Raw genomic sequence first — 57278 nt, forward strand, 5'->3', positions numbered from 1 at the left:
TGCCATTCGGGCTAGGGGGGATTGCTCGCCACACCTCGATCCGGTCGTATCGAAGCCGGTCGCCGAGAGTGATGTGGCTGAGAGTTTGGCGTAGCGCAGGCGCACTTACACCCCCAGGCAGCTCGGGCTCAGGCGACTAACTGCCCTTCCCCTCCGGCAACTCCGACTCTACTGCGAAGCGTGACGACAGGGCTGAGTCGACCGTGCGATGACAGGGATGTCATCGACGAGCTTACAGGGGCGTACTTGCAGCNGCACGCGATAGCTGACACGGAATTCTCCACCACTGGGGCAGCTGTGCACCCTGCGTTACTCCACACTAGTTTGACCAAGCGGCAACAACCCCAGCCATTGAGTGATAACCCGCTATCACATAACATAGGCGCCTTCGCAGTTTTCAACTTTCCCGCTTGACTGCAGCTACAAAAATTACAACGCACATTAGCGAGCATTTAATGCAAGACCTAGACATGGATCCAACCCCCCGGGGCGAGCTGGCGCTCAAGATCACCACCCTGCCGCGAGACTGCAACAGCTTCGGAGATATTTTCGGCGGTTGGCTTGTAGCGCAAATGGACGTGGCCGGCACCAGCACCGCGGCGCGTATCGCCCGCGGCCGAGTCGCCACCGTCGCGATTGATCGCATGGGTTTCATGGTGCCGGTGCCGGTCGGTGCCCAGCTGGCCTTTCACTGTCACGTTCTGGATGTCGGCCGCAGTTCGGCCAAGATATGCGTCGAGGTGTGGAGTGAGGATCTGGCACACGATGGCAGCCGCAAGGTGACCGAAGCGATATTCGTGTTCGTCGCCATCGATGACCGCGGCCGCACGCGCGTTATTCCTTCCTGATCCAGACACGCCGGGACGGCGCTGGAATCCCATCCGGCGCCGGCGCCTCGGCGTAGTTTTTGACCTCTGGCTACATCGCCTCAAGCTTGGCGTAGGACACCATCAGCCATTTACTGCCTTCGTCATCGAAGTTCACCTGAATCCGCGCCTGCGCTCCATGCCCTTCATAGTTAAGCACCACGCCCTCACCAAAGAGTGAGTGCATGACACGTTGGCCCAATGCGAAACCGGTGCTCTCGGAGGCTTCCTGAGCAAACATGGTGCCTTTGCCCTTGCCGGGCCCGAAGGGACGACTGACCTGACTGCCCAGCCGCACCTCGCGGATCAGGTCAGCGGGAATCTCGCGAACGAAGCGCGATACCTTGTTGAAGGTCTCGCTGCCATATAGCCGGCGCGTTTCCGCCCAGGTGATAACCAATTGCTGCATGGCCCGGGTGATGCCGACATAGGCGAGACGGCGCTCTTCCTCCAGCCGCCCCGGTTCCTCCAGGCTCATCTTATGCGGGAAAAGCCCCTCCTCCACGCCAGCCAGGAACACCAGCGGGAATTCGAGCCCTTTTGCACTGTGCAGCGTCATCAGCTGGACGCTGTCCTCGAAGCGATCGGCCTGCGTTTCACCGGCCTCCAGCGAGGCATGCGCAAGGAAGGCCGGCAAGGTGTCGCCTTCCTCTTCCTCACTGGCCATTTCGTTTTCAAACGCCCGTGCAGCAGACACCAGCTCCTCAAGGTTTTCCACCCGTGCCTGGGCCTTCTCGCCCTTTTCCTGCTCATGAAAGCGCAACAGCCCACTGTGCTCAATCACCTGCTGGGCCATGCTGTATAACGGCATGCCTTCGACCCGCTCGGTGATATTTTCGATCATCTGCATGAACGCCTGCACGGCGTTGGCAGCGCGACCGGGTAATCCCTTGTTATCGAGCAGATCGCAACCGGCCTGCCACAGCGAAACATCCTGCTCGCGGGCGTGCTGGCGCAGACATTCCACTGTCTTGTCGCCGATGCCGCGGGCGGGAACGTTGATAATCCGCTCCAGCGCACCATCATCGCCACGGTTAGCGATCAGCCGCATATAGGCCATGGCGTTCTTGATCTCGGCGCGTTCGAAGAAGCGCTGTCCACCGTAGATCCGATAGGGAATCGCCGCGCGCAGCAGGGCTTCTTCGAGTACCCGTGACTGCGCGTTGGAGCGGTACAGAATGGCTATCTCGCTGCGCGCCATGCCCTCACGCACCGCCTGCTCGATACGCTCGACGATAAACCGCGCCTCATCCTGCTCATTGAAGCCGGCATACAGGGCAATCGGCTCGCCTTCGTTATCCTCGGTCCAGAGTTCCTTACCCAGCCGGCCGGCATTGTTGCCGATCAGCGCGTTTGCCGCCCGGAGGATGTTTGCCGTAGAGCGGTAGTTCTGCTCCAGTCGAATCAGCTCGGCTGCCGGGTAATCGGTCTGGAACTGCTGAATATTTTCGATGCGTGCGCCGCGCCAGCCGTAGATCGACTGGTCGTCATCGCCGACCACCATCAGGCTGGGGCTCTGGCCGGCAATCAGCCTGAGCCAGGCGTATTGCACGGCGTTGGTGTCCTGGAACTCATCTACCAGCAGATGGCGAAAACGCGCCTGATACTGCTCACGCAGCGCATTGTTGTCGCGCCACAATTCTAGCGAGCGCAGCAGCAGTTCGGCGAAGTCGACTACCCCGGCCCGGGCGCAGGCCTGTTCGTAGGCCTGATAGATCCGCAGCATGGTGGTCAGATAGAGGTCGCCGGCCGGCTGAATGTGCTGCGGACGCAGACCTTCATCCTTTTGTCCGTTGATCCACCAGAGGGCCTGGCGCGGTGCCCACTGGTTTTCATCCAGACCCAGCTCGCGAATGACCCGTTTGACCAGCCGCAGCTGATCATCCCCGTCGAGAATCTGGAACTGTTGGGCCAGACCGGCTTCGCGCCAGTGTGCACGCAACAGGCGGTGCGCAAGCCCGTGGAAGGTGCCGACCCACATACCCTGGGGCGAAATACCCAGCAATTGTTCGATGCGTGCGCGCATCTCGTAGGCGGCCTTATTGGTGAAGGTCACCGAGAGAATGCTCCAGGGCGAAGCGTTCTCCACCTGGCACAACCAGGCGATACGGTGCACCAGCACGCGGGTTTTTCCAGAGCCGGCGCCAGCCAGCACCAGTTGCTGACCGGGAGCCGCTGTTACGGCCTGGCGCTGGGCGTCATTAAGCGAATTAAGCAGGTGAGAGATATCCATGCGCGCATTCTACCAGCCGCTGCGCGCCGGCCGGAAGGAAACCGACCACAGCCTCAACATCAGCTGCCAGATGGCGCCTTTTAATACTATCGTGGGGGCTGTGCCAAACTCGGGCGCTAATGTATGGTGCGTGTTCAGGGAGAAGTTGCCATCATAGTGGCATTCTCGGAGCGAAGCGCTGAGCATTTGAGGGATCAATCATCATGGCGTTTCAGGATAGTTACGCACCCCGCACCCAAATCGACCTGCGCCTACGCCAGCTCGATCTGCTGTACGAATACTCTCGACTACCGCAATGGCTGATACTGCTCGCAGCAGTTCTGATCAGCTTTCTGGTCTGGGATCATGTCGACCATACCCTTCTGCTTGGCTGGCTGGCATTCATCCTGTCACTGACCCTGCTGCGCAATCTACTGACCAGCCGCTACCGCCAGAGCTCGCCCGATGTGCGCTTGAAGCCGCGCTGGCGCGTGTTGTTCTACCTCGGCAACACGCTGACCGGCCTGGCGGCGGCCTATATCCAGATTGGCCTGGTCCCACTGGAGACCTTCAGTTCGCAAGCTGCGGCCTATAGCTTGTTCACCGGGATAAGTCTGTGCGTGAGCATTATCTACGCCAGCCGGTTCCTTGCCTTTGCCAGCTTTCTGCTGCCCGCCTGGCTGCCGAGCATTATTTTCCTGCTGACCCGTGAAGACAACACCAGCGCGGACTGGGGCGTCATGGGAATAACGATATTCTCCTGCATGCTGCTGGCCGGGGCCTTCATCAACCGCTCTGTCGCCCGCGCCATGCAGGCAGACGATGATAATCTCGCGTTAGTCGCACGGCTGGAGCAGACGCATCAACAGACCGAAGCGCTCAACCAGCAGCTCACCGATGAAATCGAACACCGACGTCGCGCTGAGCAGGCGCTGTTGGAAAGCTACGGTGCATTGGAACAACGTGTTCAACAGCGTACGGCTGAACTGGAGGATTCCAGCCGAGCGCTACGCTCCAGCGAGGACCGTCTGAATCTGGCACTGGAAGTAACCGGCCTGGCACTCTGGGACTGGGACCTGGAAACGGACCGCGTCGAGCATTCCCGGCTGGATATCATCTTCGGTCTTCGGCCCGACATGCGACCGACGATGCTCGGTGATCTGCGGCCGCAATTGCATTTCGACGACGTTAAAACCGTACGCACCGCGCTGATCAGACACATGAAGGACCAGCAGCAGCCCTACAGGCTCGAATACCGGGTCAAGCATGCCGACGGTCACTGGTTATGGGTCGAAGACAACGGCCGGGCCGTTGAACGGGATGCCGCCGGCCGCGTGTTGCGCATGATTGGCACCCGCCGCGATATCTCGGCGCGCAAGCACCATGAAGAAGAATCCCTGCTGGCAGCCACCGTGTTCGAGGCAACATCCGAAGGCATCATCATTCTCGACCGGCAGCTGCATGTGCTGGCCGTGAATCAGGCGTTCAGCACAATCACCGGTTTCGCCGCGGGAGAAGTCATCGGCATGTTGCTGAACAACCTCGTGCGATCCATGGAGAGCGAGGATTACCAGAAGCTGGTCAGCACCTTGCTTGCCCAGGGCCGCTGGCAGGGCGAGCGGATGGCGACCCGTCGCAACGGCGAACGCTACCCGCAGTGGCTGCAGCTCGCAGTGGTACGCGATGAGCGGGGCAAAATCATCCATTATGTGGCGTTCTTTGCCGATCTGACGGTCCACCGCCAGAACGAGGAACAGGTCAGATACCTGACCAACTATGACCCCCTGACGCAGTTGGCCAATCGCAATCTGTTCACCCAACAGCTGAACGAGGCCACTGGCCGCGCCCGCACGGAGAATCGGCAGTTGGCGCTGCTGCACCTGAACCTCGACCGTTTCAAGCATATCAACGACACCCTGGGCCACGCGGTGGCAGATCTACTGCTCCAGCAGATCGCCCTGCGTCTGGGGGAGATGGAGCAACCCGATTTGCTCGCGCGTCTCTCGGCCGACGAGTTCGTCATTCTGATGGAATGTCCGCAGAGCCGGCAGGAACTGGAGCAACTGGCCGGCAGCCTGCTGGAGGAAGTGCGCAGGCCGATCCTGATTGGCGCGCACGAGCTGGTGGTGACTGCCTCCATTGGGATCAGCCAGTTCCCCGAAGCGCGCAACAGCCTGCACCTGACGACTCAGGCCAACCAGGCGATGCATCATGCCAAGCACCTGGGCGGTGACAATTTCCAGTTTTACACGCACCTGCTGCAGTCCTACAGCCTCGATCGCCTGCAGCTGGAAAACCAGCTACGCAAGGCGCTGATTGATTCGCAGCTGGTGGTGTATTACCAACCCAAGCTTGACCTGGCGACTGACCATATCACCGCGGCCGAGGCACTGGTGCGCTGGCAACATCCGCAGCGTGGATTGCTGCTACCCGGACAATTCATCGAGATGGCCGAAGAGACCGGCATGATTGTGCCGCTGGGGGAGATAGTACTGCGTCGGGCCTGTGCGCAGGCGAGTGTCTGGTATCACCAGGGCCCGGCACCGGTACGCATCGCCGTCAACCTGTCGGTGCAGCAGCTACGCCAGGAGAATTTCTCGCAGGTGGTCCTCGATATTCTTGCTGAATCCCGATTGCCGGCGCAGTTCCTGGAACTGGAGCTGACCGAAAGTATGCTGCTCGAGCATCTGGAAGTGGTGACGCGCAATATCGCCGAACTACAGGACATGGGCATCAGGCTGGCGGTGGATGATTTTGGCACCGGTTATTCATCCCTTGCCTATCTCAAGCGTTTCCCCCTGCATACCCTGAAGATCGATCGAGCCTTCGTTGCGGAGCTGGAAGAGGGTGCACAGGATGCAGCGATCGTGCGCGCCATTATCGCCATGGCGCACAGCCTCGGTCTCAATGTAGTGGCCGAAGGCGTCGAGCACGAGACTCAGCTCGAGATCCTGCGTGACTACGGTTGTGATGAGGTGCAGGGCTACCTGATCAGCCGCCCATTGCCAGCTCAGGCCTTCGCCAGATTGCTCACCGACGCCCAGCAGAGCTTGCCGATCTAAGTTTCTGCTCGGGCGCTAGCGCTCATCAAGCCAGGCGTGTCCCTGGCGCTCGAGTAGACTGTCCGCCGCTTCAGGGCCCCAGCTACCGGCCGCGTAGCGCTTGGGCGAGCGGTAGCTGTTCTGCCAGCCTTCGATGATCGGGTCCACCCAGCGCCAGGCGGCCTCGATCTCATCACGGCGCATGAACAGCGTGGCATCACCGTCAATGACGTCGAGTAACAATCGCTCATAGGCGTCCCAGCGGCGGCGCTTGAACGCGTCGGCAAAATTCAGATCCAGCTCCACTTCCTGCAATGTCATGCCCCGTCCGGGGGATTTGGCCATCAATGACAGGCTGATACTTTCGTCCGGTTGCAGGCGGATGACCAGACGGTTGCCCGGCGCACTATCGCCGAGCTGGGGAAACAACCGGTGCGGCACAGCCTTGAACTGCACCACGATCTCGGATTTGCGCTGCGCCAGCGCTTTACCTGTGCGCAGGTAGAATGGCACGCCCGCCCAGCGCCAGCTGTCGATCTCGGCCTTGAGCGCGACAAAGGTCTCGGTATTGCTGTCGTGATCGACGCTCTTCTCGAAATAATACGCCGGCAGCTTTTCCCCCGCCCGCATCCCTTCCGAATACTGGCCGCGCACCGTGTGGTCCTGCACGTCCATGCCGCCTATAGGGCGCAACGCCTCGAGAATCTTGAGCTTTTCATTACGGACCGATTCCGGCTCGAAGTGCACCGGTGCCTCCATCGCCACCAGACATAACAGCTGCAAGAGGTGGTTCTGCACCATGTCGCGAATCGCGCCGGCACTGTCGTAGTAGTCGCCGCGATTCTCGACACCCACCGTCTCCAGCACGCTGATCTGCACATGGTCAATCTGGGCATTACCCCAGAGTGGCTCGAACAGCGCGTTCCCGAAGCGCAGGGCGAGCAGGTTCTGCACCGCCTCCTTGCCCAGATAGTGATCGATACGGAATACCCGCGATTCATCGAATACCGACCCGATCTGGTCATTGATCTGGTTAGCGGTCTCCAGACTCTGGCCCAGGGGTTTTTCCAGCACGATGCGCGCTTCAGCGGTGACCAGTCCGGTCGAGCCGAGATGCTTGGTAGTGGACGCGAACAGGTTTGGCATGGTCGCCAGATAAAATACGCGCACGCGTTCCGGATGCTCGCCAAGCCTTTCGCCCAGGCGGGTATAGGATGTTCGTTGGCTGACGTCCAGGGTCATGAATTCGAGCCGCTTGGCAAACGCGTCCCACACCGACCGATCGAAATCCCCCTGGGCCACGTGCTGGCTGACATGCCGTTGCACCAGCTTGCGATAACTGTCGGCGTCATGCTTGCCACGCGCGGTGGCGATGATGCGGGTTTCGGCATGCAGATGTCGGTCACGATGCAGGTAATACAGCGAGGGCAGCAACTTGCGCATCGCCAGATCCCCAGTGCCGCCAAATACTACAATGTCGCAGGCGAGGCCGCGTTTTGCTGACACAGTAATTCTCCTGTTACGCCGATGAATACCGGTTGGATCGCTAGGGTATCGCCCATTGAACACAGGCCGCGGGGTGCGTTCCGGATGGCGAATCCACAGCTATTCACGGTCGCTCGGTACTTTATGTAGTATAACTACAAGAAATCTCACCCCAACGGCATTCAGACTAGCATGAAGTACACGTGAATTTGCTCCAGCACATCGCCGCCAGCCGCCAGTTACTCCGCAAGTCGGAACTCAAGGTAGCCGACCACGTTCTCGCGCATGCGGCGCAAGTCATGCACTCCTCCATGGCTGATCTGGCCAGGGAAGTCGGCGTCAGCGAGCCAACGATCGTGCGCTTCTGCCGTGCCATTGGCTGTACCGGGTTCCAGGACCTCAAACTGAGACTAGCGCAGAGCCTCGCGGCGGGAGCCAGTTTTGGCCAGTTTTCGATAAACGAAGATGACAGCGTTGAGCAGCTGTCGCACAAGATATTTGACACCACCCTGGCGACCTTGATGGACGTTCGCGAGCGGCTCGATACTGCCGCCACCGAACGGGCGATCGAAGCGATGGCCCATGCCCGGCGCGTTGAGTTTTACGGATTCGGTGCCTCAGGCGCGGTAGCCAGCGACGCCCAGCACAAGTTTTTCCGCCTGCAGGTGTCCACGGCCGCCTATTCCGACCCGCACATGCAGGCGATGTCAGCCGTGACCCTCGGCCCCGAGGACGTCGCGGTGGCGATTTCCCAGACCGGACGCACCAAGGACCTGCTGCATTCAGCCGCGCTGGTGACCGAAAGCGGGGCAACGCTGATCAGTCTCTGCCCGAGCAACACGCCGCTGGCCGAACTTGGCCGGATTCACATCCCCATCGATGTGACGGAAGATACTGAAATCTATACGCCGTTATCCTCACGGATCGCTCATCTGGTGGTCATCGATGTGCTGGCGATGGGCATGGCCATGCGCCGTGGTCCGGAGCTGGTCAACCACCTTAAAAGCGTCAAGCGGAGCCTGCGCGGTCTGCGGCTATCCCACAAGACCGGCCAACGCAGCGCAGACAATCACGACTGAACACATTCATCTGCACGAGATCACTACACGATGCCTACTGCCATGGCGCGCCACATCCTGGTCAAGACCGAAGAACAGGCCGCGGAACTGAAGAAGCGTCTTGCCGCGGGTGAAGCCTTTGACGTGCTGGCCAAGAAATATTCCACCTGCCCGTCGCGTAAACGCGGCGGCGATCTCGGTGAAGTGCGACCCGGCCAGATGGTTCGGGCGATTGATCAGATCATTTTCAAGAAACCGCTCAAACAGATCCACGGCCCAGTGAAAACCCAGTTTGGCTATCATCTGGTACAGGTTTTCTACCGCGACTGACGACCGTCGCTGCACCCACCGGGCTGCTAGCGACTCACACCCAGTCGCTCGTGCCATTCAGCGATCGACTCCTCCGGGTACTCCCGATATTCCCTGTCTCCCGGCCTGGTTTCCGCTTCCACCCAGGCCGCGCGTGACTCCAGCATCATATGCGTGCGTTCCGGCGGAACCGGCAACGGCGTATCGATTGCCGAAGCAAAGGGGTGGATCAGATCGGGCCATTCTGGACTGAATAACCATAGGGCCGAGCCGCATTCGCGACAGAAGTGTCGCTCGGCGCTGCTGGCTCTGAGGCTGCCATCCTCACCAGGCATCAGCGCGTGATAGACGCTGATGTGGTCACGGCCAGTAACGTCCAGACTCTTTGCATCGCCACTGAGGTTGATCGCATAACCGCCCCCGCCCTGCGTCTTGCGGCAGATCGAACAGTAACAGCGCTGATAGGGGTAGGGATGAGCGCTTTGCAAAGTGAATTGCACCGCAGTGCAATGACAGGAACCCTTGAGTTGCATCAATGCCTCCCAGCGACGTGCGCCGCCTGAATTGTCTGAATAACACGGCTGCCCAGTCCACTAACGGAGCTGGCGCCCGCTTTTATGAGCATAGTCTGCTGCTTCAACCACGGCGCAAAGAGTCACCCACCAGCCCGCTCGCCCTTGTCAGCGGGCTGACTGCTACAATGCCCACTATTCAATTTCGGAATTCGCATCATGGCTGCAATCGGGCGCTTCAACACACTGCAAATTGTCAAACACACCGGATTCGGTCTCTATCTGGATGGCGGACCGGATGGCGAAATATTGCTGCCGAACCGCTACATCCCCAAGGATCAGCCGACCGAAGTCGATGACTGGCTAAATGTGTTCATCTATCTGGACAGCGAAGACAAGCTAATCGCCACCACCGAAACGCCCAAGGCGCAGGTGGGCGAATTCGCCAGTTTGAAAGTCGCGGAGATCAACCAGGTCGGTCTGTTTCTGGATTGGGGTCTGCCCAAGGACGTCCTGCTACCCCATTCCGAGGAAAAGCGCCCCCTCAAAGAGGGCGATTACTGTGTGGTGTATCTGTATCTGGACCGGCATACGCGCCGTATCACCGCTACGGCATACCTGGACAGGCATCTCGACAAACTCCCGGTGCGCTACAACCCGGGTGATGCGGTTGAGCTGCTGGTGGTGTCACCCACTGATCTCGGTTACAAAGCCATTATCAATGACTCGCATTGGGGGCTGATTCACAAGAATGAGGTGTTCAAGTTCCTGCGCAGCGGCATGCGCGAAAAAGGCTATATCAAGGAGATTCGTGCCGACGGCAAGATCAGCCTGAGCCTGCAGCCGGTTGGCAGCGACGCAGGAGATCAGCTGCAGCAGCAGATTCTGGCCCAGCTCGATGCGCAGCAAGGCGTGCTGGCACTGAGCGACAAGAGCCCGCCGGAAGCCATTAGCAAAGCCTTTGGGGTGAGCAAGGGCAGCTTCAAGAAAGCCATTGGTGGTCTGATGAAACAGGGCCTGATCGTGATCCACCCGGACCGTATCGAGCGCTGCTAGGCGCTAGCGGTTTGCAGCGACAGCCCGGCGCCGAACCGGGCCGTCAACCCGGCAAGTCAAACCACAGCCAGGCCCCGGCCAGCACCAATAACAGTGCGCCCAGCGGTTTGGAATATTGATCCCAAAAGCGCGTCGCCGCCTCGCCGGCAATCGCCACCAACAACGCCAGACCGAAATAGCGCACGCCGCGGCCAATCATCGCGGCGAGCAGAAACAGAGCTATCGGATACCCATTGGCTCCGGCGGCCAGCATGGCGATCTGAAAGGGCACCGGGATGATGCCAATGGAGAGAATGGCGACAAAGCCATCCTCGCTGAAGCGTTGCTGGAATTGCTCGTAGGACTCCTGACTACCAAAGAAACTGATCAGCGTGTCGCCCCACTGATCCATGGCGAACACACCAAAGTAATAGCCCAGCGTGGCAGCCGTCAGGTTGCCCGCCAGCGCTACCCCGGCAACGGTCCATTTGCGCTCGGGATGACAAAGCATCCACGGAATCAGAATGACTTCAATAGGAATCGGCACCAACAGCGTCTCGGCCATTGATGCCGCAAATAACAGCCAGAGTGCATGGCGCGAACGATCAAGCCGGTCAAGCCAGGCCGTGGGGGAAGTAACTTTCGGCAAATCCAGTACCCTCAAAACCTACCAATCCCGATAAGACCATCGCATTGAGGTACTGGTTCGCTCTAACCAACCTGTTCAGAGACTGCCGGTGAGAACCCCGACGCGGCAACGACGCCGCGCCGGAGCTGGCGTCAGGGCCGGTTAGGCGCTTCCCGGTTAGCCGCGTCCATACCGCTGACCTGCGGCGCGTCCTGGCTACTGCCCTGCCCCGTGGCAGCCCGCCCGCGCATTTTTTCAGCCCCCTGGGGGAAGCCGCTACGGTCGCCGTAATCAAACACCGTGACCGGGTGTTTTTCCTGCCTCAAACCTCGCGCACAGGCAAAGTCCGCCGCAGTCACTGCTGCTACCGCGCCCAGCGCCATGGAGGTATTCACTGGCTCGTAACCTCGCTGGGCGGCCACGCCCAGGGTGGCCAGGTCCAGCGCATCGCCACCCAGGCGCGCATAGATCCACGGCGCGGGCTTGTCGGTCATCAACAGCCCCACCCCGGTTGCGATTTCGCGCAGACCATAGAGTCGCAGCAAGCCGACGCTGCCCGGCAAGCCAAGGGTACTGGCCAGCGCCCGGGGCATCAGCAACTCGGCAACCCCCATGCCGATGCTCAGCCAGCCCAGACTCCGCGCCGCCTTGCGCGCTGCATGGTTATTGCGGTACTCCTGATTTGATTTGCGTTGCATGGTCATAGTCTCCTCAGGGCTTCAGCACGACTTTGACACAGCCGTCATGCTTGTCGCGGAAGGTCTTGTACAGCTCCGGGCCGTCTTCAAGGCTGGCCGTGTGCGTGATGACGAAGGATGGATCGATCTGTCCATCCTGTATTCGCTTGAGCAGATCATCAGCCCAGCGCTGCACGTGGGTCTGCCCCATGCGGAAGGTAAGTGATTTGTTCATGGCGGCGCCGAAGGGCAACTTATCCAGCAGACCGCCGTACACGCCGGGAATCGACAGAGTGCCGCCCGGCCTGCAGACATACATCATTTCGCGCAACACGTGCGGCCGGCCCGTTTCCATCATGGCCGCCTGCTTGACCCGGTCATACATGGCGTCGATCGATCGCGCCGCGTGGGACTCCATGCCAACCGCATCGATACATTTTTCGGGGCCCTTGCCCTTGGTCAATTCGTTCAGGCGTTCGATCACGCTCTCTTCATCAAAATTGATGGTGATCGCGCCCCCGGCACGGGCCATGGACAACCGCTCCGGGACATTGTCGATGCACACAACCTGTTCGGCGCCAAGCAGAATGGCGCTGCGAATGGTGAATTGTCCGACCGGGCCGGCGCCCCAGATAACGACGGTGTCGGTACGCTGAATGTCGCACTGCACTGCAGCTTGCCAGCCGGTGGGGAAAATATCCCCGAGGAACAGGGCCTGCTCATCAGTCATGCCGTCGGGCACGACCACCGGCCCAACGTCAGCGAAAGGCACCCTGACGAATTCAGCCTGGCCACCGTCATAGCCCCCGGTAAGCTGTGTATATCCGAACAAGCCTGCGGTGGTATGACCAAACATTTTATCGGCCAGCTTGGCGTTGCGATTGCTCCGTTCGCATACCGAGAAATTCCCGCGCTGGCACTGGTCGCACTCGCCGCAGCTGATAGTGAAGGGCACAACTACCCGGTCGCCAACCTTGAGTTTCTTGTTGGCAGACCCGACCTCCATCACCTCCCCCATAAACTCGTGACCCATTATGTCGCCGTGGGTCATGCCCGGCATGAAGCCGTCATATAGATGCAGGTCGGAACCGCAGATGGCGCAGGACGAGACTTTTACAATGGCGTCGCGCGGATCTTCTATGGAGGGGTCAGGTACGTGATTATCACAACGAATGTCTTTCTTGCCATGCCAGCGGAGTGCTCTCATGGAAATCTCCTGTTCGGGTGAACGAATGCCGCGTGGTGATTCCTTCGAGTACTACTGCGCACGCTGCGCAGCAGGCGCTTTCCACTGCTGATTACCGGAGGCAGACACCGGCGTGTCACGGCGATTGCATACAGAAAATTAGTACCTGGCATGCAGACAAAAGTTGCCAATCCGTGCAAGATTGCTGCAGATTACCGACGAGCTGTTGCGCTTTCGGGTTTTTCGCCGCAATTCGAGGGCTAATCGACAAACTCAGGGAACTTGCAAGGATCGCTGGGATCTTGTATAGCGGATCCCTTCATCGCCCCGCCTCGCTTGCTGACCTCAATGAATGTGCCGAGGAAACGCAAAAACGGGCGAGACAAACAGTCGCTTCAGGGCGGCGATAGATTGCAAAAAATTAATGGTTGCATCATGAACGTACTGATTGTGGAAGACGAAGCACTGATAGCAATGCTTCTCGAAGAAATGCTCGACACCCGCGGCTATAGCGTCGCAGCCCATGCGTCGACACTCGCTGAAGGCGAGACGATGGCGTCATCGCTGGACTTCGATGTGGCTATTCTGGATGTGAGCCTGGCAGGCGAGGCGGTGTTCCCGGTGGCCGAACTGTTATCGGACCGCGGCATCCCTTTTGTCTTCACAACCGGGTATGGCGCGGCAGGCATGCCTGAAGCCTGGGCCGATCGTCCAGTCTTCGGAAAGCCCTACGACATCGAGCCTCTGATCGAAACCATTCAGCAGCTGGTGCCAAACACAACGGTGGCAGCAGGCGCGGTATGAGCCAGGCTCATACTGCCATCCGCGCCTGAATCTCCCCCGCCCCACCTATGTAACGCCTCACGCCCGGCTCGGCTGAGAGTCCATGGTCTACACGGCACCAAGGAACTTCATTACTGTTCCACACTTCTATATCTGAACATTCCTGATGTCAGAGGTAGAACATGAATAAGACCCTCTTAGCCTGTGGATTCATTGCCTGCTTCCCCCTTATCGCTGCGGCGGATAACGTGGAACTGGACAAGGAATTGAACGGATTGGATATCGAAACTGAAGTAGTGGGTGACACCACCACCGAAGCCGGGCCAGCACCAGGCGGTGCCGGCGGGATACAAGCACTGAAAGTGACTAACAACGGCGATGTCCGTGCTAGCTGCCGGCTTGAACCCCATCCGTCAGAAACAGCGATGACCGGCTCACCCGCGACTGCAATAGAAGCGGGGGAGTCCGCCACATTGCGCCTGGAAGGCAGCTATTCGAGTGCGACCATCCGCGCCAAACTGATTTGCGAAGACGATAGTTGAGCGATTGTCGGATCCGGAAGCATTACGCAGGCTCAGGGTTCGCCTCCTGAGTCTGCCAGGCACCACGATTCATCCGTCAGGCGATTCATAAGGAATAACATTGAAACCGGGTATTCTGGTGATCGACATCGGCGGAAACGGCATCAAGGCCGCTGTCGTCGACGAGCAAGGCAATTTGTTAAGTGAACGCCGGCGCGTGCTCACTCCTCACCCCTGTTTGCCGTCCGTGCTGATCGATACCGTTGTCGAATTGGTAGCGCCCTGCCCGGCCTATAACCGAATCTCCATCGGCTTCCCCGGCGCCATCCGCAACGGCCTTATTCTTACCGCAGCGAATCTTGATAGTCGTGAATGGATCGGCTTCGACCTGCCTGAAGCGCTGTCCCGGCGCCTGGGCAACCATCCCGCGCGCATCATCAATGATGCGGACCTGCAAGGCTTTGCCTTGATTCAGGGTAAGGGACTGGAGCTGGTACTCACGTTGGGAACAGGCTTTGGCTCGGCGCTGTTTCGCAACGGCCAATTGATGCCGCACCTGGAACTCGCGCATCATCCGCTCGCTGACAACCTCACCTATGATCAGTACTTGGGCAATGCCGTGCTTCAACAGATCAGTGCAGACGTATGGTGCGACCGATTATTGCGGGCGCTGGATATCCTGGAAATTCTGCTGCGCCCCGATCGGATTATTCTGACCGGGGGCAACGTGCGGCTCGTGAATGTGGAACTGCCACCCACGGTGAGCATTGCGCCCAGCGATACCGGCCTCGGCGGTGGCGCCGCGCTGTGGAGGCATTCGAGCTAACGCTGCATAGGGTGCAGCGGCGGGCGAGTAGCACCCGCCAGATCAAGCCCCTGGGTGCTCAGTTCGCTACCGGCCAGTAGCGTCCAACCAAGCGCTTAACCTTGCCTGCCGCCTTGTCACGGAAGGTTAACCCCTTACGCAACGCCTGCGCTTTCACCCCTGCCAGACTGGCGCCTGGCGTGTACATCTCGTTTGTTTCAAGACAGAACACCGGCTTGCTGGCCAAGCGCACAATCTCCCGCGCGTGGATTTCCCTGTTCTCGATAAACAACACCGCATGCGGATCGCTGCGATACACATTGGCTTTGAACTGCTGTTGAGTTTTCAGTCGACAGTGTTCAGCAGCCTCGGGCAAATCAAGCATGTGCAGGTGCTGGTAGCGCACGCCATGACGTTCCAGCCAGGCTTCAGTCTCGGGACGGTATTTTTCCAGCCGGTTGGCGACCAGATGCTTGACTTCAATGGAGGGAACGAACAACGGCTTGGCACTGTTGAGAAATTCCCGGTAGGTGGCTCCGCCGTCAGTCTGCGCCGGAGTCGGTTCGACGCAGAGCACACCGTCCATGTCCAGACAGGCATAGCTGATCAGAGGATGGTGCATGATATTCCATTCGAATACCCGCGGTTGCTCCACGGTTTCCAGGACGATATCCACCGCATCGGCGTTGTTTCGCTGTGCAAACGCGACCATCGTCACCACTTCGCCGGCAAAGAAGTTCTTTACCTTGTTGAAGGCGTCACGCATGGACCCGCCAGAGGCGATGCTGTCATCCACCAGCAGCACCTTCTTGGCCTGTTGCGGAGACGCAAGCGCGTCATGTTTGTAGGTCCGGGTATGCCCCTTCTTCAGCGCGTCATTACGCTCAAACGAATAGAGGTCAGTTAGCGGGAGGTTGAGCTTCAACGCGACAATGCTTGCCACCAACATCCCGCTCCGCGGGATGCCTACCACCAGATCAACGTCAGGGGGCACCTTGCTAGCAAATCGATTGGTCAGTGCCGAAAGATCGCTGACACTTCGATAGTTCACTAACTACTCCTTAGGCTTGTCATTGGTTTTATTACAACAGAAACCACGCACATCCAGCTTCCGCCGTTGCCGATTGCTGAGATGCACGTCTCGTCATCGATCGGATAACGGCCGCGGGAGCGGACCGTGGTGGCAAATCATCAATCAACATCTCGCTCAAAAGACCCACCGCGGGGTAGCGGTTTCAGACGCCATTTGGGAAACGGCCGGAAGCTGCGAGACGGTTGGGAGGGTGGCGGCCTGCACGTCCGTGCGCTGGGACAACGACATGGGCTGAGCCTGCGCTTCAGCAAATCTGACAGACCCGAACTCCAGCGTCGCAGCGCGTTCCCAGGTGCCCGCGGACGGCACCTGGTGATCCATGGAAGATTGACCGAGTAAAAGGACCCCGAGCGCGGCGGCCAGAATCAGCGGTGTCCGTTGTACAAAAGCGATATGAAGACTCATGTGCATCTCCCCAAAGCATTGGCTAAAAGAGCTCTAACGCGTGGAGAGAATGTCGCAAGTCCTGTGCCAGTTCACACTTTCGGGTATTTCGTGTTAAATCAATGTGTTACAGAAAACAAAAGTCCGAACCACCATGCATGCTGCATGATGTGGCCTTTTAATATCGTGCAAAGTGCAAAGCTTTGCACGCCAGCGGGAACTTTTGACAACCCGCAGTGCCGGGCTCGCACCTATCCCCAGCGGTCTATTCAAATAGACAGCCAATATAATGCCCGGTGCCCTGCCGACGGCCCGCTGGGCAGGCAATCAGACAGACAGTCGCTTGGTCAGGGCACCCAGTTCGTTGGACATCTCGTGCAGGCTGGCGCTGGCCGTGGCCGTACGCTCCACATCGCGCTGGTTGTTCGCGGCGATATCGGTTATCTCGGTGATGTTGCGCGAGATGTCCTCCGAGACGCTGGTCTGCTCCTCGGCGGCGGTCGCGATCTGGCGATTCATGTCGCGAATCGCTTCGACCGACAGGGTTATCTGACGCAAGCGGTCGCCCATCAGGTTCACCTGACGCATACCTGTCTGGCTGCTGGTCTGACCGCCCTCAATGGCGCGGGCGGCGTGCTCTGCACCATCCCGGACATTGTCGATAATCTGTTGGATTTCGGCGGTTGATGCGCTAGTGCGCTGGGCCAGGGTACGCACCTCATCGGCCACCACAGCGAAACCCCGCCCGGCTTCACCTGCGCGTGCCGCTTCGATCGCCGCGTTCAGCGCCAGCAGGTTGGTTTGCGCGGCAATGCCCTGAATGACTTCCAGCACCTTGCCGATGCGCTGACTGTCGCCTTCGAGCTGTCCGATGATCTCGGCAGTGCGAGAAATCTCACCGAGCATCGACTGCATGGCCGAAATGGTCTGGCTCATGTCCTGCTCGCCTTGGCGGGTGTGGTCATCGGCCAAGTCAGCCGCCGCGGCTGCATCGCCGGCGTGCCGGGCCACTTCGGCGGCCGTCGCTGACATTTCCTGCATGGCCGCAGCCACCTGATCGGTGCGCGAGAACTGTTCGCGGGCGCCGTCTGTCATGCGTGTCGCCACCGTGTTGAGTTCGCCGCTGGCCCTGTCGAGCTCACCGGTACTCTGTTCAAGCTTGCGGAAGGTGTCTGCAAGAAACTCGCGCAGCCGGTTTGCAGCCGTTGCCAGGGTACCCAACTCGTCACTGCGACCGGTCTTGATCGGCTGGCCAATACGGCCATTGGCCAGCTGCTCTATCTGGCTGATCAGGTGGGTAATGGGACCCACCAGACGCTGGTTCACCAGCCAGACGCTCAGCAGACAGATCAGCAACGCCGAGCCCAGCAACAGACTGATACCGATCCAGATCGCCCGGCTGGCCTGGGCACCAATCACCTCGCCCTGTTCGGCGGCATGGCTTTCGATCATGCCTACCAGAGCGGTCATCTGTTCGCTGGTCGCGCGATCGATCCCGCGCACATTGCGATCGCCATCAAGGGGATCAAAACCGCCATTGCGAAAGGCCTGCAAGCCGGTACGGTATCCCTCGCGCAGGCGCGTATGTTCCGAACGCAGCTGTTCGACCTGCTGGCGCGCCTCAGGCTCAATATCCAGGGCCATGATCTCGGTCAGCAACATCTGGACCCGCTGTTCTTCCTTCTCAAACTGCGCCCAATACCGCGCCATATCCTGGCCGTTACCCCCGCGCAGCAGGACATTTTTCCACTCCTGGACCTGTCCCTTGAACGCCAGATTGGCTTCATTAACCAGTCTCGATGCCTGCAGCGGCCCGTCGACGAGCGCCCGGTAGCTGCTCATGCCATTGGACAAAGTGCTGAAGCTGGCCAGCGCCACCAGGACCATCAAGGTCAGACTGCCGACGAGCAACACCAGGGTTTGCGTACGAAGCGAAGAGGATATAGCCATGATCATGAGTGTCTATTGCAAGGATGTACTCTGGGTTTCGGCCGCAAAGCACCGAACTTGAGCCATCGGGCACCGAAAAAATAAAAGCTGAAGAGGCTCGCTTGGCCGCTTACGAGACGGCTGCAGCGACACTATACTGGCGACACAATTACTGGAGCACTCTGCATGACCTTGATGACGTTCGGCTATCTGATCGCCGGTTTGATCCTGCTCGTGGCTGGCGCGGAAATACTGGTGAAGGGAGCAGCCAAACTGGCCGCTCAGTTCGGCATTCCGCCCTTGATCGTGGGTCTCACCGTGGTTGCCTTCGGCACCAGCGCACCGGAAACCGCGGTCAGTGTGCAGGCTGCGCTGGATGGCAGTGGCGATCTGGCCATTGGCAACGTGCTGGGCAGCAATATCGCCAACGTGTTGTTCATTCTCGGTGTGACGGCCCTTATCGCCCCGCTGGTGGTGTCGCGCCAGCTTATTCGACTGGATGTGCCGATCATGATCGGCGCCAGCCTGCTGGCCTTTGCCCTGGCATGGGACGGCGCACTCAGCAAGCTCGACGGGGCGATACTCTTCGTATGCATCCTGGCGTATACCGCCTTTCTCATCATCAGCAGTCGCCGCGACAAGAAGAACGCTGCAGATGACGAATTCGACAAGGAATACGGGCTGCACGAAGCGCCGAAACCCTACGCCTGGGCGATCAACCTGGCGCTGGTGCTGGTCGGTCTGGTGTTACTGGTTTCCGGTTCGAATTTTCTGGTGACCGGCGCGGTCAGCCTGGCACGAGCGCTGGGCCTGTCAGAGTTGGTCATCGGGCTGACCGTGGTGGCGATAGGCACGTCCCTGCCGGAGCTCGCCACCTCCGTGCTGGCGGTGATGCGCGGTGAACGCGATATCGCAGTGGGCAACATCGTTGGCAGCAATATTTTCAACCTGCTCTGCGTGCTCGGCCTGGCGGCATTGGTGTCGCCAGCGCCAGTTCTGGTCGCGGCGAATGCCTTGATGTTCGACTTCCCGGTGATGATTGCCGTCGCCGTGGCGTGCCTGCCGATCTTCTTTTCCGGCTATCGCATCAACCGTTGGGAAGGTCTACTGTTTCTCGCCTACTACGGGGCTTATACCTTCTATCTGGTGGTATTTTCAGCCGGTCGTCCGATCGCGCAGGTCTTCGGTGACGCCATGCTGGGCTACGTACTGCCGCTGACAGTCGTCACTCTGATCATCATTGGCGGCCGCGCCTGGCAGCTGCAGAAAACCGCCCGCTAAGACTTGCCCTCGGGTGTGCGGACGGATGGAAACAGCACCTCGGGGCCGCGTGCATCGAGCTGGCGTATTTCTGCCGGGCGTCCTTGCTCGTCCAGTCTCACCAGGCCGACGCCGGTGCCATTCCACAGGCGCTCGCCGGCTTTGGCGCCTTCGGGATCACGTGGCGTGATATGCATGCGTCGGCGCTTGGTCAGCCAGTTCAGCGGTGACCAGGGCGCATAGAGCCAGCGGTTGAGGCGATCCAGCCAGTCCAGCAGGGTGTCCGGGAAGGCATTCTTCAGCCCGCTGCTGGTGATCTGCCAGATATGCGGCCCCTCCCGACGATGCCGGATACGGATGTCGTACACGTAGGAATAATGCACATCGCCGGACAACACCACGTAATTACCCGGGGTGCGCGAGTGACGAAAGATATTCAGCATCACCTGCGCTGCGCCGCGATGGGCCATCCAGTTTTCCGCATCCACCAGCAAGGGCTTGCCGGCCAGGGTAAACAGCTTCTGGATGATCTCGATCAGCTTCACCCCGAACATCGGGGCAGGCGAGACGACGACCACGCTTGGCTTATCGAACAGCGCCTGCTGCATCTCGATCAATGCTTCCCAGTCCATCAAGCCCGAGGGTCGTGCCGGGTCGCGTTCACTGCGCCAGCGCCGGGTGCGGGTGTCGAGCACCAACAGATGCGGGGTTCCCGACACCTGGTATTCCCAGCCCTGAAACCTGAGCAGCGATTCGATACAGGCATCCTGACGAGCCGGGTCCAACCCGCCATCCGGGCCGACCGAACGCAACAGGGCGTCCAGTTGATCGATCGCGTCAGCGACGCGGTCCGGCGCATTGCCCCAGGCCTGGCAGACCAGATAGGCGAGCAACGCATTGCCGATAATGCGCTTGGACAGGGGATGACCGTATGCGGTGCTTTCCCATTCCGCGGACAGATTCCAGTCATCGGTCACATCATGGTCATCGAAGATCATCAGCGATGGTTGATGCGCCAGCAGCCGCGCCACCCTGGGTAGGCCGGCGGTGAATGCCTGCAGAATTCCTCGCTCACGCGCAAATGCCTCGCGGTACTCCGCAGGCAATGCGGGCTCGGTCATGTCCACCAGCTGCCAGGGCTCGGGGGACCAGACCAGCAGATACATGGCAATGGTTTCAGCGAACGTAATCAGATGATTCTGCGCGTGGGCCGAGGTGAAGATTGGCTTTCGCGCGCCACCGAAGAAGCGCCGCCGCACTGCCCTGCTCGACTCTACATCGGGCAGCAATTCTTCACGCTGGTAGTAGGTGTGTTCTGCGCTATACAGCGCCTGACTGTCCGCAACCGTGGCCCCTTCCAGCGTTTCATCAAACAGACCGAGACGCTCGATCAGTTGATGGATGGCCACCAGCATCGGCCCGGCAACATCATCGGCGTATACCTGATCGCCGGTCATGATCAGCCAGGCGGGCCGCTGCTCCGGCTGGTCCAGACGCTCCGCCAGCCACGCATCGGCGCGTACCAGCCCATCCAAGCCGTCGAAATGCGGCTTACGGCAGGAGCCGTGCAACAGGTTGCGATTATTCGATGCGATTACGAATGCAGGCCGGTGCCGCCCGCTGTGACACAGATAGGGCAGCTGGGTGGACAGCCGCTGCTGGCTGCTCTCGTCCTGCCACAACAGGTCGTACTCCACCTCAGTATCGACCGGCAACGGAGGATCCATGGTGACGTCGAGCAAATGAATCCAGGCATGGCGGCCGACCGGCATTCTGCGGCATGCTCGAGCGTCGAGCACAATGGTTCGCTCAGCGGAGCCTGTCGGTTGCACAGTCAGCTGGAAGTCGAGCGGCCGCGTGGCGACCAGCCATATCAGCAACCGCTCGGGGGCAAGCCGGCGCAACAGGGGGCCGGTAAGTAAGGTAGGTAACGCGACGTTCGCAGGATCGGGCATGCAGGCTCTGATTCAGCGCAACCAATGGAGTTCCGGGCGCCAATCATACCCGGGCTGAATGCACGACACCGGGCTTTGTTGCAGGCGACCCGCCTGCCTGAACCAGACCCTAGACTGGCTTGGCCGACTCATCCACGGTGGCAGGATAGCCTGCATCCTCGAGTGCTGCGGTCAGCGCCGATGGTTCGGCACTGCCTTGGACCGTCGCACGCCCTGCGTCAAGATCCACCACGACGTCATTCACCCCAGGCACCTCGTTCAGCGCCTTGGTGACATGTTTGACGCAGGCACCACAGCTCATACCTTCAACGTGTAGCAACAGGGTACTCATATCTGGCTCCTCAGTCTGGCCGACAACCGGCAGGCCATGATCCTCCACCCTAACACCATGTCAAGGTCAAGCCCTGCATGGACTGACGGCGCCCTAACCTTCGAGGGCAGACACGAGTGCCTGGTTGAAGGCGTCCAGATCGTCAGGTTTGCGGCTACTGATCAATTTACCATCGACCACCACCTCCTTGTCGACCCACTCGGCGCCGGCATTGCGCAGGTCGTCCGCCAGCGAAGGCCAGCTGGTCATGGTCTTGCCGCGAACCAGATCGGTGGAAATTAGAATCCAGCCGCCGTGACAGATCACCGCAATGACCTTGTCAGCGCCGGCTGCTGCGCTAACCAGTAGTTTGGCCGATTCGTCCAGACGGATATTGTCGCCGTTGACCACCCCGCCGGGCAGTACGATGGCGTCATAGTCCTCGATTTGCGCGGCGTCAAAGGTCTTGTCCACGGTGAAATCATCCGCCGGATCGGTGTGATTCCAGCCCTTCACCGTGCCGCTTTTATTCGACAGGATCTGGGTGGTCGCCCCGGCGCTTTCCAGGGCTTGCTTGGGACCGGTCAGCTCAACCTGTTCAAAGCCATCGGTGACCAGCAAAGCGACACGTTTGCCGTTCAGGGAATTGCTCATTGCAGCCTCCAGTTAGGTAACAGTGTTCCAGTTACGACAGGGGAGACAGCGAAAGTTCAGGCGCAAAGCTGCCGCAGTCGACTCGAGAGACGCACGTACTGCCCCACCGTTTCCGGTTCAGAGCATCCGTCTCATGGTGTCGTCGCGCAGGGCCCAGTGGTGATAGAACGCGGCGATGGTGTGCCCCAGCACCATCCCCAGAAACAGCCAGGCAAGCGGCGAATGTACGCTGCCAATAGCTAACAACCAGGGGATTTCGACGTCAGTCCGCTCGGCCAGCTCGATGCCGAAGACAGTCAGGCCATAGCCACTGCCGAGCATGTAACTGATACCGGTGATCGGCATCAGCAGCATGATGGCATACAGCACAAAGTGTCCCAGTCGCACATAGGGGGCGGTAGGACCACGGTGGACGGGGCGGTGTCCGAGCTGACTCAGCACCCAGGCGATGCGCAGCACAATCAGAGTCAGTACCAGCACACCGATAGACACGTGCCAGGGACCGAAGTTATCGCCCAGCCAATGCTCGCCCTCGCCGATCCGGTCGGTCAGTTTGAAGAACTGCTGAATGATCAGCACCGTCATCAACCAGTGGAACCAGCGGCTGACGCTGCCGTAACGGGTGGTGGTGTCGTGCAGCATATCGAGCTCCCCTGGGATTGCGGCATCTGGCACAGATGCCGGTGAGTATAGACAGGATCTGTCGATCGCAAGGCCGTGGCAGAGCGGCTGGTCATGGCAGACCAAGCCGCTTCACGCTTGTCCGAGAGCGGTCAGACCGATAACATGCAGACCAAATAGTTTGAATAGCATCTAATTACTATGTCTGAATCCAGTTCCCGACTTCGCTTCGGATCGCAGTTCGCGATGACCGCACGGCTGTGGCGGCGCACGCTTGATCATCGGCTCGCCGCGGCCGGTATTTCCGATGCCAGCTGGCTGCCGCTGATTCGACTCGACGAAGCCGGTGATGGCTTGAGTCAGAAACAGTTGGCGGCACGCGTCGGCCTCGACGGCTCGACGCTGGTGCGATTGCTTGATCGCCTTGAAGCCAAGGGTCAGCTCGAACGCCGCGCGGACATCGATGATCGCCGCACCAAACGCCTGTATCTGACCGCACCCGGGCGCCAGGCCGTCAGCGCCATTCGCACGCATCTGCAGCGGATCGAGTCGGACATGCTGGTGGACCTGGCCGATGATGAGCTGGACGCCATGCTCGCAGCCCTGGCATTGATCCAACGTCGGCTGAACCTGCTTGAGGAGCCTGCGGAGCCCGCCCCATGACCTTCGGGCTGCGTTTAGCGCGTCACGGGTTCGACGCCGAACGGCTCGCATTCGCTTTGCGTACCGCCCTGGGCGCCTGTCTCGCCTTGCTGGTGGCCTGGCTGATGGGGCTGGAACATCCACAGTGGTCGGCCATGACCGTGTGGGCCGCGTCGCAGTCCGTACGCGGCATGCTGATCGAGAAGAGTCTGTTCCGCGCCCTGGGTACAGTGGCCGGCACGGCCTTCGGCATACTGCTGATCTACGTCGCGGGGGGCGACAATCTGACGGTGATGCTCGGCCTGGTGATTTGGGTCGGACTGTGCGCCGGAGCGGGCAACGCGCTGAGCGGACTGGCTTCCTATGGCACGCTGTTGTCCGGTTATTCGGCCTCCATGGTTGCGCTGCTCAATACCGCAGACCCCTCTGGCGGCATCCTGGCGCTCGGTCAGGACCGCCTGCTCACAGTCATGACCGGAGTTGTCGTGGCGCTACTGGTCGGTCTGCTTTTTACACGTCACCGGGAAAACGACGAGCTGCGGGTACGTGCCCGGCGAGTGACCAGCGAGACGTTGCGACACATCACCCGACGCCTGGCCGCGGATCAACCCGCCCCCGCCATCCGCAGAGGCGCGCTCTTGAGCGAGATCGCAGCGATTGAGGAGACCCTCGAGGCGCACGGCGCCGGCTCGTTACGGTCGCGGCACTCTGCACGCTCGCTACGCGCCATCCTTATGGCTAACGTGGCGGGCATGCTATGGACCAAGCATCCGCCTGTGGAGAGTGAACATAGCCAGGTAATCGCCCGCGCAGTCAGCGAAGCGGCGCTGGCAATCGAAGCCGATTCTCCGCTCGAGACCATCCTCGGCCACCTCAAGCGTGCCCAGACGCTGTGTGCCGACGCGCCGCGCCTGTCCGATGCACTGCAGCAGTTGATTGGCGCGCTGGAGCAGCGTGAGCACTATGTGCGCACCGGCAAGACCGATACCGCCCGGTTGAAGAGGCAATTCATCCTGCACCGCGACTGGGTGGCCGCCCGTGAAACCTGGATCCGAACCACCGCACTGTTGTTGTTGGTCGGCATCGGCTGGATCTGGTCCGGCTCGCCGGTCGGCGCCTACGTGCTGCTCGGCACCTCGGTGATGGTCACCCTGTTCTCCACCATGGAAAACCCGGCGTGGATCATGCGTCACATTCTGATGTGGCAGTTCATCGGCGCCATCGCTGCGCTGATCTGCCGCTGGCTGCTCTGGCCCATGGCCGAGTCGGAACTGCAGATGGTGCTGATGATGATGCCCTTCATTCTGATCATCGTCATACCCTTCGCGCATCACCGTACCATGGCCGGCTCCATGGATTACTCCATGGTGCTGTTGCTGTTGCTGCAACCGGCTTATCCGCTCGCCGGCACAGTGGCCGGCTCGACGGCCATCGCCATGGCCGTGGTGGCCGGCCCTCTGCTGGCCTACATCGCCTTCAGACTCATCTATCCGACCGACGCCAGGCGCCGCCGGGCAACGCTCAAGGGGATGATGATCCATGAATTGCGCGGTCTGGCCGAGGACGGCGATGCGCCGCAGAAGCAACAGCTATGGCGCTCACGCCTGTATCACCGGGTGACGAAACTGGTGCACTGGACCAACAAGGTCGGCGAGCCCACCCGCAGTGCAACCCGCGGCAGCTATGCGGTGCTGGGGATAGGTAATGCACTGATCAACCTGCAGCAGTTGCTACGTGATGGCGTCTTGAACGTTGAGCAGATGCGCCAGGTGCGCGCGGCGCTGAAAACAATGGCAAGCCTGGACCGGGACCCGGAGGGCTGTGCGGAGGTATTGGCGCAACTGGCCACACGGCTGGAACAGACGGATCTGCCTGGCGCCGCTCAACTGAAGGCTGCGGCAGCGAGCCTGAAGGCGAACCAGCAATTCTTTATGACCGGTTCGCCGCGTCTCGCGGGCTGAGAGCCAGCCCGGCCAGACTTACTGCTTGGCTAGCTCGGCGTCGATGACCTGCTGAATGCGCGGGTCATCAGGCGCGACATCCGGCGCGAAACGGGCCACGACCTGGCCGTCCCGGGAGATGACGAACTTCTCGAAGTTCCACAACACTTCTGGTTCGGCATTGGTTTCGATACCAAAACCGGCCAGGCGGTCGCGCATTGGGCCTTCGCCGGTGGCACGCGGTAGCGCCTCGGTCAGTTGACTGTACAGCGGATGGCGGTCGTTCCCGGCTACCGAGATCTTGCTGAACAACGGGAACTGAACGTTGTAGGTCAGGCTACAGAACTGCTGAATCTCCGCATCGCTGCCGGGCTCCTGCTCCTTGAAGTTATTAGCCGGAAATCCCAGCACCTCGAGGCCGTCGGCGCGGCGGTCCTCGTAGAGTTTTTCCAGGCCTTCGTACTGCGGAGTCAACCCGCACTTGGATGCCACGTTGACGACCAGTAATACCTTGCCCCTGTAGGGCGCAAGCGTGGTCGCATCACCACTGATGGACTGCACCGGAATATCGTAAATTGACGCCATCGCTATGTTCCTTGTTGTGAGAACCGAGAGGTTTTCGACTCTACCGGTTTCACCGCTTCACGCAAGCTGCAGGATCGCGTTTGGCACGGTCATACACTGCAGGTGCGCGACCGCTGACGTGGGACTCAACATTTTTTGCGCATTTATCAGCCCTTTGACGAGACTGACCCTATGTTTGCAATCGACCAGATTATCCTCCTGGCCGCCATACTGATTCTGGTAGGCATCGGCTCCAGCAAGATTTCGGCACGGCTGGGCTTGCCGGTCCTGGTGCTGTTTCTGCTCGTGGGCATTCTGGCCGGGGAGCGCGGGGTCGGCGGCATCAGTTTTGACAGCCCGTCAGCCGCTCACGCGCTGGGCACCCTGGCACTGGCGCTGATTCTCTTCGACGGCGGGCTGCAGACGCCCTTCGCTTCGATCAGATCGGTGTGGAAACCTGCCGCGTCGCTCGCCACCATCGGCGTACTGGTGACCGCGCTCATTACCGGGGCGGCAGCCGCCTATATCCTCGAACTACCGCTGCTGGAAGGCATGCTGCTCGGCGCAATTGTGGGCTCAACCGATGCCGCTGCAGTGTTCTCGCTGCTTCGCAACGCCGGGATTCATATCAACCTGCGACTGAAATCCACTCTGGAAATCGAGAGCGCCTCGAACGACCCGATGGCGATATTCCTGACCGTTGGACTGCTCGAGATTCTGGTCAACGACCTCGAGCCGGGCACCGGCCTGCTGCAGATGTTCCTACTGCAAATGGGTGTAGGCGCAGCGGTTGGGCTGAGCGTTGGCTGGGTGTCGGTCCAGGCCATCAACCGGATAAAGCTGGTAGCGTCGGGGCTGTATCCGGTCATGGTTGCCGCCTGTGGCTTGCTGGCCTTTGGGCTGGCGGCGAATCTGCAAGGCAGCGGCTTTCTGGCAATATTTATCGCGGGCGTCGTCGTCGGTAACAGTCGCTTCGTGTTTCAGCGCAGCACTTTTCTGTTCCACGACGGGCTTGCCTGGTTCAGCCAGATCACCATGTTCGTCATGCTTGGCCTGCTGGTCGATCCTGCCTCCTTGCTGGACGTCTGGTTGGAAGGCCTGTTGATTTCACTGGTACTGGTACTGGTCGCTCGCCCCCTGGCAGTAATGCCCCTGCTTAAACTGGCCGGTTTCAACATGCGGGAAGTCACGCTGATCTCCTGGGTCGGCCTGCGCGGATCCGTGCCCATCATTCTGGCTATTTTCCCCTTGATGTACGGTCTTCCCGGTGCCGAGCTGCTATTCAACGTCGTGTTCTTCGTAGTGCTGATCTCGGCGACTGTCCAGGGTTCCACTCTGCCGTTGGTGGCCCGTAAACTCGGGCTGACAGAGCCCTCGCCAATCATTCCGGCGGCCACCCTGGAAATCACCGCGATTGGCGACGTAGACGCGGACATCATCAAGTACACGCTGGGCGAGAACTCCCGCGTCGCAGGCCGGCGACTGTCCCAGATCGCTCTCCCTGACGGGACGGTGGTGGCGATGATCACTCGACACAACGACGTCATTCCACCGCGCGGCTCCACCACCCTGCTGGCTGATGACCATCTGTTCATTGTATTGCGGCCGGACATCCGCCCCTTTGTCGACTGCGTGTTTTCCCAGACCGCTGACGCGCTTGGCGATGAGCTGCCGCGAACCGAACTCAGGCTCAAGGGAACCACGCATGTAGAGGATGTACGTCGATCGTACGGGATTCATCTTCCGGCGCCCGACCATCAGACCCTTGATGCTCTGGTCCGGGCAGCACTGGCAGACGACGCTGCGGTGGGTGCCTGCGTGGAGCTGGAGGGAGTCACCCTGTGCATCAGGGCCATGGTGGGATCGCGGATAGCGACCGTCGGCCTGCTGCGTCAAAGCAAGGGCTCAAAGCCGACCGAGCGGCGCCAGCCAGCGCCTGGCTAACGCAATACTGATGCGCCATCGCGTAGCAGCCGCACTCCCGTTTTGCACTCAAGATCAGCACGTACCGGCTTCCGCCCGGCTTGACGCACCAATAGCGTGAAGCGGGGCGGGACGGCGCACCCAAATGGATCATCCCACAGCCACCGCGGGGGCCAGACTTCCCGTTGTTCTCAGTCTTGCCCAGCGCCTCAGTGTGGCCGCAGGCCCCATGAACAGGCGCGCGAGGCATTATTTGGAAGTGTCCCACTCCGATTCAAAGCCTGCGTGGCATGCTCCTTGCTCAATCCTCCTCAAGCTTGCCAGGCCTTCCGACAGTCGCCCCGTGTTCTTTGATGATCCCGGGCGTGATCGCGCCGGAATGCGCCGAGGTGTCAACAACGAATCCGGACACATTGCAGCGCGCCGGATTGCTTGACTGAGGACAGAGCATGAAACCCGGTATTTCATCGATCAAGAGCGAAACGCTGATCATCATCGGCAACGGTATGGTTGGCCATCACTGCGTGGAACAGCTGATCGAACGCGGCGCCATGGCGCATTACGATATTCATGTATATGGCGAAGAGCGCCAGCGCGCCTATGACCGCGTGCACCTCTCCGAGTACTTCGGCGGGCGGGACGCAGAGTCCTTGGCCCTGTGCCAACCGGACCTGTACGACACCCATGGCGTACACCTGCACCTGGGTGTTCAGGTGCTGGATATCGATCGCGACAATCAGGAGATCATTACCAGCGCCGGGCGCCAGCGTTATGACCGGCTGGTCCTGGCCACCGGATCCTTTCCTTTTGTGCCGCCGATTCCCGGTGCCGAGGGCAACTCCCGGTTGGTGTATCGCACGCTGGATGATCTGGATGCCATTCGCGATGCAGCGGTCAGCGCCCGCCGCGGCGTGGTCGTCGGCGGCGGTTTATTGGGGCTCGAAGCGGCCAATGCATTGAAATCCCTGGGCCTTGAAGCGCACGTGGTGGAATTTGCACCGCGGCTGATGCCAGTGCAGCTGGATGATCAGGGCGGCGCCGCACTCAAGGCGCGGATCGAGGCGCTTGGCGTCGGTGTGCACCTCAACCGCGCCACCAGCGAAATCGTCCCGGGCGAGGAATACGCCTACCGGATGAACTTCAATGATGGCGAATACCTGGAAACCGACCTGATCGTCTTCTCCGCCGGCATCCGACCACAGGACGCGCTGGCGCGCAGTGCCAGTCTGGAAGTGGGCGAGCGTGGCGGGGTGATTATCGACGATGATTTCCGCAGCAGCGACCCGACCATCTACGCCATTGGCGAGTGCGCTTCCTGGAATGGCAGCTGCTTCGGTCTGGTCGCCCCCGGCTACAGCATGGCGCGCAACCTGGCGTTGCAACTGGTAGGCGCGCAGCACGAATGCTTCGCTGGCGCCGATATGTCGACCAAGCTCAAACTGCTCGGCGTTGACGTGGGGTCAATCGGTGATGCACACGCCGCCACACCAGGCGCGAAAAGCTATCGCTATATCGACGAAGCCAACAACAGCTACCGCCGGCTTGTGGTGTCCGCCGACAACAGCCGGGTGATCGGCGCGGTACTGGTCGGCGACAACAGCTACTACGACACCCTGCTGCAATATGCGCAGAACGGCATCAAGCTACCGGCGGACCCGTCCAGCCTGATCCTGCCACTGTCCGATGGCGCGCCGACCCTGGGCGCGGACGCGCTGCCGGATACCGCGACACTCTGTTCCTGTCACAACGTCAGCAAGGGCGCGGTGTGCTGTGCGATCGACGCCGGCTGTACCGATCTCGGTGAACTCAAGGCCCAGACCAAGGCCGGCACTGGTTGTGGCGGCTGCGCGGCGCTGGTCAAGCAGGTTTTCGAGCATGAACTGAGCGCCCGCGGAGTGGAGGTGGACAAAAGCCTGTGCGAACACTTCGCACATACCCGTCAGGAGCTGTACGACATCGTCCGGGTGAACCGCATCACCCGCTTCGATGAGCTGCTGGCCAAACATGGTCGCGGCCACATCGGCTGCGATATCTGCAAACCGGCGGTGGGCTCGATTCTCGCTTCGTGCTGGAACCAGCCGATCACCGATCCGACGCTGGTGCCCTTGCAGGATACCAACGACACCTTCATGGCCAACATGCAGAAGAACGGCACCTACTCCATCGTGCCACGCATTGCCGGCGGCGAAATCACCCCGGACAAGCTGATCACCCTGGGCGCGGTGGCGAAGAAATACGATCTCTACACCAAGATCACTGGCGGCCAGCGGATCGACCTGTTTGGCGCGCAACTGCATCAGCTACCGGATATCTGGGGCGAGTTGATTGATGCCGGTTTTGAAACCGGCCACGCCTATGGCAAGTCGCTGCGCACGGTCAAATCCTGCGTCGGCAGCACCTGGTGTCGCTACGGCGTGCAGGATAGCGTCGGCATGGCGATCCGTCTGGAGAATCGCTACAAGGGCCTGCGCGCACCGCACAAGATCAAGTTCGGCGTCTCTGGCTGCACCCGTGAATGTGCCGAGGCTCAGAGCAAGGACATCGGCGTCATCGCCACGGAAAACGGCTGGAACCTCTACGTCTCCGGTAACGGTGGCATGCGCCCGCGTCACGCCGAATTGTTCGCCACTGACCTGGATGACGCCACGCTGATCCGCTACATCGACCGCTACCTGATGTTCTACGTGCGCACCGCCGACAAGCTGCAGCGTACCTCGGTGTGGCGCGAAAGCATTGAGGGCGGCCTGGATTATCTCAAGGAGGTGATCATCGAGGACAGTCTGGATCTGGCCGCTGAACTCGAGGCGCAGATGCAGCTGGTGGTCGACCGCTACGAATGCGAATGGGCTAACGCCCTCGCTGATCCAGAAAAACTCAAGCGTTTCCGCACCTTCGTCAATGACCAGCGCGGCGACCCAGACATCCATTTCGTCAAGGAGCGCGGCCAGCCCCGCCCGGCCCGCGCCTCTGAACTACAGCTGATCCCCGTCACTCAGGAGGCTTCGTCATGACCCAACTGCATACCGATAACACCGCCCGCGCTGTCAGCTGGCGCCCCCTGTGCGAACGCCGCGATCTGGTTGCCGACTCCGGCGTGGTGGCCTGGCTGGACGAGGCTCAGGTTGCGCTGTTTCACCTGCCCAGCACGGACCAGGGTGAGCAGCTGTTCGCCCTGGAAAACCGCGACCCCAAGTCCGGCGCCAATGTCATCGGGCGCGGCATCGTCGGCAGTCTCAAGGGCGAACTGGTGATTGCCTCACCGCTGTACAAGCAGCACTTCCGTCTGAAGGACGGCAGTTGCCTGGAATATCCCGAACAGCGCCTGCGGGCCTGGCCGGTACGGATCAACGGCGATCTGGTGGAAATCGCCGAGGCTTGATGCCCTAGGGGCTGTTGCCGTTTCATCGCGACCGCGATCAAACGGCAACAGACCCTAGCCGCCCCTGACAACTCAGAGTGAATAACTATGTCCTATCTGGTACCCGCTGAATTCGTCACCAAAATGGTCGACGCAGGCGAATCAAAAATCTTCATGGCCACCCGCGATGTGCTGATCAGAGCCTTCATGGCCGGCGCTATCCTGGCGCTGGCCGCGGTGTTCGCGGTGACCATCTCAGTCCAGACCGGCTACCCCATCGTCGGCGCCATCCTGTTCCCGGTCGGCTTCTGCATGCTCTATCTGCTGGGCTTCGATCTGCTCACCGGGGTCTTCGTGCTGACCCCTCTGGCGCTGATCGACCGTCGCCCGGGTGTGACCATAGGCGGCGTGCTGAAGAACTGGGGCCTGGTGTTTCTCGGCAATTTCTGTGGCGCCTTGACTGTCGCGGTATTGATGGCAATTACCTTCACCTACGGATTCTCCATCGAACCCGGTGAAGTGGGTCAGAAGATCGCCAACATCGGTGAAAGCCGCACGGTCGGCTACAAGCAGTACGGCGCGGCCGGCATGCTCACAGTGTTCATCGGCGGCGTGCTGTGTAACTGGATGGTCTCGCTGGGTGTGGTCGGTGCGATGATTTCCACCACCGTCAGCGGCAAGGTTATCGCCATGTGGATGCCGATCATGCTGTTCTTCGCGATGGGCTTCGAGCATTCGGTGGTCAACATGTTCCTGTTTCCCTCGGGCCTGATCATGGGCGGCGGATTCTCAATAACCGATTACCTGATCTGGAACGAATTACCCGTGGTACTCGGTAACCTGATCGGTGGCTTGTCACTCACCGGTCTGACGCTCTACACCACACACATCAGAACCGCGCCCAAGCGCCCTAATTACGCGGCCAAAGCGCTCTAAATGACTATGTCCCAGCCCTGTCTGCGGCTGGGCCATGATCAGGCCCCGGGGCCTGGTCACCTGCGCATTGCCGTCGGCCAGTATTCCGACAAGGGCCGCAAGCAGACCAACCAGGATTTCCACGGCCTGTGCATCCCCTGCGAGCCGCTGCTCAGCTCCAAGGGCATCGCCATCGCGCTGGCGGACGGCATCAGCAGCAGCGACGTCAGCCATATCGCCAGCCAGTCGGCGGTCGCCAGTTTTCTCGAAGATTACTACTGCACCGCCGAAACCTGGTCGGTGAAGAAATCCGTACAGCGCGTGCTGGCTGCGACCAACTCCTGGCTGTACGCGCAGACCCGGCAGAGCCAGTACCGCTACGATCTCGATCGCGGCTACGTTTGCACCTTCAGCGCCATGGTCGTGAAATCGCGTACCGCGCACCTCTTCCATGTCGGCGACGCGCGCATCTATCGGGTACAGGGTAACGCGCTGGAGCAGCTCACCGAGGATCACCGGCTCTGGGTCTCGGCCGACAAGAGTTACCTGAGCCGCGCGCTGGGCATCGATGCCTGGCTGGATATCGACTACCGCACCCTGCAGGTAGACGTCGGCGATACCTTCCTGCTGCTCACCGACGGTGTGTACGAGCATGCCAGCAGCCGCTTCATGCTCGCCGCCATCGCAGCGAACCCACTGGATCTGGACCTGGCCGCCCAACGCATGGTCGAGGAAGCGCTTGAGCAAGGCAGCGAGGATAATCTCACTGCGCAGATCATTCGTATCGACGCGCTGCCGGATCAGGCCGCCGAAGAGCTGCATCAACGACTCACCGAGCTGCCGCTGCCACCCATCCTGCAGCCCGGAGAGGTGTTTGATGGCTACCGGATTATCCGCGACGTGCACGCCAGCAGTCGCAGTCATGTGTATCTGGCCGAGGATGCACTGGAACCCGGCTTTGTCATTCTGAAAACCCCGTCTATCGACCTGCAGGACGATTCAGCCTATCTGGAACGCTTTCTGACGGAGGAGTGGATTGCCGGGCGCATCCGCAGCGCCCATGTACTCAAGCCCTGTCCGATCAATCGGCCGCGCACGTACCTGTATACCGTCACCGAATACATCGAAGGGCAGACGCTGGGGCAATGGATGCTCGACAACCCGACGCCGGATGTCGAAACCGTTCGCGGCATCGTCGAACAGATTGCCAAGGGGCTGCAGGCCTTTCATCGCGCGGAAATGCTGCACCAGGATCTGCGCCCGGAAAACATCATGATCGACAGTAGCGGCACGGTGAAGATCATCGATTTTGGCTCCGCCAGGGTGGCGGGTCTGGCCGAGATCACCGCGCCGGTGCAACACAACGAGATACTCGGTACAGCCCAGTACACGGCGCCGGAATACTTTCTGGGCGAGAGCGGCACGCCGCTTTCCGACATGTTTTCGCTGGCAGTGATCACCTACCAGATGCTGACCGGCAATCTGCCCTATGGAGCGGAAGTCGCCAAATGCCGCACCCGCGCCGCGCAGCACAAGCTGAAATACCAGTCGCTGCTGGATGACAATCGCGAGATTCCCGCCTGGCTCGACGAGGTGCTAAAGAAAGCGCTGCAGCCCAGCCCCAACAAGCGGTACACCGAGCTCTCCGAGTTCGTCTTCGCGCTACGCCGCCCCAGCCGCGAATTGGCCAATCGCGCCCGCCCGCCATTGATCAAACGCAACCCTGTACTGGTCTGGCAGTGGATCTCCTCCGCGTTACTGGTAGCCATTATTCTGCTGCTGATGCGCTGAATAGCGACCAGACAGATTAAATCGCTCACCCGGTAAAAACCTTTAGCCTCTGCCCCGCGCCTATCCTCTACACTCGTGGGTATTCAGAAGCAGTCAGCGGAGTAGACGGATGAGATGGATCAAGCGGTTGAGCACAGTTGTCATCGTGGCCCTGGTTATCAGTGCAGCGCTGGGCCTGCATTACGTTCTGCCAAAACATGACGTTGTGCATGTCACCGGCGTTGAGGTCAAACGGGTCGATGATGAAGGCGTGATCAATGCCGAGAACCCGGCCGAGGGGCCCACCCGCGACATGTACTTCATCAACACCGCCAATCCCGACAGCAACAAGGTGCGGGTGTACCGTAACGAGGATACCGGCTGGGGCTTTCCCTGGTATTTCAAATTCGACTCCGCCGACGTGCAGGCGCGCGCTCAGGATTTTTCGCGGGACAGCAATCAACTGGCGCTGATTCGCTATTACGGCTGGCGCCTACAGATGTTCTCGACGTTTCCGAACATTACCGACATCGAAGCCACCGCCACCCGGGACGAGCCGCTACCCATCTTCAACATCCTGTTCTTTCTGGTGGTCGGCGGTGTGATTATGGCGGTGTTCCTGGCGGTGCGTAGACGCCCGCAGCCAGGCGTAGACAGGCCCCTTTAACACCCTCAATGGCCTTGATCATGGCACCACCATTGAACGCCCTGCTGCGCTGAGGCTTGCGGCGGCCAGAAAACTGCCAGTAGCACCACGGTGATTACCGTAAGCACCAGCAACGCCGTACGGATAGGATTGAAAAAACCACGCATGGAACAGGCAGTCCTCGTCACATTGAGATGGTTATTCAGTCGGGCCCGCCAGGGTTCAGCTGCATCGGTCAATGCAGCCGAGTGAAACAGAGGAGATCGGATGCCCTTCCTTGTGCGACTCCGGTGCACCGGAAACGTTCTGGCTGTTCGATGCTCAGGCGTGAATACAACAGATGGTAGCGCCGACCGGAGCGGCCAGCTCGTCCACCGCATGGACAATTCCGGTCGCTAGTGCCTCGGCTGGATCAAGAATGCGTGGTGAGCCGGTGAGATAGCTGAGGATATCCAGGGACGCGCCGGCATCACCGGTTTGTTCCTTGACGATTTCGACAAACAGCTGCAAGTCGTACTCCATGCTCATGGCGTACTCCGACATGCGTGCGTGATCTATCGAGCCATGCAAGGTCCAGTTGAACGGATGGATCAGGAACTTGCTGTGCCGACACGCCGTGCGGCGTTCGCCCGCCAGATAAATGATATTGCCCATGGACTCGACCGTGCCCAGGTTGTGCGTATGCACCGGAATCGGCAAGGAAGTCAGGAAATTGAAGAGCGAGAACCCGTAACTGCATTCGCCCCCCATGGTTGCAATCTTGATGACCAGTTCGGACGCGCCGTTATTGATGGCGTCCGAACATTTTCTGATGAGTTGGCCGGTGGTCGAGGAATTGATTGGGCCGGTGAAATGTATGACATATGACGACATGGTGATCCTCAGCTCTGGTGATCTCCATCATGAGCCCCCGCGCGGGTGCGGTTCAGCCTGTTTGACGGAACTCAATAAAGCGTAGACCACCCAGCCCCAACCTTCTGTCATCGCCGCGCTCTACCCCAAGCTGGGGTGGAAGCGGTAGCAGTTGCGGCCGGCATGTTTTGCTTCGTACATAGCGCTGTCGGCACGCTGAAGTACCTCCTCCGCCGATTGAGCGTTCACATCCAGAATGGCCACCCCGAGGCTGGCGCTGATGCTTACCTCGATGTCGGGATCGAACCTGATAGGTTCATTGACCCGTTGGAGGAAACGATCAAGGATCCGCGCAATAGCCTCACGCCTGGTGGTGCCCTCCAGCAGCACGACGAACTCGTCACCGCCCAGGCGCGATACATAATCAGCCTGGCGCACCAGATCGGTCAGTAGCTTCGCCACGTGCTGCAGAACCCTGTCGCCTATTGCGTGGCCATAGGTATCGTTGGCCTGTTTGAACTTGTCCAGATCGAGCATTACCAGGCCACAGCTATAACCCGGATCGCTCTGCACGATCCGCATCGACTGGTCGAGCCGCTTCATCAGCCCGCGGCGGTTACCCAGGCCGGTGAGCAGATCGGTTATCGCCATGTGTTCGGCGGCGTGAGCGGCCATCTGCCGCTCGGTCACATCATTGGCCACGCCTTGCAAGCGATCGTCCTCGAAGCGGTTAAGCAGGACACTGACCCAGCGCGGATACTCGCCCGTTTCGAGTTTCAATTCGATATTGCATGGCCGGCCATAATTCACCAGCTGTACCAGCATGGTATTTACCCGTTCTTTCTCTTCACCCACAAACTCAGCGAAGCGCAGATCCTGTACGTCAAGATCAAGTGCTTGGTCCAGGTTGAACAGGCGGCGGAACGCAGGGTTGGCGGACAGCATGCGCCCTTCGCTGCTCAGCTCGAAAATACCGGTCTCTACATTTTCGACAATGGAGCGAAAGCGGCGCTCATCCACTTCACGCTGCAGGCGCAGGGTGCGCTCATCATGGATGGAGGTCACCAGATGATCGATCATGCCGTTAACGCTGCCGACCAGACGGCCGAGCTCATCGTCCCTGTTGCCGGGTGGCGTATTAAGCTTCTCGCCACTTTCCGGTGCCAGGCTCTCAAGTCGCAGCGAAACGCGAGTGATCGGCAGGATGATCAGGCGTAAAACCACCAGCACCACGACGATACCAATCGCAATCAGTTGCAGCGTCAGTACAATCCCGGTGAACAGCGAGGCACGCATGACCGAGCGACTGATCTCCTGCTCATCCGGGGTCAGTTCAATGCTGCATACCTGCTCGGCAGCCACGAACGGCGACATGATCGCCCGCTCCAGCGGCCGATTGCCCGCATGCCTGTCGTCGGTCGGGCCTCCCTGTGCCAATACGTCGCTGCCCTGGATGACGCTGACATGGCCCACGATACGGTTGCTGAGCAGGCCGTTGGCGACTTCCGCGGCCAGGACCTTGTCGTCAAGAAAGCAGGCGATCTGCACCGTCCGTTCGACGGTATTGAGCAGCTCTTCGAGGCGCTCATACTGACGCCCCCGCTCCCGGCTCTCGCTGACCAGAATCGCACCCGTCAGCGAGGCAATCCCCAGCAATGCCACCGCTAGCAAGGTCAGTGCGGCGCTGCGCAACGCGAGGCGTCTACGCAATAGCCTCGCCAGGCGGATCACGGAGCCTGGCGCTCCGACAATTGCAACACAATGCGCACATCATCGGGCACTGCGGCTGCGTCCAGATAGCCCAGCGCCCCGGGGTTGCGGCGAATGTACTGCAGCATCTCATCTGATTCCTGCATTTGCAGGGGTGGTGAAGCCTGACCAGAGAAAATCAAGCGCGCCCAGTAGGAGTTGATCTCCGCCAGGTCCTTGTCTACCAGAGCGCGATAAAACCGCGCTTTCAATGGCGACAGATCAACCGGCAATGCCGTTTCGCCTGTGGGCAGTCGGCGGTAACGACCCATGAAAACGTTGATCAAGTCATTCTGACTGACAGTCCGCAGGGGACTATCGACCGTGACCACCACGGCGATATCCGCCCGGGCGAACCCTGCTAGCAGAAGGCATGATAAGAACGCGACTGAAAGAATCTTCATATCAGCACCTAGAAAATGAAGTCCAGGTTGATAGAGAAGATCGTCGCGTTGCCGTCCCAATCAGGCTTGATGTTGCGGGCCAGCAGCCCGCTTTGATCTGCATTCAGATAGTCCAGCTGCGTCTTGAGGGCCAGGTTCTTTGCCAGGTCGTAACGGGCACCCACTGATAGGGTCTGCTGGGTCAGCCCGCCCTCACCATCCAGCTCGACACCGATATCACGATAGGCGAACCCGTCGGTGCGCGACCCGGAGAGCGTCACGTAAGGGGTAATGGACTTGATTCGGTAGCCGACCGATATGAATGCAGCATCGACATCGGTTTCATTCCCTGTGCGATCAAGATGACTGAGCATGGCCTGGACCTGCAGCGGGCCGCGATCATAGGCCACTCCCACAGAGGTTATATAGATGTTGTGCGAATCGAAGGTAGAGCGGATGTATTCCGGCAGTGCGGGGTCGCACTCCGGCGAGAAGGAGCAGTACATTTCCAGACTATCAAGGTCTCGCATGTACGCATCCGAAGCCTCCAGTTGATGCTTGACCTTGGTCGTACCCAGCTGCACCCGCCAGTTGTCCCACTCATAATTGATGTGACCACCGATCACCGTGCTGCCGCCGGCATCGAATACCGCCCCATCGCCCAGCGCTGAAGGGACCTTTTCGTCAGCCACCCCCGCGTAAAACTTGCCCCACAGTAAGCCATGGCCGACCGGACGGATGAGGGTAATATCGCCGCCGTCTATGTGCGACAGATAACGGTAACCGTAGTAATCCACCGGGGGCCGCGCCCAGAGATAGGAATAACCCACGTCCCGCGAATCGGAGAGCATATAGGTATCCAGCCCAATGCGGCCCAGGCGTAACTGCACGGCAGGGTCCGGCGCATAGCGCAGGAAAGCCCACGAAAGCTCCGGCTGGTAACGGCCTTCGTAGTTGTAGCGGCTACGCCCCTGCACCACAGCGGTCAGTTGGTCGTTGATCCGCCAATCCAGCTGCAGACCTAGGCGGGTATCCACATGCGCGCTCCAGGTGCCGGCCGGGCCATCGGGCTGGCCGATATCGCGGATATAGCCGGCTTCATCGCTGCTGTTTTGGGTTAACCCGAGAGTGCCGAACCCCCTAAGCGTGACGCGATCATCAAACAGGTCGGCGGCCAGCGTGCTACTGCAGCCGAGCATCGCCAGCCCAGCTAACAAATACCGTGAAGACATCTTAAATTCTCGGTGATGGATAACGAACCATGTGGTGATTATTCTACGGAGGACCGAAGGGAACCTCCATGTATCAATGCGAGACACTCGAGACCGCACGCGCGGAGTCAACCCAGGACGCTTTCAATCAGTTCCCGCTCTGGCTGATCGTCGCGGCAAGGCGCGCCCTCGTTATGGCATTAACGATCATGCAATCGAAGGGCGTTTAAAGGTTGTCGGCCGCTGAAACATGCCCTTGAAGCCGCTCGTCAGCCAGTAGGCCCGTTTGTGCGTAGCAAGCGCGCGCAAGCCAGCGCACGGCTCAGAGCCCTGGCTATTTCAAAGCGGGTTTTAGCGTCAATTTGGAATTAGCTTTCCCTTTCAAATCAGGAACTTCGCTTAACAGACAGGTCGAATCCATAAGAGCGATCGATAACCGATCGTTCGTGTATGTCCCTGACAACAGTGAGGAGATTGATACATGGCTACCAACAAAAACCCCGGCAATTTTGCCAATGACCGGGAGAAAGCATCAGAAGCCGGCAAAAAAGGCGGCAGCAACAGTGGCGGAAACTTCGCCAACGACCGCACGAAGGCTTCGGAAGCCGGCAAAAAAGGCGGCCAGAACAGCCGTGGTGGCGGCCGCAGTTAACGCACCCACAGACGGAGGCTACGGCCTCCGTTTTTAATGGCTTTTCGACAGCATCCCGCCTAACTCCAGCCTCGTTTGCAGCCCAGGAAATCCGCTCATTCGCCGACTACCAAGCCGTCTCGTGAACGAGACATCATGTAATGGCAATACAAAATCATGCTAATTGCACGGGTATTATTTGGCCATCGTGCAAAATGCAATGACCCCTTCATGTGCTGCATGGCCTAACCCACTGATAAACAAGGAAACTGGGCGCTTCACTCCTTTGGCATGGCTTTTGCTGATCTAACGGTGCACCACATTCAGCAATTCTGACGAAAGGAAAATTAAAAATGGAATACCGCGCGGCTTCCCTTGTCCCACTAGCGATCGCCCTTTTACTGGGAGCCGTGCTGAGTCTCTTTTTGCAGAATAGCTTCGATAAAACTGAAGCGCGCGCCCCTCTCCATTATGACGGCCATATCAGCAACGTCGAATGGAAGTTCCAGCGGCACTCAGAGGTCGCACCACCCGTAATGCGCACGACCGATAACCAGTTTGTGCAGAGCCCTGCCCCCCAACAACGGTGGGTGTTCTAGCCCGGCAACCGGTGGTAGTTAACCACCAGGTCGTAGAAGAGACAATCTGGACGCAACACTCGTAAGGAGGATGAAATGAAGATCGCAGCAGTAATTCTGACCTACAACCGGAAAGACCTCCTTAACCAGTGCCTTGACGCCGTAAAAAGCCAGACTCGGCCCTGTGATGAAGTCATTATTATTGATAACGCCAGCACTGACGGCACAGAACAGATGCTCCGCCAGCTGCCCATGCGCAATGTGACAATCCACCGCCTCTCCGAGAATATTGGCGCCTCGGGCGGGTTCAATGCCGGTTTCCGTCTTGCCTATCAGAGCGGAGCCGATCAGATCTGGATGATGGACGATGATGTAATTCCAGCCGAGGATGCGCTGGAACAGCTGCTGAACGCCGACACGCTGTTGTCTGAAAAGGCCATCGAACCCGCGTTTCTGTTATCGACTGCCTACACCGAGTCTGGCCTGGTGACCAATGCGCCCAGCATTGATCAACGCCCCAACCGAATTGCCTACGAAAACTGGCCCCTGACCCTTGAACACGGTCTGGCTCCCGTGCGCCGGGCAACTTTTGTTTCTATCCTGGTTCCGCGTCGCACGCTGGCCAGTTATGGCCTGCCTATCGCATCCATGTTCATCTGGGGCGAGGATACTGAATACACCCTGCGCATCACCGAAAATGCCCCCGGTTTCATAGTGGGAAACAGCAAGGTCGTGCACCTGCGCCAGGAGAACGGGGCAATCGATATCGTCGCCGAGAGCAACCCGAACCGGGTGAAATACCACCGGCATTACGTGCGTAACGAGGTGTTCGTAGCGCGCAAATACTATCGACCACGCCGGGTGGTCATATCGGTACTCCACCAATGCAAGGTCGCAATGAAACTACTGGGGCAGGGGCACTTCGCTAAAGCCGGCATCGTCTTCAGAGGCTTGCTCGAAAGCAGCACGTTTTATCCCGGTATCGAGTCGGTGGATGCTCCCTTCGAGAATCTGGGCGTCACCGTGAATAGCTTTGCCCCTGGCAGCACCGCCAAATGGGAGCAGCCCGACGACTTTACGCTGCTAACTTTCTGTGAAGCCCGGTTCTATCAGCAGCCCCTGGCGATTGCTTCGTCCTGAGGCTACCCCGCCGCATTGAGTCATCAACCTGTCACACCCCATCCCTAGACTGCCCCGGCTGGAGATAAAGGCATAGTGCCGCCATCTCCAGCCAATTCTTCACCAGCGGTCAGGGATAACAATGACGATCAGGCAAAAGACAGCGATGCTGGTGTGCCTCGGGCTGGCCGGCATCGGTTTGCTATACGCCTGCGGGGTGTATATCAAGCAGGTCGAGCGGGGCTTCCAACACCTCGAACAGCAACTCAGCGAGACGGCCTTCAGCATGGCCAGGCTGGAGGCAGACCTGGCGGCGTTTGCCCGTGACCCGGACACCCGTCTCGGCGAGCGCATCGAGCGATCACTGCTTGAACTGAGCGCCGGCTGGCCCGTTCTGCAGACACTGCAGCAGGACGCCGGGCTGCCCGACGCCGAGCTCGGGCTGGAGCAACTGATCGCGCAGCAGGCCGAAATCGCCGAACATTTCGACAGCCTGCGCAGCTATTGGACGCAGATCGGCTTTGAGCCGTCGCAGGGGCTGCTCGGCGAACTGGATCGGGTTTATACCCAGATCTCAGTCATTGCCGACCAGGAGTTCGATGCCGAACTGATCAGCAAGAGCGAGTTGCTGGCAGCCCCGGTGCTGCGCTTCCGCCTGGAGGGCGACCTGGCACAGTCCTCGCGCTTTCTGAAAATCCACCGGCAGATCGGGCGCTATCTGGCGCGTGACTTTGCAGCCACCGACCCGGCAAATCTGCCGCTGCTGCAGGACCTGTTCAGCCAGTACAAAGACCTTTTCATGAGCCTGGTCCTGATCACCGAGCAATTGGGCATCGACGACTCCAAGGGTGTGCGGGTGGTACTGAATGAGTCGCTGGGGCTGTTCCGTGATCGGGTCGATCAATTACTGCAGCTCAACCAGCATTCCATGCAGCAGCGCGAAGCCCGCTTTCGTAGCCTTGAACTGGGCCTGAGCGCCGCCATTGTCGTGGCCTTCCTCGCCGTGGCCTGGGCGTTGATGCGCGCCATCATGCGTCCGATCGAAGCACTAACCCGCACCCTGCAACATGTGCGAGATACCAAAGACATGTCCGCGCGCTTCAGGCAGACCGGCGACGATGAGATCAATCAGGCCGGACGCGTATTCAACGAGATGCTGGAGAGCTTTCAACAACTCAACCAGCAGATACGCCAGAGCAGTGACCTGATCGTCTCCTCCTCCGCTCAGCTATCGGTCAACAGTCGCGACGCGGCCAGCTCACTGAGTGAGCAGCAGGCGCATGTCGAGCAGTTCGCCGGGGCTATCGATGAGATGGAGTACTCGATGCAGGATGTCAGCCGCAATTGCACCGAGGGCGAACGTATCGCCGTTCTGGCACAGGAGCAGGTCGGGCATGGCGCACGCCTGGTCGAAGCCAACATCGCCTCCCTGCATGCGCTGGCCGGCACAGCGCGGGATACGTCAACCGCAGTGCTTCAGCTGGAGCAGGACAGCACAGGGATCACCCACATTCTCGACGTGCTTGGCGCTATCGCGGAGCAGACCAACCTGCTGGCATTGAATGCGTCCATCGAAGCAGCGCGGGCGGGCGAGAATGGCCGAGGCTTTGCCGTGGTCGCCGACGAAGTGCGCAACCTGGCCCACCGCTCACAGCAGTCTGCACGGGAGATTGCCGGCCAGGTAAACGCGCTGCAGCAGACCGCCAGGCAAGCCGCTGCGATGATGAGTCAGAGCCTGACGGAGAGCGAAACCGCGGCGACCAATGCCGGCGGCATTCTCGACGCGTTCCAGGCTATCACCAGCGGCATGCATGAGTTGAGCGGCAAGACCGGAGAAATTGCCACCGCGATCGAACAACAGACCACCGCCGTCGCCGAGATCAATCTGCGCATCGGCGGCTTCAGCCAGTTGCTCCGCCGCAGCGCCGAACAGGTCACCCACAACGCCAGCGCCAGCGAGTCCATTACTGGCCAGGCGCAGGTCATGGAGCAGGCCCTGGCGCGGTTTTCCCACCATGCCTGATCGCTCGTACGCGAATCGACCATTGTCCGATCGACGCATGCGCACTAGGCTAGCGGTTCACCATGCTTCGAGATACGCGACTGATGCCCTGCAAGCAGGCGGCGCCTACCGGTAACCGTTAAGAGGCGTTGCGCATGACGACCAACCCCGCACATCCTGCGGAACATAGCTGGCAGATCTTTCTGATATTCCTGCGTCTGGGCCTGACCTCCTTCGGCGGACCGGTGGCTCACCTGGGCTACTTCCGCGAGGAGTTCGTCAATCGACGCCGTTGGCTCAGCGAGAAAAGCTATGCTGATCTGGTTGCGCTATGCCAGTTCCTGCCTGGCCCGGCGAGCAGTCAGGTCGGCATGGCGCTGGGACTGACACGCGGCGGTTACCCCGGAGTGGTTGCGGCATGGTGCGGATTTACCTTGCCCTCGGCGATGTTACTCATCGCTTTTGCCCTGGGACTGAATGCCTGGGGTGAGGCGCTGCCCGGCGGCGTGCTGGACGGGCTCAAGATTGTTGCCGTGGCGGTGGTGGCGCAGGCGGTCTGGGGCATGGGCCGCAATCTGTGCCCGGACACACCGCGCATCAGCCTCATGCTGGCGGCTACCTGTCTGGTGCTGCTGATGCACAATCCGCTCGCTCAGGTAGCGGTCATTGTCATCGCCGGTCTCCTCGGCACATGGCTGTTCACGCCGCCTGCCGATACCGAACATGAGGCCTTGCCGGTCGCAGTGAGCCGACGCGCGGGCAGTCTCTGGTTGACGCTCTTCGCCGTGCTCTTACTGGGATTGCCGCTGCTTGCTGGCGCCTTTGCGTCGCAAACGCTGGCGCTGGTTGACGCTTTTTATCGCAGCGGGTCGCTGGTATTCGGCGGCGGCCATGTCGTACTGCCGCTGCTGCAGGCCGAGGTCGTGCCGCCCGGCTGGGTCGACAACAATACCTTTCTGGCCGGGTATGGCGCCGCTCAGGCAGTACCCGGCCCGCTCTTTACCTTCGCCGCCTACCTTGGCGCCTCAATGAACAGCGCGCCGAGCGGTTGGCTTGGCGGACTGATTGCCTTGCTGGCGATCTTCCTGCCGTCGTTCCTGCTGATCGCCGGCGCCCTGCCGTTCTGGGAAGCCTTGCGTCGCCGTCGGCGCGTGCAGGCGGCGCTCATGGGTATCAATGCCGCGGTGGTGGGGCTGTTACTGGCGGCGCTGTACGATCCGGTGTGGACCAGCGCGATTCACGACCCAGCGGATTTTGCTTTGGCCTTGGCTGCGCTCATCGCGCTGACCCGCTGGAAGATGCCTGCGTGGCTGGTGGTGCTGGGCTGTGGCGTCATCGGCATCGTGATCTGAGCCGCCCCGCCTGAGCGGGCGCCTGCTGCACGCTCATCGGTCTGCCCTGTTACTCATCGCACTTAAGACGTAGAATACGCGGTTCGCTTTTCCGACTCGCTTTTCCGGTGCTCCCTTCTGTACGCCGGCCGGCACCGACTTCTCTCTTTTCCCGCAGGGCTTCATCTTGATTTCAACCGCGAATATCACCATGCAATTCGGGGCAAAACCCCTTTTCGAGAACGTTTCCGTCAAATTCACCGGCGGCAATCGCTACGGTCTGATCGGCGCCAACGGCAGTGGCAAGTCGACGTTCATGAAAATTCTCGGCGGAGATCTGGAGCCTTCTGGCGGTCAGGTTATGCTCGAACCCAACGTGCGCCTCGGCAAGCTGCGCCAGGATCAGTTCGCTTATGAAGACTTCAGCGTGCTGGATACGGTGATCATGGGCCATGAAGAGCTATGGAAAGTGCATGCCGAGCGCGATCGCATCTATTCGCTCCCGGAAATGAGCGAAGCGGACGGCATGAAGGTGGCCGAACTGGAAACCGAATTTGCCGAGATGGACGGCTACACCGCCGAGTCCCGCGCCGGCGAATTGCTGCTGGGCCTGGGTATTCCGCTGGATCAGCATGGCGGCCCGATGAGCGAGGTCGCTCCAGGCTGGAAACTCCGGGTATTGCTGGCGCAGGCGCTGTTTTCCAATCCGGAAGTACTGCTGCTCGACGAGCCGACCAACCACCTGGACATCAACACCATCCGCTGGCTGGAAGGCATACTGACCTCGCGCAACAGCACCATGATCATCATTTCCCACGACCGCCACTTCCTGAACAGTGTGTGTACGCACATGGCTGACCTGGATTTCCGCGAGCTGCGGCTGTTCCCCGGCAACTATGACGAATACATGACCGCCTCGACTCAGGCCCGCGACCGCCTGCTCTCCGACAACGCCAAGAAGAAGGCGCAGATCGCCGAGCTGCAGACCTTTGTCAGCCGCTTCTCTGCCAACGCCTCCAAGGCCAAGCAGGCCACCAGCCGCGCCAAGCAGATCGACAAGATTCAGCTGGACGAGGTCAAGCCCTCCAGCCGCATCAGCCCTTTCATCCGCTTCGAGCAGAACAAGAAACTGCACCGCCAGGCCGTCATTCTGGACAAGGTCAGCCAGGGGTTTGATGGTGTGCCGTTGTTCAAGAACCTCAGCCTGCAGATCGAAGCCGGGGAACGGGTAGCCATCATCGGGCCCAACGGTGTTGGCAAGACCACCCTGCTACGCACCCTGGTACGCGAGATGGAGCCGCTGGCCGGCACCGTGAAATGGGCCGAGAGCGCTGACCTGGGCTACTTCGCCCAGGAGCACGGCGATGACTTCAAGTACGACTGCAACCTGTTCGAATGGATGTCGCAGTGGACCCAGGGTGGCGAGCAGATGGTACGCGGCACACTTGGCCGCATGCTGTTTTCCAACGACGACATCGACAAGTCGGTCAAGGTGATCTCCGGTGGCGAGCAGGGCCGCATGCTGTTCGGCAAGATGATCCTGAAAAGGGCCAATGTGATGATCATGGACGAACCCACCAACCACCTTGATATGGAATCCATCGAGGCGCTGAACCTGGCCCTGGACAATTACGACGGCACACTGATTTTCGTCAGCCATGACCGTGAGTTCGTCTCCAGTCTGGCCACGCGCATTATCGAGTTGTCCCCAGACGGCGTGACCGACTTCAGCGGCACCTACGAAGACTACCTGCGCGAGATTGGCATCGCCTCCTGAGCTTCAACTGAAGAACGGGCGCACCCACTCACCCAGGGCGCGCCCGTCCAGCACCAACCAGTCGATCCAGAACAGCTGATGCAGCAAGATGATCAGCCAGAACACCAGCTGATAGGACAGCTTGCGCGTCTTGTGTCGCAATACCTGTTGCGCCACCAGCGCCCCAGGCCAACCGCCCAGAGCTTCCGCCAGATGCAGCCGTTTTTCCGGGATGCGCTGGCGCGACGCGATGGCGCTGCCCTTGTCGGATCGATACATCAGGTAGCTGATAACACTCCCCACGATGTAGATCGCCAGTGGCCAGTAAATCGCACCACCAGCCAGCTGTAGCGAACCGACCAGCGGCAACCCGCACAACAGCCCCAACGCCACCAGCTTGAACGTCCGGTGCTGAACACCCGCCCTACCCGGCTGATGTCGCCGGTTACCGGCCGCTTGTGATCTGGCACCCGGCTTGCGCGGCGGTTCTGCTGCTCGTCCCATTGTTTTCCTCTCTATCCCTATCCGCCCCAGCGAATCTGTGGTGATTTTGCGCTACGCTTTCATTCATTGACAGCGCGCCGCCCGGCAGGACGCCGGGCCGGCACCTTCAGGCAAAGCGATGGTCAATATGGTTCAGACAGGACATCCAACTGAAAGGCGACGACATGCAGAATAATCAGCGCGAACAAGGACAGATCGAGCGAGCACTCGTCTCTGCATTGACCGAGGCCTGCGAGACCGCAAAAAGCGAAATAGTGGGCTTCTCATGGCTTACCCACGAAGTCGAGCGTCATGCCTTTCCATCCAGCCTGCAGATTATCTGGGTCTTCGATATCCGCGAAAATCTCACCCGCGCACTCGAAAGCGGTCAGGGCAAACGCATGTATCAACTGAGCGCTGACGCGCTGAAAGAGGCCGGTATCGCCCTCAGCAATGTGGAAGCCCATGTCCGTTTTGACACGGAGGAAGACTGTGCCCGGGTTAACGGCGGCGACTGGCAGTCCCGACTGGCGTCGCTGCGCTCTGCCACCCCCTGATCCCCAGCAATGGAGCGCACTAGCGCGCAACAGCGTTGCGCGCGGAACTTAAGCCGGCGGTTAATCTCAGATATGAGCCTCAAGCCACCTGAACAAGGCCAACTACCATGAGCGAAACAGCACTCACAACCGAGCAATTGCTAGCCCAGCCCGAAGCCGATTACATGAATGAGGGCCAACTGGCGTTCTTTCAGAAGCTGCTACTGGAGCAGCGCGCTGATCTGCAAGCGCGCATCGACGCCGAGTTCAAGGCGTTACGTGACTACGAGCCGAACACAGACATTGCTGATAGCGGCAGCGCCGAAGAACAACGCCAATGGCAACTGCGCCTGCTCGAACGGGAAAAGAAGCTGCTCGACAAGATTGACCAGGCCCTCGATCGTATCGCCGACGGCAGCTACGGCTGGTGCGCCGAGACCGGCGAACCCATTGGGCTGAAACGGCTGCTGCTACGCCCGACCGCTACGCTTTCCATCGAAGCCAAGGAACGCGAAGAAGAGATGGAAAAGCACCTGCGCGAGGCCTGAGCAGTCCACGCGAACTCTTCGCCGGACAGCGCGCCGGCGAAGATGCGCGGGTTACTTCACCAGCTGGCGCGACGTCTCCAGGTACTCTGACCCCTTCTCCTTCACTGTCGCAGCGTCCGACTTTTCGGAGGCGACATGCACCTCTTCCAGCGTTTCCGCCAGATCCTCAAGTTCATCCTGGATTTTCGCCAAGGCGTTTTCCAGCGTGTAGGTCAGCTCGTGCACTTCATGCAGCTCTGCAGCGGTCAGCTCGTCCTGTTCAACCAGGGCGGACAGCTTCTCATTGTATTCAGAAAAATTGCTCACCGCCTGCGGCAGTGTCTCCGCGGCCTCTCCCTTGAAGTGGTCCGGGCGCTCGCTAGCCATGAGCGTCGGGCTAGCCAGAGTAATCAGCGCAGCCACGATCAATCCGCGTGCTTTCATGTGTCGATCCTTGCGTAGTGGGTTCGAAGGGAACGATAGCATAATGCGAATTATTATCAATACGATCCTTGCGCTATTGTCACACCTGCTCAAATCGCTGTAATCACCCTGTCATGCGGTATTGGCCAATATAGGACGTGCGATATGGCATACACGTTCACGGAGCAAACCCATGACGTTCCAACCAGATAATGCAACCGACAGCACCAGCACCCAGCGTCGTCAGCGTCGCCTCGAGCAGGACAAAAAACGCATGGCCTATCGACGCGCCATTGAGGACTACCGTGACGGTCAGGTCCTGCACAAGCAGGTCTGTGACTTTCACGATCTGCTCGGCAGCCAGCTGCGCGATTCGAGCCACTGGTATTAGATTCAGGTGGTGAAGCGCGCTGCCAGCTCGCGGATCAGTGCTCGCTCCTCGCGCATGAACGCCAGAAAAGCCTCTGCCACGGGGCTTAGGCGCTTGCCTCGGGCATGCACGGCGCACCAGCTGCGATAAAGCGGCAGCTCGCTGAAATCCAGTTGCACCAGCTCGCCGCTGCGCAGAAAGGGCGCCGCGGCATGCTGGGTGACCAGCGTCACGCCCAAGCCGGCCAATGCGCCCTGGATAATCGAATCGCCGGAACCCAACTGCAGCACGCGGCGTGGATGCACACGCTTTTCATCCAGATACTCGTCCGCTGCTTTTTGCGTGCCCGAACCCGGCTCGCGCTGCAGCAGTACATGCTGTTCCAGTTCCGCGAGCGCCAGGCCCGTGCGCCCGGCCAATGGATGATCCGGCCGCGCCACCGCGATGATCGGATTGTTCAGAAAGGGGAAGAACTCCAGCGCCCGATCCTCCGGCACCAGTGCCATCAGCACCACGTCATCACGGTTATCCTGCAGGCGCTGTATCACCTGAGTTCGGCGCGTCACCTCCAGACGGAAGCTCACGTCCGGATAGCGCTGCAAAAAGGCGGCGAGAAGATGCGGCGTCAGGTACTGAAGGCTGCTGACGACCGCGATGCGCAACTCACCGCGCAGACTGCCCTTGAGCGTCGATAAGCTCATGTCGAGGTTGTCGAGCCGCTGAAACACATCTTCGCTCGCCTTCAGCAGATGATTTGCCGCCTCGGTGAGATACAGCTTGCGCCCGACATATTCAAACAGCGCGGCACCCACCAGCTCTTCCAGTTGTCTGATCTGCTGACTGACCGCCGATTGCGTCAGCGCCATCTCGTCGGCCGCGCGGCTGTAGGACAGCGTATGACAGACCGCGCGGAAGACCTGTAACTGGCGCAAGGTGATTCGCCACAATGATCGACGCATAACATTCCTTAAAGGTTTTGAACCCAGCTAGATACATTAGTAATTACTAATACCTTGCGCAATTATTATTCGTTTCTCTCCGCGCACCACCAGGCGTAAGTTGATCAAGGTCTTCACGCGTCAGGGCCGTGACGCCGTGTTGACCTTTCCGACCACCCTCAGGAGGAACGGCCATGATCAAGAAAATACTCATCGCCAACCGCGGTGAAATTGCCGTCAGAATCGTGCGCGCCTGCGCCGAGCTGAATATTCGCTCGGTCGCCATCTATGCCGAGGCCGATCGGTACGCATTGCACGTCAAACGCGCCGACGAAGCCTATAACGTTGGCAGCGACCCGCTGGCGGGTTATCTGAACCCGCGCCAGCTGGTCAATCTGGCGGTGGAAACCGGCTGCGATGCGCTGCATCCGGGCTATGGCTTCCTCTCCGAGAACGCCGAACTGGCAGAGATCTGCGTCGAACGCGGTATCCGCTTCATTGGCCCGTCCGCAGAAGTCATTCGCCGCATGGGTGACAAGACCGAGGCCCGGCGCAGCATGATCAGGGCCGGCGTACCGGTAACGCCCGGCACCGAAGGCAACCTGAGCGATCTGCAGAACGCGCTGGCCGAAGCCGAGCGTGTCGGCTACCCGATCATGCTCAAGGCCACCTCTGGCGGCGGCGGCCGCGGGATCCGCCGTTGCAACAATCAGCATGAACTGGAACAGGCGTGGCCCCGGGTCATATCCGAAGCGACCAAGGCCTTCGGCTCGGCGGACGTGTTCCTGGAGAAATGCATCGTCAATCCGCGTCACATCGAAGCGCAGATCCTCGCCGACAGCCACGGCAATACCGTGCATCTGTTCGAGCGCGACTGTTCGATCCAGCGGCGCAACCAGAAGCTCATCGAGATCGCGCCCAGTCCGCAGCTGACGCCGGAGCAGCGCGCCTATATTGGCGACTTGTCAGTGCGCGCAGCCCAGGCAGTGGGTTACGAGAACGCCGGCACGGTGGAGTTTCTGCTGGCCGAGGGCGAGGTGTATTTCATGGAAATGAACACCCGCGTGCAGGTCGAACACACCATCACCGAGCAGATCACCGGCATCGATATTGTCCGCGAGCAGATTCGCATCGCCTCGGGCCTGCCGCTGTCGGTGAAACAGGAGGACATCAAATATCAGGGTTATGCCATCCAGTTCCGCATCAACGCCGAGGATCCAAAGAACGACTTTCTGCCCTCCTTCGGCAAGATTACCCGTTACTACGCACCGGGCGGGCCTGGCGTGCGGGTGGATACCGCGATCTATACCGGCTATAGCATTCCGCCCTATTACGATTCGATGTGTCTGAAGCTGATTGTCTGGGCGCCAACCTGGGAAGAAGCGCTCGACAGAGGGCTGCGCGCACTGGATGACATGCACCTGCACGGGGTGAAGACCACCACGCAGTACTACCAGGAGATCCTGCGCAATCCGGAGTTCCGCACGGGCGTATTCGACACCAGCTTCGTCGAGACCCATCCCGAGCTCACGCGCTACTCCACCAAACGCAAGCCAGAGGAAATAGCCCTGGTGATCGCAACGGCCATTGCCGCACATGCCGGACTCTAACGATTAACTGCCGCTTGAGGCAGAAGGCGAAACGCCGGGGAAACCCAGGCAACGACCTTCCAACCTCAGGCCTTCAGCGAAGGAATAGATCATGAATACCCCACGCAAGATCACTGTCACCGATACCGTGCTGCGCGACGCCCACCAGTCCTTGCTGGCCACCCGCATGCGCACTGAAGACATGCTGCCGATCTGTCCGAAACTGGATCAGGTTGGCTACTGGTCGCTGGAAGTCTGGGGCGGCGCCACCTTCGATGCCTGCCTTCGTTTTCTCAAGGAAGACCCCTGGGAGCGTTTGCGTCAGTTGCGCGAAGCACTGCCCAACACGCGCCTGCAGATGCTGCTGCGCGGCCAGAACCTGCTCGGCTATCGCCACTACAGCGATGATGTGGTGCGCGCCTTCGTCAGCAAGGCCGCCGCCAACGGCATCGATGTGTTCCGCATCTTCGATGCGATGAACGATGTGCGCAACCTGCGTACCTCCATCGAAGCGGTGAAGGCAGCGGGCAAGCACGCCCAGGGCACCATCGCCTACACCACCTCGCCGGTGCATACCGTCGCGGCTTTCGTCGAACAGGCCAAGCAGATGGAAGCCATGGGTTGCGATTCGCTGGCGATCAAGGATATGGCCGGCCTGCTGACGCCCTTCGCCACCGGTGAGCTGGTCAAGGCGCTGAAGAGCGAGCAGTCACTGCCGGTATATATCCATTCCCATGACACCGCCGGCCTGGCGGCCATGTGTCAGATCAAGGCTATCGAGAACGGCGCCGACCATATCGACACGGCTATTTCGTCGCTGGCCTGGGGCACCAGCCATCCGGGCACCGAGTCGATGGTCGCTGCACTCAAGGGCACGCCATACGACACGGGGCTGGATCTGGAGCTGCTGCAGGACATCGGCCTGTACTTCCACGAGGTGCGCAAGAAGTACCACCAGTTCGAAAGCGAATTCACCGGGGTCGATACCCGCGTGCAGGTCAACCAGGTACCCGGCGGCATGATGTCCAACCTGGCCAACCAGCTGAAAGAACAGAACGCGCTGAACCGCATCCAGGAAGTATTCGAAGAAATCCCGCGGGTACGCGAGGACCTGGGCTTTCCGCCACTGGTGACGCCGACCTCGCAGATCGTCGGCACCCAGGCGGTATTCAACGTGCTGGCAGGCGAGCGCTACAAAACCATCACCAACGAAGTGAAGCTCTACCTGCAGGGCCGTTATGGTCAGGCGCCGGGGCCCATCAATCAGGAGCTGCAGCGCCGCGCCATCGGCAACGAACAGGTCATCGACGTGCGTCCGGCGGACCTTATCCAGCCGGAGATGGACAAACTGCGGACAGAGGCAGGCAGTATCGCCAGCAGCGAGGAAGATGTCCTGACCTATGCCATGTTCCCGGATATCGGGCGCAAGTTTCTGGAAGAGCGCGCCGCCGGTACGCTCAAGCCCGAGGAGCTGCTACCGCCGAACAGCGCCCAGGCCAAGCCGATGTCAGAGGACGGTGTGCCGACCGAGTTCATCATCGATGTGCATGGTGAGTCGTATCGGGTGGATATCACGGGTGTGAGCGTCAAGTCGACCGGTAAGCGTCATTTTTACCTGAGCCTGGACGGCATGCCAGAGGAGGCGGTGTTCGAGCCACTCAATACCTTCACCGCCGGCGGCGAACCCAGCCATCGTCGCCAGGCCAGCCACCCCGGCCACGTTACCACCAGCATGCCGGGCAACGTTGTTGAAGTGCTGGTGGCGGTGGGTGATGCGGTCACCGCAGGCCAAGCGGTGCTGGTCAGCGAGGCGATGAAGATGGAAAGCGAAATTCAGGCCGCTATCGCCGGTACCGTCAAGGCGGTGAACGTGGCCAAGGGTGACCGGGTCAATCCGGGTGAAATCCTAATTGAAATCGAAGCCTGAGCGGCGGGACAACTGGGGATCAACTATGAACGAAGACTATTCAGACAAGCCGGAAACGGCCGAAGAAGCCCTGCAATCAATCGTTGTGGGCCTGAAGCGGTTTCGCACCGAGGTGTATCCCGCGCAGCGTGAGCTGTTCAAGAAACTCGCACATGAGCAAAAGCCGAAGGCCATGTTCATCACCTGTGCCGATTCACGCGTGGTGCCCGAGTTGATCACCCAGAGTGCTCCGGGTGATCTGTTCGTTACCCGGAACGTCGGCAACGTGGTGCCGCCTTACGGGCAGATGCTGGGCGGCGTCTCAACGGCGATTGAATTTGCCGTCATGGCGCTGGACGTGCATCACATCATTATCTGCGGCCATTCCGATTGCGGCGCGATGAAGGCAGTACTTAACCCTGGCTCGCTCAAACGCATGCCGACAGTAAAGGCCTGGCTGCGCCATGCCGAGGTGGCCAGGGTAGTGGTTGAGGAGAACTGCGGCTGCGCCGATCACACCACCTTGGGCGCCTTGACCGAGGAAAACGTGGTGGCGCAGCTGAACCATCTGAGCACCCACCCATCGGTAGCGGCACGGCTGGCAAGCGGGCAATTGTTCATCCATGGCTGGGTCTACGATATCGAAACCTGCGAGATCAGAGCCTACGACGCTTCAACCGGGAAATTCCGTTTGATCGATGACGGCCCCCTACCGATGGCCACACCCAAATCGCGCTACTCCCCTATCGCCCAGGGGGAGTAAGGCACTGAACCTCCGCGCTGCGCTCACGCGTGGCGCAGATCAGTTCTGATCGCACCCGAATGTGGTTATACTGTGCCGCTTCATATTCTGCGCACTGCTGAGGCACTTCCCTACAGCAGGCTGCACCGCCAAGCCACGCCAGTCATTCTTGCGTGGCTTGTTGGTTTTTACCGCGATTGAGCGGCACAACTGAATGAGGCAACAACAATGACCGCACTGGTTGGCGTGATCATGGGCTCCAAGTCCGACTGGTCGACCCTGAGCCACACGGCCGATATGCTGGAACAGTTAGGCATTCCCTACGAGGTGAAGGTGGTTTCCGCGCACCGCACCCCTGATCTGCTGTTCCAGTATGCAGAGCAAGCCGACGGCCGGGGCATCGAAGTGATCATCGCTGGTGCCGGCGGTGCTGCGCACCTGCCCGGCATGTGCGCGGCCAAGACGCACCTGCCAGTGCTTGGCGTCCCGGTGCAGTCGTCTATGCTGTCCGGTGTCGATTCGCTGCTGTCGATCGTGCAGATGCCCGCCGGTGTTCCGGTTGCCACGCTGGCGATTGGCAAGGCCGGGGCGATCAATGCTGCGCTGCTGTCCGCCAGCATTCTCGGCGCCAAGCATCCGCAGTTTCACCAGGCACTGAATGATTTCCGTAACAAGCAGACCGAAATGGTGCTGGATAACCCGGACCCGCGTCAGGCGTGAGGATAACAGCATGAAGATTGGCGTAATCGGCGGTGGACAACTGGGACGGATGCTGGCGCTGGCGGGCACTCCGCTGGGTCAGCAGTTTGCTTTTCTTGATCCGGCTCCGGACGCCTGCGCACAGGCGTTAGGTGAACATCTGCGTGCCGATTTCAGCGATCATGACCATCTTCGCCAATTGGCCGATGAAGCCGACGTGGTGACCTTCGAATTCGAAAGCGTACCGGCCGAGACGGTGGCCTTTCTGGCGCAATACGTCCCGGTCTACCCCAACGCCGAATCGTTGCGTATCGCCCGCGATCGCTGGTTCGAGAAGTCCATGTTCCTCGAGCTGGAGATCCCCACCCCCGAGTTCGCCGATATCCAGTCCCAGGACAACCTCGAAGCGGCCATCAAGCGCATCGGCCTGCCGGCGGTACTGAAAACCCGCACTCTGGGTTACGACGGCAAGGGTCAGAAGGTGCTGCGTTATCCGGAGGATGCCCACAATGCCTTCGCCGAGCTGGGCACTGTGCCCTGCATTCTCGAAGGCTTTGTACCCTTCGACGGCGAAGTGTCGTTGATTGGGGTGCGTGGCCGTGACGGCGAAACACGCTTCTATCCGCTGGTTCACAACGTCCACGAAGATGGCATCCTGAAACGCTCCGTCGCCAGCAGCGACCACCCGTTGCAGGGCCTGGCCGAGGATTACCTTGCGCGGGTCATGCAAGAGCTCGATTACGTCGGCGTGATTGCCTTCGAATTCTTCGAGGTTGAGGGTGGGCTCAAGGCCAACGAAATTGCCCCGCGGGTGCATAATTCCGGGCACTGGACGATTGAAGGTTCAGAGTGCAGTCAGTTTGAAAACCATCTGCGCGCCATTGCCGGATTGCCACTTGGTTCCACCGCGTGCGTCGGCGAAAGCGCCATGGTCAATCTGATCGGGGAAGTGCCGCCGGTGGAAAAGATGACGGCAATCGAAGACTGTCATCTGCATCACTATGGCAAGGCGTTCAAGCCGGGCCGCAAGGTGGGGCACGCCACGCTGCGCTGTGCCGACAAGGCGACGCTGCAGGCGCGGATTGATCAGGTAGAGCAACTGATCAAGGGCTGAACTGCCGAGAGGGCTGCGTTCGGACTCGACGACGGAGCCCAGGCACAGCATTGGTGTAGCGCAGGCGCACTACACTCCCAGGAACATCCAGGAAAGGCCGGCGTAGCAACGCCGGCTTTTTCTTTGCCTAATCAGTCGGCGATGTGTACCAGCTGCTTGCCGAAGTTCTTGCCGTTGAGCATTCCCTTGAACGCCTCGACTGCATTCTCCAGACCTTCGGCCACCGACTCGCGGTATTTCAGCTGATGGTTAGCCACCTGCTCAGCCAATATGCCGGTAATTTCCTGATGACGGTCCTGCCACTCGGTCACCAAAAAGAAGCGGTGCTCGGGCGGGGTTTCCATGGCTTTGAAGACCTGGAACGGCGTCTCGACCTTGCTCGCATCTTCAGCATTGTAGGCTGACACATAACCGCAGATCGGCACGCGCGAACCCGGGTTGAGCAATTTTGCTACCGCACGGGTCACTTCGCCGCCGACATTCTCGAAGTACACGTCGATGCCGTCGGGACAGGCCGCCTTGAGATCAGCCTGCAGGTTGCCGGCCTTGTAATCGACGCAGGCATCAAAGCCCAGCTCCTCGACCACGAAGCGGCACTTTTCCTCACCACCAGCGATACCCACCGCGCGACACCCCATCTGCTTGGCAGTCTGGCCCACGACCGTACCCACCGGACCTGAGGCCGCAGCCACTACCACCGTTTCACCGGCCTTGGGTTTGCCAACGAATTTCAGACCGCAGTAACCGGTACGCCCCGGCATGCCGGCCACACCCAGATAAGCCTGCAACGGTACGCCCTTGGGCTCGATCTTGTAGACCATCTGCGCGTCGCCGGGAATGATGAAATATTCCTGCCAGCCGGTGTAACAGGTGACCAGATCGCCGACGCTGTAGTTGCCGGACTTCGACTCAATGACCCGACATACGCTTTCGCCGACGATGGTCTCCCCGAGGCCGATCGGATCCATGTAGCCCTTGGAGTCATTCATGCGTGGCCGCATATAGGGATCGAGTGACAGCCAAAGGGTCTGGAGCAGAACCTCGCCGTCGCGAATGTCGCGTACCGGCTCTTGCTCCATGACCAGATCGCCGTCGCGAATTTCACCCTGTGGGCGTTGCTTGAGAACTATCTTGCGATTGGTAAAGTCGGTCATGGTGCCTCGCGTGCTGAATGGTTGAATGACAGCTTCGAGTGAAGCAGCCCCAGATCATAGACCAGGTTCAGTCCCGGAACAGATTCCGCAGGCTACTATTCAT

The 57278-nt window shown here is 60.0% G+C and carries 51 protein-coding genes and 3 pseudogenes; 31 read left to right on the top strand and 23 right to left on the bottom strand.

Annotated elements, in window-relative coordinates; genetic code table 11:
* The first annotated feature begins 455 nt into the window (after positions 1 to 455).
* The gene (locus FHK95_RS16030) at positions 456 to 848 is read left to right on the top strand and encodes an acyl-CoA thioesterase (RefSeq protein ID WP_150305647.1); all 393 of its coding nucleotides are present in this window, start codon (positions 456 to 458) and stop codon (positions 846 to 848) included.
* 70 nt (positions 849 to 918) lie between these two features.
* Here FHK95_RS16030 and uvrD read toward each other — a convergent pair whose 3' ends face one another.
* Positions 919 to 3099, bottom strand: a complete 2181-nt coding sequence (gene uvrD, locus FHK95_RS16035; protein WP_150305648.1) for a DNA helicase II — start codon at positions 3097 to 3099, stop codon at positions 919 to 921.
* 203 nt (positions 3100 to 3302) lie between these two features.
* Between uvrD and FHK95_RS16040 the strand changes: the two genes are divergently transcribed.
* Positions 3303 to 6140: a putative bifunctional diguanylate cyclase/phosphodiesterase gene (locus FHK95_RS16040; RefSeq protein WP_150305649.1), complete on the top strand. Its 2838-nt coding sequence runs from the start codon at positions 3303 to 3305 to the stop codon at positions 6138 to 6140.
* A 15-nt stretch (positions 6141 to 6155) separates the two neighbouring features.
* Here the strand turns inward: FHK95_RS16040 and zwf are convergent, their stop codons facing one another.
* Positions 6156 to 7625 (bottom strand): glucose-6-phosphate dehydrogenase, encoded by a 1470-nt coding sequence (gene zwf, locus FHK95_RS16045; RefSeq protein WP_268977574.1) that lies wholly within the window; start codon positions 7623 to 7625, stop codon positions 6156 to 6158.
* Between the two features lie 182 nt (positions 7626 to 7807).
* Here zwf and hexR point away from each other — a divergent pair, with 182 nt between their 5' ends.
* The gene (gene hexR / locus FHK95_RS16050; protein WP_150305650.1) at positions 7808 to 8683 is read left to right on the top strand and encodes a transcriptional regulator HexR; all 876 of its coding nucleotides are present in this window, start codon (positions 7808 to 7810) and stop codon (positions 8681 to 8683) included.
* 30 nt (positions 8684 to 8713) lie between these two features.
* Positions 8714 to 8992 carry a peptidylprolyl isomerase gene (locus FHK95_RS16055; protein WP_150305651.1) on the top strand — a complete coding sequence of 93 codons (279 nt, stop codon included), beginning with the start codon at positions 8714 to 8716 and terminating at the stop codon, positions 8990 to 8992.
* A 26-nt stretch (positions 8993 to 9018) separates the two neighbouring features.
* On the opposite strand, the gene FHK95_RS16060 is transcribed toward FHK95_RS16055, so the two are convergent.
* A complete protein-coding gene (locus FHK95_RS16060; protein WP_150305652.1) occupies positions 9019 to 9504 on the bottom strand; it encodes a GFA family protein in 486 nt (161 codons plus the stop codon).
* A gap of 198 nt (positions 9505 to 9702) precedes the next feature.
* Between FHK95_RS16060 and FHK95_RS16065 the strand changes: the two genes are divergently transcribed.
* Positions 9703 to 10539, top strand: coding sequence for a CvfB family protein (locus tag FHK95_RS16065; RefSeq protein WP_150305653.1), 837 nt, complete (start codon positions 9703 to 9705; stop codon positions 10537 to 10539).
* A gap of 43 nt (positions 10540 to 10582) precedes the next feature.
* Here FHK95_RS16065 and FHK95_RS16070 read toward each other — a convergent pair whose 3' ends face one another.
* From FHK95_RS16070 to FHK95_RS16080, 3 genes are all read right to left on the bottom strand, one after another.
* Complete coding sequence (locus FHK95_RS16070; RefSeq protein WP_206668601.1) at positions 10583 to 11167, bottom strand: YqaA family protein; 585 nt, start codon at positions 11165 to 11167, stop codon at positions 10583 to 10585.
* 131 nt (positions 11168 to 11298) lie between these two features.
* Positions 11299 to 11844, bottom strand: coding sequence for a transcriptional regulator (locus FHK95_RS16075; protein WP_150305654.1), 546 nt, complete (start codon positions 11842 to 11844; stop codon positions 11299 to 11301).
* A 13-nt stretch (positions 11845 to 11857) separates the two neighbouring features.
* Complete coding sequence (locus tag FHK95_RS16080) at positions 11858 to 13030, bottom strand: zinc-dependent alcohol dehydrogenase (protein ID WP_150305655.1); 1173 nt, start codon at positions 13028 to 13030, stop codon at positions 11858 to 11860.
* A gap of 414 nt (positions 13031 to 13444) precedes the next feature.
* Here FHK95_RS16080 and FHK95_RS16085 point away from each other — a divergent pair, with 414 nt between their 5' ends.
* From FHK95_RS16085 to FHK95_RS16095, 3 genes are all read left to right on the top strand, one after another.
* On the top strand, positions 13445 to 13813 hold the full coding sequence (locus FHK95_RS16085; RefSeq protein WP_150305656.1) for a response regulator: 369 nt from the start codon (positions 13445 to 13447) through the stop codon (positions 13811 to 13813).
* Between the two features lie 161 nt (positions 13814 to 13974).
* Positions 13975 to 14334, top strand: coding sequence for a hypothetical protein (locus FHK95_RS16090; RefSeq protein ID WP_150305657.1), 360 nt, complete (start codon positions 13975 to 13977; stop codon positions 14332 to 14334).
* 100 nt (positions 14335 to 14434) lie between these two features.
* The gene (locus FHK95_RS16095) at positions 14435 to 15139 is read left to right on the top strand and encodes an ROK family protein (protein ID WP_206668602.1); all 705 of its coding nucleotides are present in this window, start codon (positions 14435 to 14437) and stop codon (positions 15137 to 15139) included.
* 58 nt (positions 15140 to 15197) lie between these two features.
* Here the strand turns inward: FHK95_RS16095 and FHK95_RS16100 are convergent, their stop codons facing one another.
* The 4 genes and pseudogenes from FHK95_RS16100 to FHK95_RS20505 form a co-directional block, all read right to left on the bottom strand.
* Entirely contained in the window at positions 15198 to 16169 is a 972-nt protein-coding gene (locus tag FHK95_RS16100) for a phosphoribosyltransferase family protein (RefSeq protein WP_150305659.1), read from the bottom strand.
* 156 nt (positions 16170 to 16325) lie between these two features.
* Positions 16326 to 16616: a hypothetical protein gene (locus tag FHK95_RS16105; protein ID WP_150305660.1), complete on the bottom strand. Its 291-nt coding sequence runs from the start codon at positions 16614 to 16616 to the stop codon at positions 16326 to 16328.
* A gap of 306 nt (positions 16617 to 16922) precedes the next feature.
* Positions 16923 to 17690 (bottom strand): methyl-accepting chemotaxis protein, encoded by a 768-nt coding sequence (locus tag FHK95_RS20500; RefSeq protein ID WP_408003636.1) that lies wholly within the window; start codon positions 17688 to 17690, stop codon positions 16923 to 16925.
* A gap of 153 nt (positions 17691 to 17843) precedes the next feature.
* Positions 17844 to 18551, bottom strand: a pseudogene (locus FHK95_RS20505) (methyl-accepting chemotaxis protein); the annotation flags it as partial.
* Positions 18552 to 18710: 159 nt separating this feature from the next.
* Here FHK95_RS20505 and FHK95_RS16115 point away from each other — a divergent pair.
* Positions 18711 to 19805: a calcium/sodium antiporter gene (locus tag FHK95_RS16115; protein WP_150305662.1), complete on the top strand. Its 1095-nt coding sequence runs from the start codon at positions 18711 to 18713 to the stop codon at positions 19803 to 19805.
* On the opposite strand, the gene FHK95_RS16120 is transcribed toward FHK95_RS16115, so the two are convergent.
* From FHK95_RS16120 to FHK95_RS16135, 4 genes are all read right to left on the bottom strand, one after another.
* A complete protein-coding gene (locus FHK95_RS16120; protein ID WP_150305663.1) occupies positions 19802 to 21739 on the bottom strand; it encodes an alkaline phosphatase D family protein in 1938 nt (645 codons plus the stop codon). The genes FHK95_RS16115 and FHK95_RS16120 overlap by 4 nt on opposite strands.
* Positions 21740 to 21848: 109 nt before the next feature.
* Positions 21849 to 22070, bottom strand: coding sequence for a CopZ family metallochaperone (locus FHK95_RS16125; protein WP_150305664.1), 222 nt, complete (start codon positions 22068 to 22070; stop codon positions 21849 to 21851).
* 93 nt (positions 22071 to 22163) lie between these two features.
* A complete protein-coding gene (locus FHK95_RS16130) occupies positions 22164 to 22703 on the bottom strand; it encodes a type 1 glutamine amidotransferase domain-containing protein (RefSeq protein WP_150305665.1) in 540 nt (179 codons plus the stop codon).
* 117 nt (positions 22704 to 22820) lie between these two features.
* Complete coding sequence (locus tag FHK95_RS16135; RefSeq protein WP_178114826.1) at positions 22821 to 23345, bottom strand: cytochrome b; 525 nt, start codon at positions 23343 to 23345, stop codon at positions 22821 to 22823.
* 225 nt (positions 23346 to 23570) lie between these two features.
* Between FHK95_RS16135 and FHK95_RS16140 the strand changes: the two genes are divergently transcribed.
* Both FHK95_RS16140 and FHK95_RS16145 read left to right on the top strand, forming a co-directional pair.
* Positions 23571 to 23987 (top strand): MarR family winged helix-turn-helix transcriptional regulator, encoded by a 417-nt coding sequence (locus FHK95_RS16140; protein ID WP_206668603.1) that lies wholly within the window; start codon positions 23571 to 23573, stop codon positions 23985 to 23987.
* Positions 23984 to 25927: an FUSC family protein gene (locus tag FHK95_RS16145; protein ID WP_150305667.1), complete on the top strand. Its 1944-nt coding sequence runs from the start codon at positions 23984 to 23986 to the stop codon at positions 25925 to 25927. The genes FHK95_RS16140 and FHK95_RS16145 overlap by 4 nt, the downstream gene beginning before the upstream one ends.
* An 18-nt stretch (positions 25928 to 25945) precedes the next feature.
* Here the strand turns inward: FHK95_RS16145 and FHK95_RS16150 are convergent, their stop codons facing one another.
* Complete coding sequence (locus FHK95_RS16150; RefSeq protein ID WP_150305668.1) at positions 25946 to 26491, bottom strand: glutathione peroxidase; 546 nt, start codon at positions 26489 to 26491, stop codon at positions 25946 to 25948.
* Positions 26492 to 26662: 171 nt separating this feature from the next.
* Between FHK95_RS16150 and FHK95_RS16155 the strand changes: the two genes are divergently transcribed.
* The 6 genes from FHK95_RS16155 to FHK95_RS16180 all read left to right on the top strand — a co-directional run bounded on the left by FHK95_RS16155 (position 26663) and on the right by FHK95_RS16180 (position 35103).
* Positions 26663 to 28414, top strand: a complete 1752-nt coding sequence (locus tag FHK95_RS16155; RefSeq protein WP_150305669.1) for a potassium/proton antiporter — start codon at positions 26663 to 26665, stop codon at positions 28412 to 28414.
* 428 nt (positions 28415 to 28842) lie between these two features.
* Positions 28843 to 31404: a nitrite reductase large subunit NirB gene (gene nirB, locus FHK95_RS16160; protein WP_150305670.1), complete on the top strand. Its 2562-nt coding sequence runs from the start codon at positions 28843 to 28845 to the stop codon at positions 31402 to 31404.
* Positions 31401 to 31772, top strand: a complete 372-nt coding sequence (nirD, locus tag FHK95_RS16165; protein ID WP_150305671.1) for a nitrite reductase small subunit NirD — start codon at positions 31401 to 31403, stop codon at positions 31770 to 31772. The genes nirB and nirD overlap by 4 nt, the downstream gene beginning before the upstream one ends.
* Positions 31773 to 31859: 87 nt before the next feature.
* A complete protein-coding gene (locus FHK95_RS16170) occupies positions 31860 to 32687 on the top strand; it encodes a formate/nitrite transporter family protein (protein ID WP_150305672.1) in 828 nt (275 codons plus the stop codon).
* Positions 32688 to 34457 (top strand): protein kinase domain-containing protein, encoded by a 1770-nt coding sequence (locus tag FHK95_RS16175; RefSeq protein WP_408003634.1) that lies wholly within the window; start codon positions 32688 to 32690, stop codon positions 34455 to 34457.
* 109 nt (positions 34458 to 34566) lie between these two features.
* A complete protein-coding gene (locus FHK95_RS16180) occupies positions 34567 to 35103 on the top strand; it encodes a DUF1523 family protein (protein WP_150305673.1) in 537 nt (178 codons plus the stop codon).
* A 300-nt stretch (positions 35104 to 35403) separates the two neighbouring features.
* Here FHK95_RS16180 and FHK95_RS16185 read toward each other — a convergent pair whose 3' ends face one another.
* From FHK95_RS16185 to FHK95_RS16200, 4 genes are all read right to left on the bottom strand, one after another.
* Complete coding sequence (locus tag FHK95_RS16185; RefSeq protein ID WP_150305674.1) at positions 35404 to 35955, bottom strand: ATP-dependent Clp protease proteolytic subunit; 552 nt, start codon at positions 35953 to 35955, stop codon at positions 35404 to 35406.
* Between the two features lie 120 nt (positions 35956 to 36075).
* On the bottom strand, positions 36076 to 37644 hold the full coding sequence (locus FHK95_RS16190; RefSeq protein ID WP_150305675.1) for a GGDEF domain-containing protein: 1569 nt from the start codon (positions 37642 to 37644) through the stop codon (positions 36076 to 36078).
* Between the two features lie 17 nt (positions 37645 to 37661).
* Positions 37662 to 38087, bottom strand: coding sequence for a type 2 periplasmic-binding domain-containing protein (locus FHK95_RS16195; RefSeq protein WP_150305676.1), 426 nt, complete (start codon positions 38085 to 38087; stop codon positions 37662 to 37664).
* Positions 38088 to 38095: 8 nt separating this feature from the next.
* Positions 38096 to 39298 (bottom strand): porin, encoded by a 1203-nt coding sequence (locus tag FHK95_RS16200; RefSeq protein ID WP_150305677.1) that lies wholly within the window; start codon positions 39296 to 39298, stop codon positions 38096 to 38098.
* A 481-nt stretch (positions 39299 to 39779) separates the two neighbouring features.
* Between FHK95_RS16200 and FHK95_RS16205 the strand changes: the two are divergent.
* From FHK95_RS16205 to FHK95_RS16225, 6 genes and pseudogenes are all read left to right on the top strand, one after another.
* Positions 39780 to 39929: pseudogene (locus FHK95_RS16205) on the top strand (general stress protein); the annotation flags it as partial.
* 653 nt (positions 39930 to 40582) lie between these two features.
* Positions 40583 to 41626 (top strand): glycosyltransferase family 2 protein, encoded by a 1044-nt coding sequence (locus tag FHK95_RS16210; protein WP_150305679.1) that lies wholly within the window; start codon positions 40583 to 40585, stop codon positions 41624 to 41626.
* 997 nt (positions 41627 to 42623) lie between these two features.
* A pseudogene (locus tag FHK95_RS20510) lies at positions 42624 to 42764 on the top strand (HAMP domain-containing protein); the annotation flags it as partial.
* Positions 42759 to 43628: a methyl-accepting chemotaxis protein gene (locus FHK95_RS20515; RefSeq protein ID WP_408003637.1), complete on the top strand. Its 870-nt coding sequence runs from the start codon at positions 42759 to 42761 to the stop codon at positions 43626 to 43628. The pseudogene FHK95_RS20510 and the gene FHK95_RS20515, both read left to right, overlap by 6 nt.
* Positions 43629 to 43762: 134 nt before the next feature.
* Positions 43763 to 44959, top strand: coding sequence for a chromate efflux transporter (gene chrA / locus FHK95_RS16220; RefSeq protein ID WP_150305681.1), 1197 nt, complete (start codon positions 43763 to 43765; stop codon positions 44957 to 44959).
* A 166-nt stretch (positions 44960 to 45125) separates the two neighbouring features.
* On the top strand, positions 45126 to 46715 hold the full coding sequence (locus tag FHK95_RS16225; protein ID WP_150305682.1) for an ABC-F family ATPase: 1590 nt from the start codon (positions 45126 to 45128) through the stop codon (positions 46713 to 46715).
* 3 nt (positions 46716 to 46718) lie between these two features.
* On the opposite strand, the gene FHK95_RS16230 is transcribed toward FHK95_RS16225, so the two are convergent.
* The gene (locus FHK95_RS16230) at positions 46719 to 47198 is read right to left on the bottom strand and encodes a DUF1294 domain-containing protein (protein WP_150305683.1); all 480 of its coding nucleotides are present in this window, start codon (positions 47196 to 47198) and stop codon (positions 46719 to 46721) included.
* Between the two features lie 164 nt (positions 47199 to 47362).
* Between FHK95_RS16230 and FHK95_RS16235 the strand changes: the two genes are divergently transcribed.
* Both FHK95_RS16235 and dksA read left to right on the top strand, forming a co-directional pair.
* Entirely contained in the window at positions 47363 to 47734 is a 372-nt protein-coding gene (locus tag FHK95_RS16235; RefSeq protein WP_150305684.1) for a hypothetical protein, read from the top strand.
* A gap of 107 nt (positions 47735 to 47841) precedes the next feature.
* Complete coding sequence (gene dksA, locus FHK95_RS16240) at positions 47842 to 48261, top strand: RNA polymerase-binding protein DksA (protein ID WP_150305685.1); 420 nt, start codon at positions 47842 to 47844, stop codon at positions 48259 to 48261.
* 51 nt (positions 48262 to 48312) lie between these two features.
* Here the strand turns inward: dksA and FHK95_RS16245 are convergent, their stop codons facing one another.
* A complete protein-coding gene (locus tag FHK95_RS16245) occupies positions 48313 to 48684 on the bottom strand; it encodes a DUF6746 family protein (RefSeq protein WP_150305686.1) in 372 nt (123 codons plus the stop codon).
* A gap of 172 nt (positions 48685 to 48856) precedes the next feature.
* Here FHK95_RS16245 and FHK95_RS16250 point away from each other — a divergent pair, with 172 nt between their 5' ends.
* Positions 48857 to 49054, top strand: coding sequence for a hypothetical protein (locus tag FHK95_RS16250; protein WP_150305687.1), 198 nt, complete (start codon positions 48857 to 48859; stop codon positions 49052 to 49054).
* 2 nt (positions 49055 to 49056) lie between these two features.
* Here the strand turns inward: FHK95_RS16250 and FHK95_RS16255 are convergent, their stop codons facing one another.
* On the bottom strand, positions 49057 to 49992 hold the full coding sequence (locus tag FHK95_RS16255) for a LysR family transcriptional regulator (protein WP_150305688.1): 936 nt from the start codon (positions 49990 to 49992) through the stop codon (positions 49057 to 49059).
* Between the two features lie 173 nt (positions 49993 to 50165).
* Between FHK95_RS16255 and FHK95_RS16260 the strand changes: the two genes are divergently transcribed.
* The 5 genes from FHK95_RS16260 (at position 50166) to FHK95_RS16280 (ending at position 56021) form a co-directional block, all read left to right on the top strand.
* The gene (locus FHK95_RS16260; RefSeq protein ID WP_150305689.1) at positions 50166 to 51581 is read left to right on the top strand and encodes an acetyl-CoA carboxylase biotin carboxylase subunit; all 1416 of its coding nucleotides are present in this window, start codon (positions 50166 to 50168) and stop codon (positions 51579 to 51581) included.
* A 91-nt stretch (positions 51582 to 51672) separates the two neighbouring features.
* A complete protein-coding gene (oadA, locus tag FHK95_RS16265) occupies positions 51673 to 53487 on the top strand; it encodes a sodium-extruding oxaloacetate decarboxylase subunit alpha (protein ID WP_150305690.1) in 1815 nt (604 codons plus the stop codon).
* A 25-nt stretch (positions 53488 to 53512) separates the two neighbouring features.
* Positions 53513 to 54229, top strand: coding sequence for a carbonic anhydrase (locus tag FHK95_RS16270; protein WP_150305691.1), 717 nt, complete (start codon positions 53513 to 53515; stop codon positions 54227 to 54229).
* A gap of 207 nt (positions 54230 to 54436) precedes the next feature.
* Positions 54437 to 54928 (top strand): 5-(carboxyamino)imidazole ribonucleotide mutase, encoded by a 492-nt coding sequence (gene purE / locus FHK95_RS16275; protein ID WP_150305692.1) that lies wholly within the window; start codon positions 54437 to 54439, stop codon positions 54926 to 54928.
* A gap of 10 nt (positions 54929 to 54938) precedes the next feature.
* Entirely contained in the window at positions 54939 to 56021 is a 1083-nt protein-coding gene (locus tag FHK95_RS16280; protein ID WP_150305693.1) for a 5-(carboxyamino)imidazole ribonucleotide synthase, read from the top strand.
* Positions 56022 to 56152: 131 nt separating this feature from the next.
* Here the strand turns inward: FHK95_RS16280 and FHK95_RS16285 are convergent, their stop codons facing one another.
* A complete protein-coding gene (locus FHK95_RS16285; protein ID WP_150305694.1) occupies positions 56153 to 57175 on the bottom strand; it encodes an NADP-dependent oxidoreductase in 1023 nt (340 codons plus the stop codon).
* Between the last annotated feature and the right edge of the window lie 103 nt (positions 57176 to 57278).

Origin of the sequence: Pseudomonas saliphila, from assembly GCF_008638345.1 — a bacterium.
Classification (GTDB): Bacteria; Pseudomonadota; Gammaproteobacteria; order Pseudomonadales; family Pseudomonadaceae; genus Halopseudomonas; species Halopseudomonas saliphila.

What these genes read in the sequence shown, in the direction of transcription:
- FHK95_RS16260 (WP_150305689.1), top strand. Translation starts at nt 50,166, where the DNA reads ATGATCAAGAAAATACTCATCGCCAACCGCGGTGAAATTGCCGTCAGA.
- FHK95_RS20515 (WP_408003637.1), top strand. Translation starts at nt 42,759, where the DNA reads ATGCTGGAGAGCTTTCAACAACTCAACCAGCAGATACGCCAGAGCAGT.
- oadA (WP_150305690.1), top strand. Translation starts at nt 51,673, where the DNA reads ATGAATACCCCACGCAAGATCACTGTCACCGATACCGTGCTGCGCGAC.
- purE (WP_150305692.1), top strand. Translation starts at nt 54,437, where the DNA reads ATGACCGCACTGGTTGGCGTGATCATGGGCTCCAAGTCCGACTGGTCG.
- FHK95_RS16255 (WP_150305688.1), bottom strand. Translation starts at nt 49,992, where the DNA reads ATGCGTCGATCATTGTGGCGAATCACCTTGCGCCAGTTACAGGTCTTC.
- nirD (WP_150305671.1), top strand. Translation starts at nt 31,401, where the DNA reads ATGACCCAACTGCATACCGATAACACCGCCCGCGCTGTCAGCTGGCGC.
- FHK95_RS16105 (WP_150305660.1), bottom strand. Translation starts at nt 16,616, where the DNA reads ATGAGTCTTCATATCGCTTTTGTACAACGGACACCGCTGATTCTGGCC.
- FHK95_RS16250 (WP_150305687.1), top strand. Translation starts at nt 48,857, where the DNA reads ATGACGTTCCAACCAGATAATGCAACCGACAGCACCAGCACCCAGCGT.
- FHK95_RS16170 (WP_150305672.1), top strand. Translation starts at nt 31,860, where the DNA reads ATGTCCTATCTGGTACCCGCTGAATTCGTCACCAAAATGGTCGACGCA.
- FHK95_RS16150 (WP_150305668.1), bottom strand. Translation starts at nt 26,491, where the DNA reads ATGGCGTCAATTTACGATATTCCGGTGCAGTCCATCAGTGGTGATGCG.
- FHK95_RS16065 (WP_150305653.1), top strand. Translation starts at nt 9,703, where the DNA reads ATGGCTGCAATCGGGCGCTTCAACACACTGCAAATTGTCAAACACACC.
- FHK95_RS16230 (WP_150305683.1), bottom strand. Translation starts at nt 47,198, where the DNA reads ATGGGACGAGCAGCAGAACCGCCGCGCAAGCCGGGTGCCAGATCACAA.
- FHK95_RS16040 (WP_150305649.1), top strand. Translation starts at nt 3,303, where the DNA reads ATGGCGTTTCAGGATAGTTACGCACCCCGCACCCAAATCGACCTGCGC.
- FHK95_RS16085 (WP_150305656.1), top strand. Translation starts at nt 13,445, where the DNA reads ATGAACGTACTGATTGTGGAAGACGAAGCACTGATAGCAATGCTTCTC.
- uvrD (WP_150305648.1), bottom strand. Translation starts at nt 3,099, where the DNA reads ATGGATATCTCTCACCTGCTTAATTCGCTTAATGACGCCCAGCGCCAG.
- FHK95_RS16200 (WP_150305677.1), bottom strand. Translation starts at nt 39,298, where the DNA reads ATGTCTTCACGGTATTTGTTAGCTGGGCTGGCGATGCTCGGCTGCAGT.
- FHK95_RS16185 (WP_150305674.1), bottom strand. Translation starts at nt 35,955, where the DNA reads ATGTCGTCATATGTCATACATTTCACCGGCCCAATCAATTCCTCGACC.
- FHK95_RS16135 (WP_178114826.1), bottom strand. Translation starts at nt 23,345, where the DNA reads ATGCTGCACGACACCACCACCCGTTACGGCAGCGTCAGCCGCTGGTTC.
- FHK95_RS16125 (WP_150305664.1), bottom strand. Translation starts at nt 22,070, where the DNA reads ATGAGTACCCTGTTGCTACACGTTGAAGGTATGAGCTGTGGTGCCTGC.
- FHK95_RS16130 (WP_150305665.1), bottom strand. Translation starts at nt 22,703, where the DNA reads ATGAGCAATTCCCTGAACGGCAAACGTGTCGCTTTGCTGGTCACCGAT.
- FHK95_RS16180 (WP_150305673.1), top strand. Translation starts at nt 34,567, where the DNA reads ATGAGATGGATCAAGCGGTTGAGCACAGTTGTCATCGTGGCCCTGGTT.
- FHK95_RS16285 (WP_150305694.1), bottom strand. Translation starts at nt 57,175, where the DNA reads ATGACCGACTTTACCAATCGCAAGATAGTTCTCAAGCAACGCCCACAG.
- FHK95_RS16075 (WP_150305654.1), bottom strand. Translation starts at nt 11,844, where the DNA reads ATGCAACGCAAATCAAATCAGGAGTACCGCAATAACCATGCAGCGCGC.
- FHK95_RS16245 (WP_150305686.1), bottom strand. Translation starts at nt 48,684, where the DNA reads ATGAAAGCACGCGGATTGATCGTGGCTGCGCTGATTACTCTGGCTAGC.
- FHK95_RS16280 (WP_150305693.1), top strand. Translation starts at nt 54,939, where the DNA reads ATGAAGATTGGCGTAATCGGCGGTGGACAACTGGGACGGATGCTGGCG.
- FHK95_RS16210 (WP_150305679.1), top strand. Translation starts at nt 40,583, where the DNA reads ATGAAGATCGCAGCAGTAATTCTGACCTACAACCGGAAAGACCTCCTT.
- dksA (WP_150305685.1), top strand. Translation starts at nt 47,842, where the DNA reads ATGAGCGAAACAGCACTCACAACCGAGCAATTGCTAGCCCAGCCCGAA.
- FHK95_RS16145 (WP_150305667.1), top strand. Translation starts at nt 23,984, where the DNA reads ATGACCTTCGGGCTGCGTTTAGCGCGTCACGGGTTCGACGCCGAACGG.
- nirB (WP_150305670.1), top strand. Translation starts at nt 28,843, where the DNA reads ATGAAACCCGGTATTTCATCGATCAAGAGCGAAACGCTGATCATCATC.
- FHK95_RS16140 (WP_206668603.1), top strand. Translation starts at nt 23,571, where the DNA reads ATGACCGCACGGCTGTGGCGGCGCACGCTTGATCATCGGCTCGCCGCG.
- FHK95_RS16030 (WP_150305647.1), top strand. Translation starts at nt 456, where the DNA reads ATGCAAGACCTAGACATGGATCCAACCCCCCGGGGCGAGCTGGCGCTC.
- FHK95_RS16055 (WP_150305651.1), top strand. Translation starts at nt 8,714, where the DNA reads ATGCCTACTGCCATGGCGCGCCACATCCTGGTCAAGACCGAAGAACAG.
- FHK95_RS16195 (WP_150305676.1), bottom strand. Translation starts at nt 38,087, where the DNA reads ATGAAGATTCTTTCAGTCGCGTTCTTATCATGCCTTCTGCTAGCAGGG.
- FHK95_RS16115 (WP_150305662.1), top strand. Translation starts at nt 18,711, where the DNA reads ATGACCTTGATGACGTTCGGCTATCTGATCGCCGGTTTGATCCTGCTC.
- FHK95_RS16175 (WP_408003634.1), top strand. Translation starts at nt 32,688, where the DNA reads ATGACTATGTCCCAGCCCTGTCTGCGGCTGGGCCATGATCAGGCCCCG.
- FHK95_RS16270 (WP_150305691.1), top strand. Translation starts at nt 53,513, where the DNA reads ATGAACGAAGACTATTCAGACAAGCCGGAAACGGCCGAAGAAGCCCTG.
- chrA (WP_150305681.1), top strand. Translation starts at nt 43,763, where the DNA reads ATGACGACCAACCCCGCACATCCTGCGGAACATAGCTGGCAGATCTTT.
- FHK95_RS16235 (WP_150305684.1), top strand. Translation starts at nt 47,363, where the DNA reads ATGCAGAATAATCAGCGCGAACAAGGACAGATCGAGCGAGCACTCGTC.
- FHK95_RS16155 (WP_150305669.1), top strand. Translation starts at nt 26,663, where the DNA reads ATGTTTGCAATCGACCAGATTATCCTCCTGGCCGCCATACTGATTCTG.
- FHK95_RS16080 (WP_150305655.1), bottom strand. Translation starts at nt 13,030, where the DNA reads ATGAGAGCACTCCGCTGGCATGGCAAGAAAGACATTCGTTGTGATAAT.
- FHK95_RS16060 (WP_150305652.1), bottom strand. Translation starts at nt 9,504, where the DNA reads ATGCAACTCAAGGGTTCCTGTCATTGCACTGCGGTGCAATTCACTTTG.
- FHK95_RS16090 (WP_150305657.1), top strand. Translation starts at nt 13,975, where the DNA reads ATGAATAAGACCCTCTTAGCCTGTGGATTCATTGCCTGCTTCCCCCTT.
- FHK95_RS20500 (WP_408003636.1), bottom strand. Translation starts at nt 17,690, where the DNA reads ATGACAGACGGCGCCCGCGAACAGTTCTCGCGCACCGATCAGGTGGCT.
- FHK95_RS16120 (WP_150305663.1), bottom strand. Translation starts at nt 21,739, where the DNA reads ATGCCCGATCCTGCGAACGTCGCGTTACCTACCTTACTTACCGGCCCC.